This window comes from Leptospira semungkisensis (assembly GCF_004770055.1).
Lineage (GTDB): Bacteria > Spirochaetota > Leptospiria > Leptospirales > Leptospiraceae > Leptospira_B > Leptospira_B semungkisensis.
In genome coordinates this window covers 1-57,671 of record NZ_RQEP01000018.1, presented here as the reverse complement: position 1 = coordinate 57,671, position 57,671 = coordinate 1, and the positions used below count along the sequence as shown (strand labels likewise).

Sequence of the window (57,671 nt, the reverse complement as noted above, 5' to 3'; positions counted from 1 at the left end):
AGTAGGAAAATTTCCGATGACATTGTCCCTTCGTCCCAAGAATGACTGGGATGTCGCAGGAGGGCTCGCTATCCTTAGGGCCTCAGGCGGATTGGATATAGAGATCAAGTCTGGAAAGGAGTATCCTTTCTTAACCTCGAAGCTTGGGATTGGATTGATTGCCGGTAAGAAAGAGTTAGTCCAGGAATTTTGGACGGATTTTCAAGTCTCATTACAATCTTCCGTAAGAGAACGCTGGTAAGGGAGCTGGTCTTTTGCGCGAAAAGAAAAGCAAAACCCATAAGGTGTTTCGAATTGCAGTCGATGCGAGACCTCTTTCGACTCCTGTTTCCGGCGTCGGAAAACTCATTGAATCCGTTTTGAAAGGATTTTCTTCGGATAAGGACTTCGAGTTCCTACTATTTTCACATAGACCGATTCATGAAGGATATTCTGAACTATTAAAGAATTCGAATATAAAGACGGTGATAGGTGAGGGAGCATTCGCTAAGAAAGGTGGTATATACTTTGCGCTATATCTTCCTTTTCAGATCCGTAAATTTGAAATAGATCTCTTCTGGGGGACACAACAGGTATTTCCTTTATTCCTACCGAATAAAATACCTGGAGTTTTGACTTATCATGATTTTGTAGCGTATCGTTTTCCAGAAACGATGAGGCCTATCGCTCGTTTGCAGCAATTGTTCTATTTGAGAAGAAGCATCCAAAGAGCAAACTTCGTGCTCGCGAATTCTGAATTCACAGCAAGAGAATTGCAAAAGTATTATTCTTATCCGAAAGAAAAGATAGAGATCGTATATCCTGGCTATTCTACAAAAGAGATCGTAAAAAGAAGATCAGCGCCGACAGAAAGAACTAAGAAGCTACCGAAGAATTTCTTTTTGACAGTATCCACTTTGGAGCCTCGTAAAAATTATCAGATCCTTTGGAAGGCGTATCAGGCTCTAAAAAAGGAAAATCCTAAATTTCCAGGAGTTTGGGTGCATGCCGGAAAGGCTGGCTGGGAATCTCCCGAATTCTTGCAGGAATTCCAGGAGGCAGCTCAGGCCCAAAGATTGCATTGGATAGATTCTGCAACGGAAGAGGAATTACAGTATCTATACTCAAATGCGAATCTATTCTTATTTCCTTCCATTTATGAAGGGTTCGGGATTCCACTCTTAGAAGCGCTGGCATACTCTCTTCCTTGCATGGTTTCCGACTTGGAAGTCTTTAGGGAGATAGGAGGAGACTCTTGTCTTTATCTTTCTCCCGATTCGGAAACCGAATGGAAGAACTCAATTTTAGAATATTATAAAAAACCTAGAAAATTTAAGAAACCGAACTTGAAGAAGTTTGAAAGAACTGTTTCTGCAGAAAAAACCAAAAAGATTTTTTCTAAATTGCTGAAGCTGAAGTAAGGCAGGCAAGATTTTTTACGAATTGTCGGTGAAAGACAGAATCTGAAGGTCTATATTATAAAAGAGAAATGATTGCCTTTATCCGAAGAGTCTCGCCCAAAGTCCTTTCTTTTTAGAATCCAAGATTCCTGAAAAAGGAATTTCTAGATTGGATTTCCAGTGCAGATGCAATCTGTTTCTATCCAATGCTTGGAAATAGACTAGGTCCGTTTCATTCGGTTTCCATTCGAATAGATCCTCTTTTCTCTCCCAAACGGAGTCGGACCATTCGTTTGCCTGCAAAAGTTTCGGTTCCTTCTCCCCGAGAGTCTTTAAAAGGAGGCCTTTCTTTGGATCATAACGAAGAGAAACCTTGGGAATATTCGCCTTAGATGGATTCGCATCTTGCTGAGAAGAAATTCCGAGCCCAAGGAAATGTTTTCCTTCCAAATAGGCTTGGAATTCCTCAAAACTAAAAAAGTAATTATAGATTCGATTCTCTTCCAAGGGATCAGCTCTAATACAAATTTATTTCCGACTGGCTCCGAGGCAAGGTGAAAGCGAGGAATCGAGTTCCTTAGTAAATTACTTGTAGCTTCTGTTTCCTTTTGTATCTTGGAATCATGTCTTCTAAGAGAGTTTCTCTCATCCTTCTTCCGATCTGCTTTTTGCTTTTCAGCCTAATTCAATGCCGCACGGAAGAGCAGCCTTTTCTATACCAGATAAGCTTGGAAGACTGGGAGGGAAGGAACCATTCCTTCTCCGAAGATAAGGGCAAATTAGTGATCCTGGATTTTTGGGCGAGCTGGTGCGAACCATGTAAAAAAGCGGTCCCGGTGGTTGAGGAGTTACGACAAAGGTTAAAAGGGACTGATACAGTCGTTTTCGGAGTAAATACCGAGGACGATCTAACAATTCCTGAGATCAAAAAGGCAGCGGATGAGTTCGGAATGAAATATCCGAGCCTTTTAGACCCGAAATGGAAATTGGTAAACGGTTTAAAGATAGAAGGGCAGCCCGCTTTATTCGTTTTTAGCAAATCAGGAAAGAAACTGCATTTCCAATATGGGATTTCCGAGAGAGATTTACCAATTTTGACCGGTAGGCTCAAAAACTGGCTTGAATCGCCTTAAAATCTTGTTTTATCCATAACAACTGATTAATAATCTCTATTCGTACCGTTCGAAAAAAAAGGATTTATCTCCCAGCATTTAGTTTTAAGGTGGAATAGGTTCTCGGTTTGCTATTTCCGGAACTTATTCATCTACCCCTTTTCATTCAGGAGAATTTCCATTCATGGCTGAGAATCTCGCCCAGTTGTTTCGTGAGGCAGCGGATACATTTAAAGATCGTCCTGCTTTTTATTATAAGAATGCTCAAAAGAATTATTTGCCTCTCACCTATTCGGAGTTATACGAAAACGGTTTAAATCTTGCGGAAGCATTAATCGATTTAGGCATCCAGTCCAGGGACCACGTAGCTCTGGTTGCGGACAATAGAATAGAATGGATTATCGCCGACTGCGCTATCATTCTTACTGGAGCGGCAGATGTTCCGAGAGGAACTGATATCACTGACTCGGAGATCGTTTATATCGTAAGCCATTCCGAAGCAGAAGTTGTATTTATCGAAAACGACAAGATGCTGGAGAAATTCAACCGAAACAAATCCCAGCTCGGAAAAGTAAAAACCATTATCCTAATGGACAAGGATTCCAGCGCTCCTGGGGTTCTGAAAATGTATGATCTGATCGAAAAGGGAAAACAGCTGAGAGCATCCGGTTCTCGTAAGACAGAAGATAGAGTTGCTGCGATCCATCCGGACGATCTTTTCACTTTGATCTATACTTCAGGAACTACTGGTCTTCCTAAAGGAGTGCAACTGAAGCATTCCAATATGATGCACCAGGTTTTGAACGTAACTCCTATGTTGAAGATCAATTCGGAAGCTAGACTTCTTTCCATTCTTCCTATCTGGCACGTTTTCGAAAGAGTTGTAGAGTATGTTTGCATTAGCATCGGTGCTTCTACATATTATACAAACGTAAGAGATCTTCGCCAAGACCTCGCGACTGTGAAGCCTACCTTTATGGGTTCTGCTCCGCGTCTTTGGGAAAATATCTATAACGGAATCTATACTCGGATCAATGATCCTAGCCAAACTCCTGCACTTCGCAGAGGGCTTTTCAAACTTGCTTACTTCTTCTCTGATAAGAAGAACGCGGCTGTCCGTTTCCTGACCGGAAAAGAAGTGGATTATCATGGAAGAAATCCAATCTATTCCCTCTTTTACGGAATTCTAATGTTAGTTCAATTGGTTCTGACTGGACCTTTTATTCTGACTGTTCTTTCTTCTGTTGCTGCTTATTATTTTGCTTCTACAGAACTTTCTTTCTTGAGCCTACCTCTCTATATCATAGCAGGACTCGGAGTATTCTTCAATAGCGCAACTCTAGACAAGATCGTTCTTTCCAAAATCAGAACTGCTACCGGTGGAAAACTGAGAGCTTCTATATCCGGAGGAGGAGCTCTTCCTCGCCATGTGGATGAGTTCTTTAACAATATCGGTATCAATGTTTTGGAAGGCTACGGTATGACGGAAACTTCTCCTGTTCTTTCCGTAAGAACATTCCAAAAATTGATTATTGGATCCGTAGGTTCCATCGTTCCTAAGACCCATCTTCAGATCAGAAATGATAATAATGAAGTGTTAACTGAGATCGACGCAAACGGTAAGATCGTAAAAGGAAAACTAGGCCGTAAGGGCGTTGTTTTTGTGAACGGTCCTCAGGTAATGAAAGGTTACTACAAGAACGATGAAGCTACCGCTAAGACTCTCGTAGACGGCTGGATGAATACCGGCGATATGGGAATGATCAACTTCAAACATACCCTGACTCTTACAGGAAGAGCTAAGGACACTGTGGTCCTACTCGGTGGCGAAAACGTGGAGCCGGTTCCTATCGAGAACAAACTCCAAGAGTCTGCATATATCAGCCAATGTATGATCATAGGCCAGGATCAGAAAAATCTGGGAGCGATCATTGTTCCTGATTTCGAGAAATTGGACGAGTGGGCTAAGGAAAACGGAGTCGATATCTCTAACAAAGACGCATTGATCGACAACGCGAAGGTAGTGGATCTATACAAAAAAGAGATCAAGGCTCTAAACAATTCCAAAAACGGATTCAAATCTTTTGAGCAAGTGACACCATTCTTCTTGGTTTCCAAGCCTTTCGAAGTGGGAGACGAGCTGAACAATATGCTGAAAATGAAACGGCATGTGATCGCTGAAAAATACGCTGATAAGATCAAGAAGGTCTACACTGCGGATAAATAAGATTTCCTTAATACGCGAGATCTAAGCCTTAAAAAGGCTAAATTTTCAAGAAAAGCCTCGGGTGCGTTAAGCCTCGGGGTTTTTTTTTGCCCTTCTGATTTTTAGAGTTAGCCGATATTCGGAATATATGGCGAAAACTCTTCTTACCCAACCTAGTATATTCGAGCCTTACGGTCACTCAGACTTATATGCCTTGGACAATCTGTATTTTTCACCTTTGAAAGAGAAAGAAGTTTGGGACTTTTCCAGGATCAGAGAGTTTTCGCCCCTAAATCTGGGATTCATTTTTGCAAGAGCGGAGCTTGGCCTCCGCAACGGGAATCTTGAGATTGAGACGAGTGGGCTCAGCCCGAATTTTAAAAAAGGAATCTGCCTTACGCAAGGTTGGGAAGATGCTCCCGGAATTAGATTCGATGCATTCTTACCGCAAGTCATGGGTTCCGAATACAATTTCTTCTATAAGAGATTGGAAGAAGAAGATAGGCATTCCATATTTTCAGAATTCTTTGAGGGAGAAGGATTTTCTCTCCAAGGAAAATGGAAGGATAGAAATTTCCTTCTTCTTTTCTCAAGATCTAATTCAAAAGATAGAAACCTTCCTTCGATTCTAAAAAAAGTTTCCGAGTTCAATTCTGAAAATCAGGTCCGAGGAAATTTCTTCCTTCGTACAGAAAAGCAATCCTATTTGAACTTTCTAAAACCGAAAGAATCCTTTGGTCCTCTTTTTCTACAAGAGAAGAAGTTGGAGCAGGATCCTTTTCTATTCCTAAGCTTGGATTATTGATCTCTTTCTAATTATTCTAAGTGCTTGCTAAATAGAAAAGCTTCAATGGCTTCGTAATCTTCTTCTTCCGAAAGATCCATGATCTTCTTTAATAAGAAGTTTGCCTGTTTCAATCCTACCGAGCCGAGTATCTTTCGGATGGAACTCACAAAAGGAAGTGCTACCGAGAGTTCTCTGAATCCTAAGCCTAATAATAAAATCGTAAAATTCGTATCGGAGGCGAGCTCCCCGCAGATACTTAGAGGTTTTTCATATTTCCAAGCAGTTTCTACGATTTGAGAAAGAGCTCTTAAGAAAGAAATATGAAATGGGTTGTAAAGATTTGAAACGTTAGCGTTGTTTCTATCTACCGCCATTAGATATTGCAATAAGTCGTTTGTTCCTACCGAAAAGAAATCTACTTCCTTTGCCAGCACATCCATCGAAGAAACTGCAGAGGGAGTTTCTACCATCACTCCCAATTTGATCTTCTTATTGAATTTTTCTTTTTTCGCGGAAAGTTCTCTTTTGCATTCCTCTAAAATCGCTTTTGTCTTTCTGATCTCTGCGACGCTAGTTACCATCGGCAGAAGAATGCTAAGATTTCCGTAAGCCGAGGCTCTTAAGATGGAGTTCAATTGCTCTTTGAACCAATCCACATTCTGGAGACTATATCGAATCCCTCTATTTCCTAAGAACGGATTCTCTTCAAATTCGCCTGTAGAAAATTTATCCGCTCCTATATCGAAGGTTCTGATATAAACAGGATTCGGATCCATTTCTTCTGCGATCCGTTTGTATGCTAAAAACTGTTCTTCTCCGGATACGTTCTTGTCCTGGTATTTTAAAAATAAGGATTCGGAACGAAAGAGTCCCACTCCGTCCACGTCCGCTTTCTTTGCTATATCGCAGTCAGTATCCGATTCTAAATTGCATTTTAAACGGATGCGTATTCCGTCCTTGGTGATTGCCTTTTTGGGTTTAGAGGATTTTTCTTCTCCGAACAATGGAGATGAAGCACCATAATATTTTACTTCTTCGATGGTCGGATTTCTGACCATCTGGCCAGTGTCTGCGTCCAGAAAAACATACTCTAGGTCGTTTACGTTTCTGTAAAATTCCCTAAGACCAACTACAGTAGGAATTCCGTAGTTTCTTGCAAGGATGGCCATGTGGCCCGTCTTACCACCCAGATCGGTTGCGATTCCTCGTATCCTACTCTTGTCCATTAAGATCATCTGAGAAGGAGTGATCTGTCTCGCGACTAAGATCACATCTTCGGATTGATCTGCGAGAAAGGAGACTTCTTCTTTTTTATCTAAAAGATTTTCTAAGATTCGATTCGATATATCTTGGAAATGGTCCGATCTTTCTCTGAAGAAAGGATTGTCCAATCTTGTGAATTTATCCGTGAGTTCATTGATCGTATTCTGGACTGCTAGAAATGCGTTCTCGTTGTATTCCTTGATCCGACTTCGAAATGAATCCTGAAGCCCAGGATCATCTGTAATTGTAACTTGGGTCTCTAAGATCTCTTTGAGTTCCTTGTCTTCCTCTCTAGCTTTTAATTTGGTTATGATGGATTTTAATTCCACCTTAGAAGAGTCGAGAGCCTTAGAGAGTTTGGATAATTCTTCTGGTTTTTGGGATTCGTGAATATAGGCCCCGTGAGCGAGATGTCTTCTCTTGGTACCTATCTTTACGCAACGGCCGTAAAATCTTCCCGGAAAGGCGACAATTCCTTGGTACGTGATTCTTTTGGTGCCGTTCATCGATTTTACTGCTTGCAAGCTGTATAAACCGAGTTTTCTGAATCGACAAGTCTTTTATAAAGAGGGATAGGGGTTGGTCCGACCGGCTTTCAACGGTCGGATCCAAACAAAAATTATACGACCGCTGCCTTTCTTTTGAAGAGGGGAATCCTGCGGCTTTTGTATTTTCCGAGCTCGTTCCCTGTTTCGGAACTCATCACGAGTTTCGCCATAGAAACGTCTAGGGCATGACCCGCCTTGGAAGCAAGGTAATGTCCTATAATCGGTCTTCCCGCAATGGAAAGATCTCCGACCAGATCCAGGATCTTATGTCGGACACATTCATTTTCATAGCGAAGAGATTCGTTCAAGTATCCATCCTGCGTGAGCACGATCGCATTGTCCAAGGACCCGCCCATTGCCAGTCCTCTCGCTTGCAGAGCTTCGACATCTTTGAGGAAGCCGAAGGTTCTTGCGGGAAGGATCTCATTTTTTAGGACGTCTCTGTCTAAGTTGACCGTGATGTTTTGGCCTTTGAGGAGGGGATGAGGGAAGTCGATGGTGTAGGTCACCTTCCACTCTTGGCTTGGGAGAATGACTAGATACTTGTCTCCGTCCACTACCCACATGGGATTCTTGATATAAATAGGTTCTATTGATTCTTCAAATTCCGTATAGCCAGTATCCTCGAAAGCTTCCAAGAAAGGAAGGGAGGATCCGTCCATGATAGGAACTTCTACAGAGTCGATTTCTAGGATCATATCGGTGATCCCAACGGAGAAAACGGCCGCCATCAAATGCTCTACCGTTTGGACTCTATGCAGTCCGTCTCCCAATGTGGTGGCATTACTTGTATCTACCACATTGCTTAATTCCACAGGGATCGAAGCCTTGTCTTCTCCCTTGCGGTATTCAAAGACAATTCCGGTTCCAACAGGTGCCGGATGTCCAATCAGATTCACTTCCTTGCCGGAATGAAGTCCGATACCCTTAATTCTAACTGTTTCTTTTAATGTTTTTCTATGTTCCGTGAAATTCATCGGTTTCCTGTCCCGGTTCTAATAAGAACCAGGGTCCGTATCTCGCTTTGCACCGGGCCTCTTATTCTCTGACTGTTTTTTCGATCAGAAAAAATAACCCTTTAGGACTATAGAAGCAATATCTATGCCAGGTGCAGTGCAAAAAGACGTTTTTAGAAGGGGTGTACGCGTTGATTCCAGTCCGATTAGACATAATCAGAAAGAAATTTCTGTACTTCTGTCTCTTTTTTACAACAGTGTTGTTTTAGGGAGACAGAATCCTTTTTACCATGGTAACTCTTCCCCGTTCTGGTGAAAGAATCTTCCGGACCTTTCTAGGGTAAGAGAATCGATCTGTTGGAAGAGTCCCTCGGCTGCGGATCTGGGGGGAATGCCCTGTCTGCCGGTCATTTCTGTGGCTACCATACCCGGATGATAGATGCCAACCGCCATCTTTTGGGGGCGGAGGTCTCTTGCCAGGCTCACGGCTCCCGCATTCAATGCGGCTTTGGACATTCTATATCCATAATATGCTCCGGAAGAATTGTCTCCGATAGAGCCCATTCTGCTCGTGATAAATGCAATCCTTCCCCCAGAAGAAATTTTAGGGAGAAGAAGTCTTGTAAGACGAATGGGAGAGATCGCGTTTACCAGGATCTGAGTCTCCAATTCTTGGAAGTCCAAACTCTCTAGATTGTCCGGGATCAGTATTCCCGCATTATTGATCAGGATATCTATCTTGGTTCCGGATAAGAAGGAGGAAAAGGACTCAAAACTTTGGCTTTGTGTTAGGTCCAATCCCTCATAAATTTTGACTCCGATCCTTCGTAATGGTTCGGATGCTTTTCTGCAGGCGGAGATGACTTGGTATCCTTTTTCTGCGTAGAGTGTGGAGAGTTCTAAGCCGATTCCTCGGTTCGCTCCTGTGATCAGTACATGTTTCATAAAGTAGTAAAAGAAAGATCTGTAATCGAATTGACGGTTCAGAAAATATTTTCCAAACTCTCTCGGATATGCAATATCAGATTACTCACAAACCTTCGTTCTCCTTATTGAAACTTAGATTGGGACCGGGTCAATCGATTAAATCGGAAGCGGGAGCCATGGTTTACATGAGCTCCAAAATGCAGGTCGAAACCAAGATGGGCAGCGGATTTCTTTCCGCACTTGCTAGAAAATTTCTGGGAGGAGAATCTTTCTTCTTCAATACGTATACCGCTCCGTCTGACGGAGGAGAGATCGGGCTCGCGCCTGACCTTCCTGGAGATATCATCGAACTAGACTTAAACGGAAAAAGTGTGATGGTGCAATCCGGATCTTACTTAGCTTCCGACTCAGGCATCCAAGTCGTTTCTAAATTCGGAGGGCTTCGTTCTCTCTTCGGAGGAGAAGGTCTTTTCTTACTCGAGGTCTCCGGAAGTGGTAAGGCTTTCTTAAGTTCGTATGGTGCGATCGTTCCCATCCAAGTACAAGGAAATTACACGGTCGACACAGGACATATCGTAGCTTTCGAAAATTCTTTGCAGTTCAGTGTAGGAAGAGCCGGCGGTAACTGGAAATCCACATTGCTTGGTGGAGAAGGTCTTGTCGCAAACTTCTCCGGAAATGGAACTCTCTGGATACAGAGTCGAGTGCCTTCCGGTTTCATCACTTGGCTCACTAGACTTCTGCCTGTGTAATCGATTTCTCTAGGATAAAAAATGAATATTCAATTATTATATAAACCTTCTTACTCCATCGCTAAGGTAAATCTTTCTTCCGGTGAGTCGATCAAGGCGGAAGCTGGCGCGCTCATGAGCATGAGTTCCCATATTCAAATACAAACTGCAAAGGCTCAGCAAGGAGGACTGTTCAAATCCTTGAAGGCTGCCTTCTTAGGAGGAGAATCCTTTTGGATGAATACATTCACTGCTCCACAAGCAGGAGAAGTTCTTCTTGCTCCCACTCTTCCCGGTGATGTGGAAAAGTTGGATTTGAATGGGACTGTATTTGTGCAATCCAGTTCTTTTCTCGCTGCCGATCCGAAGATCGATATAGATACAAAGTTCCAAGGATTGAAAGGATTCTTTAGCGGAGAGTCTTTGTTCTTTTTGAAACTTTCAGGCAACGGACCTCTCGTCATTTCCAGCTATGGAGGGATCGAGGTCTTGGATGTAGAAGGCGAATTCATCGTAGATACAGGACATATAGTCGCTTTCGAAGAAGGTCTGCAATACGAGATCACCAAATTCGGAGGCTGGAAGTCTTTCTTTCTAGGTGGAGAAGGATTCGTCGCAAAATTCAAGGGAAAAGGAAGGCTTTGGATCCAATCCAGAAATGTGCCGTCCTTAGGTTCCTGGTTCAGAGAAGAACTTCCTCCTAAAAAACAATAAGGTCATTTTATGAAACACGAAATATTAGCAAAACCTGATTTTCCAATTATCAAACTTACTCTAAACTCAGGAGAATCCATTCGCGCAGAATCCGGTGCGATGGTTGCCATGTCTCCTAAAGTAAAGATGGAGACAAAGGCACAAGGTGGGATCTTTGCTTCCGCTAAGAGAGCACTCTTTAGTGGAGAAAGCTTCTTCCAAAACACATTCACTGCAGAAGGTGGAGAAGGAGAATTGTATCTTACTTCGGCGACGCAAGGAGACTTAGAGCATCGCAGTTTAAAGAACGAAGAATTGATCCTGAGTAGAGGCGCCTATGTGGCTGGAAGTACGGATCTTGTCGTTGACAGCAAATGGGGAGGCTTCAAGGGATTCTTTGCAGGAGAAGGATTATTCTTTTTGAAAGTAAGCGGGAGTGGAGATCTTTTCTTCTCTAGCTTCGGAGCAATTCATACTGTGGATGTGGACGGGACCTATATAGTGGATACCGGACATATTGTAGGATTCGAACCTAGCTTGGATTATACCATAGACAAGGTTGGCGGATTGAAATCTCTCTTCTTATCTGGAGAAGGTTTGGTCGCTAGATTTTCCGGAAAGGGAAGATTGTATGTTCAGACCAGGAACCAAAACTCATTCGCTTCCTGGGCAAACACTTGGAGAAGAGTGGTACGTTCCAGTAACGGAGGCGGGGGAGATTAATTTCTCCCCTGGTATCCGATCACGTCCATAAAGGCAGAAACTGAAAAGACTGCCTTTCCTGGACCTGGTTCTCCATAACCTGGAGGAACTGGAAGATTATATTTTTCGAATGTAGCCTTCCATACTGTGAGCAATTCGCAGAAATATTCCAAAGGAGGTCCTGCTTGCGTTCCTAGAGTCGTATAAGGCTCAGGACACCAAGCAGTGAAACGAGGCATGATCCCCTTAGACATAAAGAAGTCTAGTCCTTCTCCTGTGGAGCGAATCGCTTCGGCAACCGTTGCAAATCCCCAAGGCTGAGAAAGTTCCACACCACCTACAAAGTTCGGGATTACATAAGAAGGTCCAAAGACCTCAGCAGAGTCAACGATCCTTCTGATCCAAGTATCTCTACCGATATAGGACTCTTTACCAGGACAGATCTTGCGAAATAGCTCCGGTTCCCAGACCTCGTAATTGGGATGATAGACTTGGATGCCAGCGTCCTTAAACTTTTGACAGTCTTCCTTCTCCCAAGCTTGGGAAACAATTTTGCCCATCCATCTACCAGGAAATCTTTGCTCAATCGCTTGTGCGTATTCTAGATAGAAATCGATTTCATTCTTCTTCTTGAGAGAAGTGATTACAGAACCTCCGGTAATCGTGTACACCTTTGCGATCTCGTCTTCTGCATCGATCCAAGAGAGAACTTCTAAAAGATCTTCTATGTCCTTGACGCCTGTGTATGGTCTTCCCGCATTCTTTTGTTGTCTGTAGTTATGATTGATATCGCAGTAGGCGCACTCTTCGTCTTTTCCGAAGTATTGGCAATTGCGGAATACTGTAAGGTAAATGAGATATCCCCATTCAATGACAGGAGCGATCTCTCCGGGAATCTTTCCGGATTTGGTCTTGTGTCTGTACCAAGCAGGTTTAGGAGGATATTCTAATTTTCCTAAAAAGGTTTCTCCTAAATATAGACCTGGTCTTCCTTCGTCAGTTTGTCCTGCCTGGATTCGTTTTACCTTGTAAGGCGAGTCTGGATTATTGCGAGTAGAAACCACAGTCGGTAGAAGATTGAAATATCCGCCAGTGATCTTGATTTCTTCCGGAGCCTTGGAGTCGGTTCCTTCCTTCATGTCAGCCAAAGGAATATGATCAAAAGAAAAGATGAAGTAATCCTTTGTCTTATACTCTTCTCCCACTTGGAAAGATTCAGGAAGAAAGTGGATTCCCTGCCTCAGAATATCCTGTTTCAAGATAGCTTCGAAAGGGATCTGTTTGTATTTCCGTTCCATCTCCTCGAGTAAGGCTATGGAAGATTCTGGGCGAAGGGTGCTTGTACTCATCTTAACGACAGACTGTTTCTGCGGGAAGTTTTGGCATCTAGTTTTTGGCTTTTTCTATCTTGACTGGGGCATTTGAAGACTTAGTTTTTAGGCCGAAATGAGACGATTTGCCAGTAAATTCTTTCTTTTCTCTTGGGTTCTCCTTCTCGGATCGGTTTCTTCTTTTCATCTATTTGCGAAACCGAAGAAGGCTGTCGAAGTTACTACAAAAAAGCCCGGCTCCTTCTCCGATCTGGACTTTGAAAAGGTAGCTTCCGGATATAGGGAGCCTACGGATATTCAGTTCTATCCAGATGAGCCGGACACAATGGTGATCTTGGAAAAACGGGGAAAGATCTATACTTACAATCTGAGTAAGAAAGAGGGAAAGATCATCGCTGATTTTACGGGCCATGTGGAGACCAGATCGGAAGAAGGGCTACTCGGGCTCGCGTTTCATCCTAGGTTCAAAGAGAATCATTTATTCTACGTGAATGCTGTCTCCAAGGAAGCGGGGAAGGACCAAACTTTGATCCTGGAATTCAAATGGGACGAGACTCGGACCATTCAATGGAAGGATAGAAGGCGGGTCTTATTGAGAATCGATCAGCCTTATTCCAATCATAATGCGGGGCAGCTTTCTTTTGGACCCGATGGAAAATTATATATCGGTTTCGGAGATGGAGGAGCCGGAGGAGATCCGCTCAAGCATGGGCAAAATACTTCCACGTATCTCGGGACCATGATCCGTATCGAGCCCAATCTAGATTCGGAGGCTCCCGCGTATAAGATTCCAGACGATAACCCCTATAAAAACAAGGCTGGTTACCTATCTGAGATATGGGCCTATGGACTTAGGAATCCATGGCGATTTTCCTTCGATAGTCTGACGGGAGATCTCTACGTAGCTGACGTGGGCCAAAATCTTTGGGAAGAAGTAGATCTCATTCTAAAAGGCGGGAACTACGGATGGAATATAACGGAGGGATTTCACTGCTTTTCTCCGCCGAACAACTGTTCAAGACAAGGATTACAGGACCCTTTAGTAGAATATGATCATGAAACTGGTCAATCCATCACCGGCGGTTACGTATATCGTGGGAAAAATCTTTCCTTTTTGCTAGGTTGGTACGTTTTCGCGGATTTTGTTTCCGGAAAATTCTTCGCATTCGAGACTGGAAAGGGAAAAAGACCCAAATTAATGCTCCTAAAGGAGAGCCATTATCAGATTAGCACATTTGGCAGAGATCCCTCAGGTGAGCTATATTTTGCCGATTTTGGCACAGGAAATATCTTCCGTTTAGTAAAAAAAAATTGAAATAAATTGAAAATCCAGGATTCATGAGTGTTAACCCAATATAGATCGGACTGCTTCCACCGCGGTTCCAATCAATCTCGATCAAAAAGGATAGGGGTATGAATAAGATCATTTCCGTTGCATCAGCCGTCCTAGTGGTCGGTCTGTTGACTTCCGGAGCTTGTAAAAAGCCAGCCGAGAACGCGGATTCCGCGAGCGCAAAACAGAACCAACCATCGGCCATCGTAGTATTTAGCGTAGGGGAAGCTAGAATCCAACACGCAGACTTAACCGAAGACAAAGCAAGTTTAGGAACAGCTTTGAAAGAAGGGGATAAGATCCAAACCAAGGCGAATGCTAAGGTGGATATCCAATTCGGAGATGGTTCCGCAGTGCGTATCGCTGAAAACTCTAGCTTAGAATTCGCGACTTTAGCATTGAATACCCAAGGCAATACCGACACTAGATTATCTTTAGTTTCAGGTAAGGTCTTCGCTAAAGTAAACAAGGCAACCAAAGACGACCAATTTTCCGTTATTACTCCAACCGCAATCGCTGGTGTTCGCGGAACTTCCTTCGTAGTAGATCGCACAAAGAGCGACAGATCCGTCGTGAAAGTGCTCGAAGGTTCCGTAGCGGTTTCTCCAAGAGTTCGCGCTCTTGAAGGAATGTCTGCAGAACAGATTTCGGCTAACGCTGACGTGAAGAAGATCAAGGACTCTCTGGATAAATCAGAGGTCATTCTTGAGAAAGACGAATCTTCTATTGTAAAAGCTTCCGACAAAACTTTCGGAGAGAAAGAAGTTAATAAGCTCAATGCTTCTCTTGAAAAAGATATTCCTAAAGCGGTTACTAAAATTACCGGTTCTGGAGTTTCTAAAACAGAAGAGCAAGAGATCAGAACTATCGTTACTCTGGACAAAACGACTACAGACAAGTTAGCTAAACTGAATGTAGATCCTAAAACCGGAAAAGTTGACGAAAAGACTGCCGCAGAAAACGAATCTGAGAAAAAGAAAATCGAAGAAGAGTTAGCTAAGCGTCAGGCTGAAGAACTGAAACGTTTCAAAAACGTTCTTGTTTCTGCTCCTAAAAATCTTAAAACCAAACAAGATCTCGTAAACTACTACGAAAAACTCGAAAAAATCGTATTAGTGAACAAGACTACCATGATCGGCGCAATTGTTGATCAACAAGGTAGCACGATGATCGTTCACACCGAAGACGGTATTAAGAAAATCAATCAGGACGAAGTGCAAGAAGTCATCTACGACTTCCAAACTAAGTCAGATAACTAAACCGCAAGGCTTAAAACAAGCTCGATCGGTGGAAAAATCCCGAGTTTACGAAAGTAGGCTCGGGTTTTTCTATTTTAAGAGCTAACGCTTTTGAACTGAATTTAAGATTTTTTAAATTTGGGAGAAGGAGGAGAATCAGAGTAACGATTCCAGATCCTTAAGATGGATTCGGACACTTCTTCCACATCTAAGATAAGCACCTTGTCCTTATAATTGACTAGAAGTTTTCCTCTGCCGAATTTTTGGATCTCTCCCCATTCAACTCGGAATCCTTTAATTAAACTCAATGTATCGAATAGAAGATCTTTGATCTCCATTTTTGAAACAGTTCCTTCTTTCTTGGAAAGATAGGAAAGGATGGAGTGAAAAATAATCTTCTTCATCTCCGTGCCATCCGGCTCCTCCGGAAGACTATCTCGAAATTTTTTTAGTTTCCGTACCACGGAGTTTGCTCATCCGCATGATAAGAACTTCTGACGAGAGGCCCTGAGAATACTGTTCTGAATCCGATAGATTTACCAAATTCCTTTAGTTCTCTGAATATATCCGGATGGATATATTCATGTACAGGAAGATGAGTAGGAGTCGGCTGCAGATATTGGCCGAGAGTTACCATCTGAACTCCGGAGATTCTGAGATCTTTTAGAGTTTGTCTGACTTCATCCAGAGTTTCACCTAATCCAAGGATTAATCCGCTCTTCGTTAAGAATCCTCTTTTAGACGCGTGTTCCAGAACTCGGAGAGAGCGATCATATTTCTTTGCAGGAGCAACGGTAGGAAAAAGCCTCTCCACTGTTTCGAGGTTATGATTGAATATATCAGGTTTTGCAGAATAGATGAGCTCTAGACTTTCTTCCTTTTCTTTGAAATCTGGAACAAGGATCTCGATCTTACAATCCGGAAGTCTCTCTCGTATAAGTTCTATGGTTTGCTTATAATGATTTGCGGCTCCATCGGTAAGATCATCTCTGTTTACGGAAGTGATGACCACATGTTGGAGCCCTAAAGCCTTCGCAGATTCCGCGACTCTCAAGGGCTCTTCTGGATCCAATGAGAAAGGCTTTCCGAAGGCCACATCGCAATAAGAGCATCGCCTTGTGCAAATATCACCTGCGAGCATATAAGTTGCGGTCCTTCTGGACCAACAATGATTCAGATTAGGACAGGAAGCGCTTTCACATACTGTATTCAATTTTCCTTGTTCTACAGAACTTCGAACGGTAGAAACTGAGTTGTCCTTCTCCCTAAACGGAAGACGGACCTTGAGCCAATCCGGTTTTTCGGGAGCTGGTTGGTAACCGGTAGATCTGGGCTTTTTCTTGAGAGGATTCACCCTTATAGCTAAGTTGCAAGCTCGGGAAGAGTCAAGTGTTTTGGGTAGCCGGATTTCCCCGGGTCTCCGATTCTGGAGATCAGGCCTTCGGGCCTTTGCTGAGAGTCATTTTGAAAGGGAAATTCGGGAAAAACACGGAACAAGAGAGTTCCGAAAAAGGATCCGGTATTCGGATCAACCGCTATCTTGCAGACTGCGGTTTCGGCTCCCGCAGAAAGACGGAGGAACTCATTCTTTCCGGAAAGGTTCGTGTGAACGGAGTCGTAGAAACGAGTCTGGGCATTCGAATCTCTCCTATGGACCGGGTCATGGTCGGGAATAAACAGGCCATTCCTCCCGAGAAGAACGTTTTTCTGGCATTGAATAAACCTAAGGGATATCTTTGCTCTCACGGAGACAAATTCCATTCTCATACTATCTTTGAACTTCTTCCTGGCAAATTTGGAAGGCTTGCAATTGCGGGCAGACTGGATTTGGATTCAAGAGGACTTCTTCTTCTTTCCGACGATGGAAATCTAATACAAGAGATCACTCATCCTTCGGAAGGTTCCGAAAAAGAATACAGTGTTTCTCTGGATTCCGAAATCCCTTTCGAAAGAGTGAAAGAACGTTTTCTAAAAGGATTCATGGACGAGGGAGAATTCTTAAAGGCGGAGAAGGTGTTTTCTCAAGATAGAAAACCAGAGTCCGATTCTTTTAGAGTGGTCCTCAAACAGGGAAGAAAGCGCCAGATCAGAAGAATGTTTGCGGCACTCGGTGCCAAGGTTACTGATCTGCAAAGAATCCGAATCGGCAAACTTACATTAGAAAAACTAAATATTGGAGAAGGCAAATTCGTTTTGCTGGATCCTAAAGCTTGGAGACCATGAATTTTACCAGTTTAGAATTTTTATTTTTTTTCTGCTTGGTCTTTCTGGTTTATTGGAACCTTCCGGATCGTTTTAAGAAACATTTTTTGATATTTGCTTCTGCGTTCTTCTACGCGTTTGCTTCTTGGAAGTTTTTATTTCATCTGATCGCAGTCGTCTTGGTAAATTGGATCCTGATCCGCTTCTTTTTGGAAAGGAAATGGTTCCTATTCGTATCCATAAGTTTTAACGTCCTAAACCTAGCATTCTTCAAGTATTTCTATTTTTTTGCGGATCTCGTAGGAACTATTATCGGACTTCCTTCTCTGCAGAACAAACCTGCTTTGGATTCTATTCTTTCGAACGCATTGCATTGGTCCGGTTTTGAAGTAGTGCTCCCTCTGACAGTGAGTTATTACACCTTCCAGTTGATCTCACTCGCTGTGGATAAAAAGAAGGGACTCATTCAAGAAGAAGTCACTCTTAGTAAGATCACTTCGTTTATCTTTCTATTTCCTGTCATGATCGCGGGACCTATTCTTAGGTTTAACGATGTTTCTTCCCAATTCGATTCTCCTAAGATGGAAAAGGAAGATATGGTGGATGGTCTTTGGCTCGTTGTGATCGGCCTTTTTAAGAAATCTGTCGTGTCTATCTTAATGTCCGGTTCTATTTTCCAAGTGTTTGCGGAGCCTGCTTCTTTTTCAGGAGGAGCGCTTTTAAGCACAATCTACTTCTTTGCGATCTATTTGTATCTGGACTTTTCAGGACTTACGGATATTGCCCGAGGAATGGGAAGACTTCTTGGATTCCAACTTCCTCAAAACTTCAAGGCTCCTTTCTTCTTTACTGGATTCGGAGACTTTTGGCGTCGTTGGCACTTGACCTTCTCCTTCTGGATCCGTGATTATTTGTACATTCCTTTGGGAGGTTCTCGTTCCGGAACTTTACGCACTTGTTTGAATTATCTAGTCGCTTTCGGTTTGGGTGGTCTTTGGCACGGAGCCAATTTGAATTATTTATTCTGGGGACTTCTCACCGGATTTTATCTTTCTTTGGAAAGGGTCTTCACCGATTGGAAGATCAAACTCATTCCGGATATTCCTTATGTGAAGCGTATATTCGTGTATCTCGCTGTATTACATATATATTGTATTTCTTGGATTTTGTTTTTCACTCCAGATCTTTCCTCCGCGTTCCAAGCAGTGATGAGGATATTCATTTGGGCGAAAGGAATCGATTTCCCAAATATGGAGCCTTGTATTTTTGCTCTTCTTGTAGCGATCCTATTCCACTCTGCAGAAGAATGGCCGGAAAGATTTAAGACTTCCTTTAAGTGGAAGTTGGTATTCTTACCGATTGTTTGGATCTTAGTTCTTTTGGCTTTGCCGAATGGAAACGCCGACTTCTTCTACGGACAGTTTTGAAAGAATCATGAAAAAGAAATTTATCTATATCCCATTCCTTTTCCTCATCCTTCTATTTTTTATAGATAAGATCTTCACACTGGATTTTTTCCAAACTTCCTTTTATCAGGAAGGAAATCCTGTGTATTATGCGCAGAGAAGACATCTTTTCGAGCGTTTGCAAAAGGATCCTTCGATTCAGAAAAAGGATCTTGCCTTAGCTTTCGGTGATTCTCGTGCTTATCCGTATTCTTCTAAAACTCTTCCACCGGAGATCAGTGAGAATTGGACTGTGTATAATTTTTCAGGACCACAGGCTGTTCCTGCTTATGGATTTTACTGGTTCCAAAAAATCATAGAGTCCGGTATCAAACCAAAAGTCGTTTTCTATGTGATCAGCCCGGAAGGCTTTGATGATTCCAAGGGTTTGCTCTATGATCCATTTCTTCGTTTAGGAGCAGACGATACATTCCTTGTGAAGTATTGGAGAAAATTCTCAGTCGGTGACCAAACGGATATTATTAAGCAAAAGCTTTTCACGATCCGAAAGGTCAAACCCGGATTTAAACTTTTCTGGAACCGTCTTACTTCAGGAAATTTGAATTTGTATAATCCTGAATCCAATCACGAAAATCTGATCCTGGAATTGGGGAACGGAGAGCAATTGGCCTATGCTAGTGCGAGCAATAATCCTTCTAAGCTTGCAAAGGATGCGCTTAGACTTAAGAGTCTCTATCTTTCCGGATTTACATTGGGAGAAACAGAGTTCTTCTTTGTAGAGGAATTTCTCAAGCTTTCTAAAGAGAATGGGATCAAGACTTATCTGATTTGGCCTAAGGTGTATCCTGGATATAGAGCCGGTTATTATGAACTCGGTTTAGAAAAGACTTGGTGGCCGCGTATCCAAGAGCTTTCTACAAAGTATGGAGCCTCTGCCGCAAACATGAACGAGCTCAGTTCTTGCGATGTATACTATGATGCTTCTCACCAAAGCGTGCTTTGCATATTGGAACAATCTAAAATCTTAATGGATGATTTTTCTGGAAAGAAGAAGCTTCCTTGAAGGCTCTTTAAAGTTTTGATATAAAATTAACGTTTTTATTGTAAACGCTTTCTGTTTTTAGTTTTGGTTCCATATCAAATAGATCGGAAAGCGATATTTTTTTCGTATTAGTTTTCCATTCAGGAAATTTTCTAGGCATCGACTCTCAGTAGAATTGGCTGAGAACGAAAATTCTATTCTTAGTATAAAGGAAGGAATCATGTCTGTGCAAATTTCAGATTGGGAAGTTCATTTTCGCGCTTTGGAAAAGATGTACAAAAGCGCTCCTGTGAATCAGTTTTTTTTGCCCGAATTGTCTATCCCACAAAAAGGAGAGGCGATCGTTACTATTCAAATCAGAGAAGATTTCTTTCATGCAGCAGGAGCTACTCATGGAGCAGTTTATTTTAAGGCGGCCGATGATGCGGCCTTCTTTGCTGCTAATTCCGTAGTGAAAGATAGTTTCGTATTAACTTCTAATTTCTTTTTGAATCTACTCCGACCGATTAAGTCAGGGACTATGACTGCAAAAGGAAGAGTAGTACAGAATGCGGCAAATCTGATCATCGCAGAGAGTTTTCTGTTTGATGATCGAGGCCGAGAGATCGGTAGAGGCAACGGCAGTTTTGCAAAGACAAAGCTCTTTCTTTCCAAAGAGATGGGATACGATCCCGATCTAAAAAGAAAGGCCTAGGTAACACCGATCTTTATTCGGGTTCCTAAGCCTTCTTATTGTAAAATGGATCTGATCTTTTAGAGTCTGATCGAGATCACCATTTTAATTTCTTAGCATCTTCTAAGAATTTCTCTAAACCGATATCGGTAAGAGGATGCTTGAATAGCTGCTGGTAAGCGGAGATTGGCATGGTCGCGCAATCTGCTCCTCTGAGCGCGGATTCTTTTAGATGTATCGGCCCGCGGATAGAGGCAGCTAGGATCTTGGTCTCGAATCCATAATTATCATAGATCTCTCTGATCTCAGAGATCAGTTCCATTCCATCCCAAGAAGTATCATCTACACGTCCAATGAACGGAGAAATGTAAGTAGCTCCCGCTTTTGCAGCGAGTAAAGCTTGCGGAGCAGAGAAGCAAAGAGTAACATTCGTTGGAATTCCTTTCTCTGTAAGCTTGACTACAGTCTTCAGTCCTTCTGGGATCAGAGGAACTTTGATTACTACGTTCGGAGCGATTTGCACTAGCTCATCTGCTTCTTTCAACATGTCTTCATGTTTGGTAGCGATTACCTCGGCGCTCACAGGGCCGGGAACGATCGCGCAGATCTCTTTGATGACTTCTTTGAAACTGCGACCGGATTTAGCGATAAGAGAAGGGTTGGTAGTAACTCCGTCCAAAAGTCCGTAGGACGCGATCTCTTTGATCTCGTCCACATTGGCTGTGTCCAAATATAATTCCACGATGGGCTCCGAAAGATTTAGTATGTCTAGACAGGAAAGTCCTGGCTCGAGACTCCCGTTTTTAACGGGTTTAGAATCTCTCTGGATAGTGGCCCTTGTTCGGACTCACGGTCAAGGATTTCTTAAGGGATCAGATCTCTTAAAGTTTTGATTTCTTCGGCAGAGAAGAACTCTTTGTATTCTCTTTCGATCTGCGCTTTTACCTTGGAGCTGAAATAATCCACTCTTCTGGTGAAAGGTTGCTTTTTATAAGCTTCTTTCCATTGAACAACGAAGCCACCTTTGGGAGGAGCCTCTCTTTCGTCGGTAAGTTCCCAGATTACTGCGCCCCCGATCTTTTTATCGTCCAAGGTCTCTTTTTTGGGTTTGCCGTATTTATTTTCCAGTTTAGATTGCACATCCTTGCCTGGAAGGTAGCGGAAAGAAACTCCAACGGAAAATAGCTTTCCTGGTTCGATATGTTCATCCTCGTCCGGATTCGCAGCGGGTCTTTCTGGCCTTGCTTGTTTATCTTTGGGACGGGAATCCAAAACCAATTTAGGAGTGGAATAGAAACGATATAAATACATGATCCCGTTACGGCGAACGAGTAGGGACTTCTCCTTATCTTCATGAACGACTTCTATCTTTTCGTCGCTTTGAGGATTGGCTGCCAGAGAAAGAAATTTATCCCGAACCTGTGCGTAAGAAGCTTCCCAGGCTACTTCGGCGAATCCATCCAGAGTCGGCTTGGAACCGTTTGCTCTAGTTCCGTCTCCCGGAAACTGAGAAAAAACAGAACTCCAAGGAAGGAGTAAGGATAGGATGAATACGGAGATGGATTGCCCTTTCATAGTCTTCCTATCGGCAGAAAACCGATATAGAATTAGGAATCTTCCTAATCTTGTTCTAATTCCTCATCCTCTTCTGCCTCTCTGTCCAGGCGAATTCCCCCGAATTTTACCTTTCCGTTCCATCTTAAGATGAGTAAGACAATGAGGACCAGTACATTCGGTAATACGAATAGAAAGGAGATCTCGTGGTACATTCCGTAAACCGCCAGGTTGGAGGCAATGACAGAGATAAAGATACCGCTTAATAATGGGATTTCTTGCGCGATCAGTCTCGCTAAGAAGGAACCGCTCGAAGGAGAGATTCTTGCCGCCTTTAAGATTTCAGAAGCAATAAAGGAATAGAAAGCGAGTACAAGTACAGGCATGATGAAGGATAGAAAGAAGTAATTTCCGAACGAATCAGTGTAATGAGGAGATCCGATGAGACCTCCCATTAACGTCCAAATATAGGAGAAGAAGGCAGAGATCCCGAAGGCGATCAGCCCGAATTGCAGGCTGCCGCCTGTCTCAAAAATAGAAACTACCTTAGAAGGAATGATCCTCGCCCAATCCGTCAGTTCAATCTTTTCGAATGTATCCTTACCACTTAGGTGAAGTAGTCCGAAATAATAGTCAGCTAAAGAAACGACTACTAACGTGATGACCAGATAGATTAAGTAGAGAAAGAATTCCATTTCAGTGTCTAAAATGCCTCATGCCAGTAAATACCATGATCAGGCCGTGCTCGTCCGCTGCCTTGATAACTTCTTCATCCCGAATGGAACCGCCTGGTTGGATGATTGCTTTTGCTCCTACCTTGGCGATCGCATCTATCCCGTCTCTAAAAGGGAAGAACGCGTCACTCGCAACATAGGAACCGACGACTGACAATCCAACATTCAGAGCCTTGGTCGCGCCTAACTGGACAGAATCCACTCTAGACATTTGTCCAGCTCCAATCCCGAGAGTCGCGTTTTCTTCTGTATAGACGATTGCGTTAGACTTGATAAACTTCACAGTAGACCAAGCAAACATGAGACCACGAATATCTTCTTCTGTAGGTTGCTTCTTGGAAACTATTTTCAGGTCTTTTTCAGTAATCGTAGCATAGTCACGATCTTGGAGAAGCATTCCATGATGGATCGGTCTTAGATCCATTTCGTCCAATGCCTCTTGGAAATTTTCGATCTCTATCAAACGAACATTCGGTTTCTTAGAGAAATATTCCAGAGCGGCAGGCTCGAATTTTTGTGCGATAACACCTTCTACGAAAGTCTCTCCGATTAGAACTGCAAGTTCACCGGTTACCGTTCCCTTGATTCCTATGATCCCGCCGAATGCAGAAATAGGATCGGTTCTCTTTGCTAAGCGGAATGCCTCTAAAGTATCGTCCGCGTATGCAATTCCGCAAGGATTCAAGTGTTTGATAATGCAAACTGTATTGTTTGGAAGAAGAGCAGAAATATGGAATGCCGCATCAAAATCCAACATATTATTAAAAGATAATTCTTTTCCTTGGAGAGGAGAGAACTCGCTCTTGGTGAAAAGAGGCTCATAGAAAGCTGCATTCTGATGAGGGTTTTCTCCGTAGCGAAGCTTTTGCTTCTTGGTAAAAGAAAGGTTTAGGATATCCGGGAATTTTTCTCCGGCTAACTTATTGAACCAAGAGGAGATTGCAGTATCATAAAGTGCAGTGTGAGAGAAAGCTTTTCTCATAAGAAGGAAGGAAGTGTCGGCATCCACAGATCCTTCGTTCATCTTCATGGATTCTTCGACAGTCTTGTAGTCGTTAGGATCGGTCACCACTACAGTATGTCTGTAGTTCTTAGAGGCAGAACGGATCATGGAAGGTCCGCCTATATCGATATTCTCGATTGCCTCGTCCAATTGCACACCAGGTTTGGAAACTGTCTGAACGAATGGATAGAGATTCACAACCACTAGATCGATCTTAGGGATCTTTAGCTCTTCCATCTTCTTTTTATGTTCCGGATTGGAAGTAACACCTAAGAGTCCGCCGTGGACTTTGGGGTGGAGAGTTTTTACTCTTCCGTCGAGGATCTCCGGAAATCCGGTATAATCGTCGATCGCAATCGCTTTGATTCCGTTGTCTTTGAGAGTCTTGAGAGTTCCGCCGGTGGAAATGATTTCCACACCTTTGGATTCCAGATACTTGGCGAAGCCGATGAGACCTGTTTTATCGCTAACTGAAATGAGGGCGCGGGTGATTTTGATCATGCTAGAGGATTGAGACCTTCCTGTCTTTTATGGAGAGCCGATCATCGCAAAAAAGTCCTACTGCGATGGGCAGGATTTTATGTTCCTCTTTGAGAATGGCAAGAGTCAATTCTCTTTCCGTCATCTTCTCCTCGATTTTCACCGTTCCTTGCAGAATGATCGGGCCGGAGTCCACTCCCTCGTCCACGAAGTGAGCCGTGCAACCAGTGACCTTAACCCCATACTCGAGGGCCTGCTTTTGCGCATTCAACCCAGTAAAGGAGGGAAGAAGAGAAGGATGGATATTGATGATCCGATTCGGGAAGGCGCGTATGATCTCTGGCTTTAGGATCCTCATGTAACCGCAGGCTACAATTAGATCCGGACCGATTTCGGTAAGGATTCTCAAGAGTTCTTTATGATAGTCTTCTTTCTTGGGGAAGGATTTGAAGTCGATGACTCGGACATGGATCTTGGATTTGGAGGCGATTTGGATTGCTTGAGCCTCCGGGTTATCGGTCACCAAAAAAGCGGGGATCGCCTTGATTTTTCCTTTTTGGAGGGACTTCAGGACTGCTTCGAAATTGCTCCCTCGGCCCGAAGCTAAAAAAACAAGCTTTTTTCTGGTTTTGGGAAACAGACTTGCCAAGAATTTTCGCATCCGATACGCTAAGAATTGCCAGTCCACGTTAAGGCGGTCCGGGAATTTGTCGAAGAGTATTTCAGGAGAGACACATGTCACTTGCCAGAAAATCGACGGCTTCGGTCGAACAGTACAAATCCAATGAAATTTCTACTGTAAGTCAGGGAAAGCTCATCGTAATGCTATATGAGGGAGCCATTCGCTTCTTAAACGTAGCCATCGAGAACAATACACCCCGCAAGTACGACGTGGTGAACAATCATATTCTCAAAGCTCAAGAAATCATCACTGAGCTCATGCTGGCCTTGAACATGGAAAATGGGGGAGAGGTCGCAAATAATCTGCTCGGAATTTATGTTTATATCAAAAAGCGGCTACTCGAAGCAAATATGAAGAAGGATACTGAGATCCTACAAGAGATCATCAAGTATCTAGAAGATCTTAAACTTGCTTGGGAAGAAATTGAGAAGAAGGAAAAAGCTTCCTCAGTGGTTCCTATGCCTAGCCCGGCCTCCAGAGGCACTGGACTTTCCTTACAAGGTTAAAGACTTTCAGGAAGTGAATCTCTGACTATGAACGATCTCACTTCCAAACGTCTAAATTCTATGGAAGATAAACTCGCTTCTCTCTACCAAGACAAGCTCTCCCTTTTGGACGAGCTGATGATTTTGCAAAAACGCCAACTCGAGATCTTAGGTTTCGGTGATGGAGAAGGCGCGGCAAAACTGGAATCCAAGAATTCTCAACTGGTTGAAAAGATGAGAAGTCTAGATCGTAAGATCGCTCAATCAGAAGAATCTTCTCCGCAATCCTTGAATATCATTCGCCTATCCGATGAGATGTTCCAAAAACTGGAAGAATCCAGAGACTTGAATGCAAAGGTCGGAGAGAAGATGGAAGAGATCCTTCAGGAATATAGAAAGGAACTCAACCAAGTTCAGGCCAAGATCCAACTCAAAAAATTTCTAACTCATAGGAAGCAAGATTGGAAGACGGGGACCTGTTAAGCCGGGCCCTGGACTTTTACGGACTTCCTAGAAAATTCGACGCCGATCTAGTTCGCACTCGATTCAGAGAGCTGTCCCGAAAATACCATCCAGATTCGGGTGAATATGAAACTGATTACCTCTTTAAAGAACTAGTACAGCTTAGAGATGTACTTCTTTCTTCTCTGGAAAAGGAGACTTCGTCTTCTTCTTATAAAGGCGGAGAAGATAAGGAAGGATTTTCTTTTTATAAGTCAGCGAAGCAAAGAGCAGCCGAGGCTCTCGAAAAATATTTTCAGTTCACAGAAGGAAATCCAGTCTTTCTAAAAAGCGAGGATAATCCAGCTCTCATAAAACTAAGAGAAGAACTAGACTCCGCTCGCAAAGAACTGAATGAATTCTTGGGCTCTTTTCCCCAAAGCATTTGGAAAGACGATGTGGAGAAGACTCTTAAGAAACTTTCGGTTTGGTTTAAGGACTAAGGCACCTTCATCGTATTCGAAGGCATGGAGAAGACGTAAACGTCTCTTGTTGCTGTGTTTAGATCCAAGCTAATTACAGAAGATCTAAGAGTGATATATTGCCCAGAACTCAAGGTTGCCACAATCTTACAGACTCGTTTTTGATTTTCCCCGGCGCCAGGTACTGCTAAGGGTCCTGCAGTGGGACTCACTTCTATCGAATATTCGATTGGCTGATTCGGGATCAATGCCAATGGTTTTTGGCAAGGAAAGCCGCTTGCGAAATCGGAGGGATTTCGGGAGGCATCTGAAGTGGCACCCACATACAATGTGTATCCGCCAAAGAATGCTTCCGGGTTTCCTGCTCTCAATCGAAGCTCATAGCCCGTTGCGATCGGAGACACTTCTATGATCGTAGGGGGATTGGTAATAATCCTATTCGAAGAATAATTATTGCAGGATAGAATTAGAAGAAGAATGGAAAAAATTTGAAAGAGGCCTATGCTTCTTTCCGGTAAAAAAAAGTTCATTTATCTTAGAATGTAATCCGCCCAGCCGAATTTTTCAACCAATTGGTCGGATACGGAAAACTGTGAAAAACGTCTCTTGTTTGTCGATCTATTTTCCGGGATCTCCCATTTGAGCTCCTGCAGCAGTTTGTTGCCTTTCTTGGTATTGCAGTCTCTACAGGCAGTGACCAGATTCTCCCAAGTATGGTAATCTCTTGGTTTTCTTTCTTTAGGAATTTCTTCCCAACGGCTCTTTGGAATTACATGATCCAGAGTTAGTTTGGAAGACGGAAGTTTACGTCTACAGTACACGCATTCGTGGTTGTCCCGGAGAAATATATTCTCCCGAGAAAGCTTATGCTTTCTCTTAGGCACCTTGTAATAGTCTGTAAGTAAAATGATTCGGGGAGCAGTGAAACGGAGTTTTTCGGAACGAATATAGAGTTCCTGCTCATCCTTGATGAGTTCCGCTTTCTTCAAGATGAGAAGAACGATGGCGTCTTTGACCGTTCGAATCGCCACCGGAACATAGGTCGCGTTCAGCACCAACACAGGCTGGGCAAGGACGTCCATATCTAACCAAACTGTACATTTTCAGGAAACTATGTCCACTAAAACTAAGAGTTTTTCGAACGTTTCTTACGCAGATATACAAAGGCAACTAGCACGACAACAAGAGATCCTAGGATTACGAATACAGTAATTTGTCCTTGGTGGACCCAGTTCTTTAGTTGGTCCAAATTTCTTGCCCCGTAATTGCCAAGGTACACCCAAATTGGAACAGAGATAGCAGCAGCAAATGCATCTAATAGTACAAAACGGAAGAATGAGATCCGATCCGAAGTGCCCGCAGTAAGATAAATAGGCATGCGAAGCCCAGGCATGAAGCGAGCCATAAACACGACCCAGTTGCCATATTGGGAAAATCTTTCTTGGACCTTGGAGAATCGTTCGGGAGTTAAATATTTTGCTACGAATGGAAGCTTGAGTACTTTTTCTCCGAAGATCCTGCCTAACAAGAATACAGAACCGTCTCCTGCGAGTACTCCAGCCATTCCCACAGCGAACATTACATGTTCGTTCGCATAACCGAGTCCGGCTAAAACGCCTCCGGAAACCAAGGAAATATCTTCTGGAATAGGAAGTCCGAAGCCGCAAAGAAGTAGGGTAAAAAAGACCGCGAGATAGGCGAACTCATGACCGAACCGGGAAAAGAAATTTACTAAATCCGCAATATTGACTAGATCCATCTGTAATTATAACTTAGCCTCGGAGAATTCCACCAGTGAATCTTTACGGGTACAAATGGAAATCGAAAAAAGAAATTCCACTTGGGTTTCAGACCGGAATCCAACGGCTAGGATGCTTTCTCCTATAATCTTTCTTTCTTAGTTTGGCTTGCTTCCGACTGATTTTAATTCCATATTGGTTTTCTGTGCAGAGAGACAGGAACCAAATCATTCAGGCAGAAAATTCTTTACTCGCTTCTTACGCTGTTCGTCAGGACGAGACCGGTGTTCGAGAATATCCGGAAGCGGAGCATCCGTATCGTATTCCCTTGCAAAGAGATAGGGATAGAGTGGTGCATTCCAGCGCGTTCAAACGATTACAATATAAGACGCAGGTTTTCGTTTATTCCGTCGGCGAGAATTACAGAAACAGGCTCACTCATACTTTAGAAGTAGCCGGCATTTCTAGAACGATGGCGACCGCCCTAGGTTTGAATTCTCTTCTTGCCGAAACAATCGCTCTCGCTCACGATCTTGGTCACACTCCTTTCGGGCATGCTGGCCAGGATATGCTCTCCGATCTGATGAAGGATTTTGGAGGGTTCGAACATAATAAACAATCTCTGAGGATCGTTACTTTCTTAGAGACACGTTATCCGTCCTTTCCTGGTCTGAATCTATGCGGTGAAACAATCAAGGGAATGATGAAGCACGGAGGAGAATATTTAGGCTCTCATCTAGGCCAAGAAAGAAAAGAAGAAGGTCCGAGCCTGGAAGCTCAATGCGCGGATGTTGCAGATGAGATTGCGTACACAAGCCATGATATCGACGACGGCTTGGAAATGGGTTATTTAAAATTAGAAGAATTGAGCGATCTACATCTTTGGTCGGATTCCTTTCTTAAAGTCAAAGAAGAATATCCGGATCTGGGTGGAAAGGTGCTTGTTCGTTCTGTGATCCGAGAGTTGACCAATGGAATGGTCTCGAATATGATCCGCACTATAGAATCCAGGATCCATCAATGGAAGATTTCTTCCAGAGCGGATCTAAACTTTCATTTTCAGGAAGGAAAGAGAATCGCGACTTACGAACCGGAATATTGGGAAAAGGTAAGAGAGCTTAAGTCTTTCTTGTACAGAACATTGTATAGGCATCCTTCCGTAGTAGTAACGAGTGATAGAGGAAGGGATATAATCGAGTCCTTATTCTATCATTTTAGAAAGCAACCGGATTCCATTCCAGAAACGTACAGACAAAGATTCGAGACAGAAGGATTAGAGCGTTGTGTCTGCGATTTTGTAGCGGGAATGACGGATCGTTACGCGGAAGAAATGGCTCAGAGTATTGGGTTTAAGTCGAAAGAGGCTTAAGAATTCTCATCTTCTTTAGTTTTACAGATATTCTATCCTATAGAACGGATCACTTCAGTTAAGGCAGAGATCAAGGAATCCACTTCTTCTGTAGTAGTAAATAATCCGGTGGAAATTCGAATGGCGCGTAACGCTTCTTCTTGGGAGTAACCCATGGCAAGAAGAGAAGGCGCTGCTTCTCTAGATCTGGACTTGCAGGATGATCCTGTAGACAATGCAAATCCTCTTTCTTCCATTCCCATCATGAAGAAATCCAGATCGTCGAATGGCAAAAGTGTAAAAGTAGTAGAGTGAAGTCTTGGGGAAGCTTCTGAAACGATCTCGGCTCCCAACTCTTTCAGGCAGGCTTCTATTTTCACTCTGAATTCTTTTAAGCGCAGATCTTTCTTTTCCATCTCTTGGAATTGGATAAGGGCCGCTTCTGAAAGTGCGAGGATTGCAGGTGAGTTTTCTGTTCCGGCTCTATGTCCGTTCTCTTGATTTCCTCCCTGGAAGATTCCTCCTTCTTTTAGGTATTTTGGTTGGAACCAAAGAACGGAAGAACCCAAACCTCCTCCTATCTTATGCCCGGAGAAAGTGAATCCATCTAAAAGAGAAAATGGTATGGAGATTTTGCCGAAAGATTGGATGATATCCGAGAAGAATGGCACCTTATATGTAGAGCAAAGTTCTGAGATCTTCTCCAAGGGCTGGATGACTCCTGTTTCATTCCCCGCATGGATAATGCATACTGGGCCTGGATCTTCTTTTAGAAAAGAATCCAGTTGAGTGATAGAAATGAGTCCAGATTTATCCGTTTGTAAGATCTGCACTGGAATTTTAGCGCTTTCGAACGCAGAATACATGGAGGAATGTTCGAAAGGAGATAAATAGACAATCTTTGGCGCAAGAGAACGAATAAAATAGGCGAGTGAATAGTTTGCTTCCGTTCCAGAAGAAACGAAAACAAAACCTTTTGGATCGCAGCCGGTCAGTGAGCTTAAGGTTTTCCGAGCTTCTTCTATTCTTCCTTGTCGAGCGAGTGAAAAGCGAGTCGGGCCAGAAGGATTGAAAAAATCTTCTTCATAGTCTGCGAATATTTTAGAGAGCAAACCTGGAAGAGGAGGGTGAGTCGCATTATAGTCGAAATACTTAATTCTTTTCATCGAAAATATCGTCGGCTTCTTCGTATCTGCCTTTTCGACGAAGTACATACTGCAATAGTTTCTTTTTATCTTCGATTAAGTCTTCGTAACCTGACTTATCGTTTCTATAATTCGGATCAACCGTATAGACTTCGATGTCCAATGAATCCAATTCTTTCAATGCTTGGTCGAAATTGGATTCGAATAGAAGGCAGCGCACTCTCATAAGCTTTGCCTGGAATCTGGTTCCAAGATCCGTAAGTTGGGATTTATAAACGGACTCAAACATTTCTCCCGACTTTTTGCGGTAATTTGTGTCTCTGTCGCCCAATCTATAATACAAAAATGCGGCTCTGTTCAAATTGGAATAGAATGATTTGCTTCCTTCTTCGTCCGAAGTATCGCATGGGATCATCGCAATTGCACTCGGTCCCCAATACTTTGCTTCTGCAGGTACTGTTCTCTTGGAGCAGGAGAAATATAGAACTCTAGTATAGAGTGAGACTGATTCCTCCGGAGAAAGAGATGTTCCTTTGCCAGTCATTCTCAGTTGCAGTAGCTCCAAGGTTTTGAGCAAAAGTCTTTTGTACTGATTTGCAGTTAGTTTGGTAGTTTCCGGATAATCCGGAGAAAAGATAATCGGCTCGGATTCAGATTCGGTGATCTTTTTCCAAATTCGTATTTCTTTCGGAAGATCGCTTGTTTCCTGAGTATCTTCGTCTGACTTGCAACTTAAATGAAAGAAGTTGAGGATTCTCTTCCACCAAGGAATTGCTGGAGCCGCAGTTTCCTTGATCTTTTCGAAGACTAATTCTTCGATACGAATGATAGATTGAAAATGTGCGAGTATGGCTTCTTCAGGACGACAGGTTGCGAACGCAGTGATCTTGATCTTTTCCAGAAGACTCTTGCCTGCGATCTCAGGCTTATCCTTTCCCAAGGTTGCTCTCTCACTCGGGAAATTATATCCGTCAAACGGATTATAGTTGAGAGCTCTTTTATAATAGTCTAGAGCTTCTAAAGGAGTTTGGTAGAATTCCTCCCAATATTCAAACGGATCGATCGGTCTTTCTCCGCTAGAGAATTTTGTCCCGCTTGGATCAGACAATCTTTCGATGGTCCAACCTTGGTGCTTTGCTTCCATCCAGCTTGGAATTCTAAAAATATCGTCCAGTCCTTCCTTCCCCAAATTATAGGCTCTGGAACAGGCTCTCGCCATCTGATCCGTTCTGAGATAATGCTCTACCTGTCTGAATTCCACTTTTTCGGAGAGTAGATCGTCTCCTTTTGCCTTCAGTTTTTCAGAGAGAGACGGATTTAATTCAGGTGGTTCTATCCAAAGAGCTAAAGAACGTAAAAATTCGAACCTGCGGGGATAGATATAAAATGCGGCGAGGATCCAAATCAGTAAAAGGGATAAGAAGAGTTTTTTCTTTTCTCTTAGAATGCTGAACAATTTCTTTCCTTGGGCTTTAGGAAAATTCGTTAGACGAACCTGAGCCCTCACTCAGAGTGAGCGAGTGGAGATTTCGCTCTCTTTGATTCCAAACCCTATACAAGTCCGGGGATTATGAAACACGCAAGCATTATTCCAATTCTTCTGGTATCGACACTCGGTATCGGTCCTCTCCTTGCTTCTCCCCTGAATTCAGGATCCATCCTTGTCTGCAGAGACACAGATTCTAGCGGAAAGGCACGTTCTGTTTGGCCCGCATTCTTCTATTCTTTAGGATTGGAGAGCATGAATAAGGCTCGTCTTTCTGAAGGAAGAGAAAGAGCCGAACTGATCACGGAATCCATCCGGAACTATGAGAAATATCTGAAATGCTCCGAATCCTTGGGAGCTCCGGTTTCTGCGGTTTCCAGATGGAACAAGGCATTGGCCCATTATTATATCGGCCAATGGAAGGAAGCGATTCTCGAGACGGAGCTCGCAGAAAAGGCGGATCCGAATTTTAAAGAATCCTATATCTTAAAGGGAACCATCCTTCTGAACGGAGGAGAATATGATAAAGCGGCTTCTTATTTAGAAGCGAATCTGAGCAGATTTTCAGATGATCCGGACATTTATTATCTTCTTAGTTCTGCGGAGCTTGCTCTTAAGAATGATGCAAAGTCTGTTCTGTATTTAAGCTCACTTCGAGATCTGATCAAGCAAAAGGATAGCAATCCAAAGTATCCGGAGTTTGTGTATTTATCCTTAGGCAAAACCTATTTCAATCTGGGACAAAATACAAAGGCTCTCTTCTATATTTCCGGTTATCTGGAGATGAGACCTGAGAATTGGGAGGTCCGATTTCTTCTGGCAAGAATCCTAGACCAACTAGGCAAGTTTGCACAAGCAAAGAGACAGTTGCAAAGGATCTTGCAAGAGATCCAAGGCAATTCCTCCGTGGAGCTTATGCTCGGGGAGATGTATTTTATAGAGAGCCGTTCCATGGCTGCAGGATACTTTGAGGAATTGAAGAAGAAGGGAAAACTATCCAAGGAAGGGGTTTTATTCGGCCTCTATTCCATTCTGAACTCCAATTACTCGGAAGGAAGGAGGATCCTTTTTCCTCTGAAAGAAAAATCCCCTAGAAGACTTTCCGTGAGATTGGGGATCATAGAAATATTAAAGAGAGATCCGAATATTAGTAAAAAAGAATATACTAAGGAACTCGTAGAAGTGGCCGGGATCGCTCTTCAGTCCCAGCTAATCAATCTCTCCGAAACACTCCTCTTAGAGGCGATTCAGATCACCGCTAAGGAAGGAGATGACAAGGCAGTACTTGCAGAAGAATACGATTTTCTAGCGAGCGTATACGAACAGTCTGGTTCCGTTTTTAGATCTATTATCTCGGTAAGAAAGGCGATTGAGAACGCTCAAACCAAAGAAGATTCTAGAAAATACGAATTGCATCTTGCCTATCTTTTAAGAGGAAATCCTCCCGGAAAGATCCAAGAATCCGAAGAGATGATCCAAAGCATCTTGAAGCAGGATCCGAAAAATCACTACGCGTATTATCTTTTAGGGATTGTTCTTCTTCAGTCGGAGAAATTGCAGGAGAGTAAAAACGCATTCAGCGAAGCGATCTCCTTAGAACCTAAATCTGCAGTGTACTATTTCTACCGAGCCACTGCTCTTGAAAAATTGGGCAAGTTAAAAGATATGGAAGCGGATCTTCGGAAATCCATGGAATTGGATCCCGAAAATCCGATCTCTTATAACTATCTAGGATATCATTATTCGGAGAAAGGGATCCAACTGGATGAAGCATTAGAATTAGTTCATAGAGCCGTGGAACTCGCTCCAGATAACGAAGCCTACCAAGATAGTCTAGGTTGGATCTATTATAAGAAGGGAAGGATAGAAGAAGCGCTTTTGCATTTGAATCTGGCTTATCAGATTCTGCAGGATAAGAACGATTTTGATCCTACAATTTGTGAGCATCTAGGAGATGTTCATTATGAAAGAAAGGATTTTGCGGAAACGAAAAGATTCTGGGAAAAATCGGAAAATCTCTATCAAAAGAAAGAAGACAAAGAGAGAATTCGGGAAAAATTGGGAAGGCTAAGAACGAATTCGATATCGACCAAGCCTTGATCGATTTAGAAGAGAGATCCGTTTTGATAACAAACCATTTATCGCTATTTAGAATTATTACTTCATTTGTATTTGTATCGATCCTGTTTGCAAACTGTGCTACGACTGAGATCGAAGAGATCCCTTTTCGTCAGAAAGGAAAGATCAAATTTTGGAGCGCCAAGTCCAAGGACGGACAGAAGTATTTGGATGGCCTTCGTAAATTAGAAGAAACGAATACTTCTTATTCAGGCGAGTTTGATATTCGCATCCAGAATTTCTTTCCTAAAAAGGATGTCTTTTCTCTGAGTGGAAAGATCATGTACGACAAACCGACTGGAAAGATGCAGATCGAACTTACTGATAAGTTGTTTGGGATCAGCGTTTCTAAAGTATTTACGGATGGAAACACGATCCGGATCAAGACTGCCAGCGTGGACAAGGTTCACGAGCAGCCGATGGATGATATTGTTCTTTCCGATCCGAATACCGGAAAGCAGACGATTGTTCCTTTTCCTGTAATCTATTATCTTCTTTCCAATCGAAATGCACAACTATTCAAACCTGAATGGACTATAGTGCAGCCAACCGAAGGAATCGTTCTCGTTCGCAAACCTGGAGAAGAATGGACCTATTATACAAAGGAGAAGGGGATCTACTCCGTAGAATGGGATTCTTCCGGAAAGAATGTAAAGGCAGTCACGAATGTGCAGGGAGAGTTGGAATTTCCTCCCAAGGTCACCGTAACTAGGATCGTCTCTAGAACGGACGGGTCAGATCAAAACCGCATTGAAATCAAAATGAAGAAAGTCAACCGCACTGATAGTTTGAACCAAGTAGTCTTCGGATTCTAAATAGTAAGGAAATCTAAAATGATCGATATAGAAAAAAACGGACATATTCTTGAGCTTTATATTAAGACGAACGAGGTTAACTCGCTCGGCAGGGACTTCTTCCATAAGCTAAGTACTACGATGGAAGAGGCAGAAAAAGATCGTAGTGTGAAAGCAATCCTTCTCTCAGGAAGAAATGATAAATTCTTTTCTAACGGATTCAATCCGGAGATCTTTGTGGGGAAGAGCTTGGATGAAATCAAGAGCGTTCTTCACGATGCTTTAAGCGCTTGCGGAAAAGTTTTATTCTCCAGTAAGCCAGTGGTATGCGCGATGAACGGACATTCTATGGGAGTAGGTGCAGTGCTTGCGATCTTCTCCGATTATAGGATCCTTGTGGAGAAGAAAGGCCGTTTGGGATTTCCTGAATCTTTGATTGGTATCAATTTCCCTTCTACTGCAGGCTATATTCTTAAGGAACTAGTAGGGATCAAAACAGCTAGAGACCTTTTGTACAGCGGTAAAGGACTGAAGGCAGATGAGGCAATCGAGGTCGGCTTGGTAGAAGAAAGCGCGACCCCTGAAGAGCTAATTCCTAAGGCTAGAAAATGGTGCGAACAATTTAAGAATATGGCGATTGAATCCGTGATCGGAGTAAAAGTCTCTCTCAGGGATTCACAACGCCTTGTCGCAGAATCATTAGATAAACGTGATATAGAACTTCTTTCCGCAGCGATCGCTACCCAAAACGGCCAGGAAGGAATGAAATCCATCCTGGAGAAAAGACGACCAGTTTTTCATTAAGAATGAAATAGTTTGCCCGGATTCAAGATTTCTTTTTTATCCAAGACTTTCTTGAGTCCGTTCAGACCTTCTACTCCCACCTTACCTAAGGTGTTTTGATACCAAGACTTGTGATCGAATCCTACTCCGTGATGGTGACTGATCGGAGCCTTGTGAGCAGCGAATGTATCTGATACCTTGCGCTTCATCTTGAACCATTGCTCTTCGGGTTTCTTCTCATCCATAGGGAATAGGATCGTATAATACAAACACGCGCCGTCATGATAGCTATGAGAAAGATGGCACATTGCTCTGGAGCCTGGGATAGAAGTTTCGAGAGCTGCAAGGCCCGCCTGGTGTAGATCTTCGAGTCTATCATAGGTGGTAGAAGTTTCCATCGTATCTACTCCCATTCCGAACTGCATGATATGGTTTCTTAGATAAGGCATATTGAATCTACCATGGATCCAGCTCTGTCCCAATTTCTCTCCCGCATACAATGCTCCTGCTTTTTTCCAAAGAGGTTTTAGAGCCTCGAAAGAGCGTGCTACTTCCAAACGGGAACCGTCGAGACCGACTAGAACGACACATTTTCCTTCTCCAAGGCCCTTCCATTTTAATACTGCATTTTGGATGAGATTCTTAAGGATGCGGAGAGGAGTATTCTTCTTTCCTAATTGACCCAAATACTCATAGAGTCTTGTCTCGCTTGCATCTGAAAGTCTAAGCATGGAAGTTTTGATCTCTGCATGATTTGCCTTTCGAATAAAATTCAAAGAAGAACGCATCTCTGGAAATACGAGTCCGAAGTATTTACGGGTTTCCGGGATTTTATGGATCTTTACGGTCACTTCGGTGATGATACCAAGTAAGCCTTCGCTTCCCGCTACGATCTGATTCCAGTCGGGGCCGATGGAGGCCGCAGGAGCTCTTAAGGTTTCTACCACTCCGGATGGACTGATCAGTTTTACGGAAGAGATGATCTCTTCGATCTTTCCATAACGATTGGATTGTTGGCCGGCACTTCTTGCTGCTACCCAACCTCCTAAGGTAGAATATTCGAAGGACTGAGGAAAATGTCCTAGAGTATATCCTTTTAGATTTAATCCGTATTCAAGCTTGGGCCCGTAGATCCCTGCTTGGAAGGTGGCAGTCAGACTGATCGGATCGAAACTCACTAGATCAACCATTCTGGTTGTATCTAATGAAAGTACTGCTTTTTGGCCCTTGCCCTTGATTACCTCAAGACCGCCTACTACGGAAGAACCTCCTCCGAAAGGAATGATCGTGATCTTATTCTTGGAACAATATTCTAAAATTTTAATGATCTCGGAATCTTTTTGAGGATAAACGACTCCGTCTACGAATGATTTCAATTTGTTAGTATGAAGTCTTAGAACATCGTAATAACTTTTTCCGGCAGAGTGAAAAACTCTCTCGAAACGATCCACTTTCAGATTGTTTTTGCCTACGATTGAGCCTAGGCTCTTTAGGTCAGAAGGACTCAGCTTGGATTTAGGTAAGTCAATATTCTCCAACTCTACGGCTGGAGTCTCTCGGATCGCCTCCATCTGGAATTCTCTTTTTAAGAGATCCAAGATTTCAGGCATCTGGGCCTTTCTTCCGAAATCCTGGTCGTTTGCTCCCCAAGCATTCCATCTCAGATTGGATCTTGTATAATCGATCTTGGAATTCAGCTCGTGATAAAACATGGATGGTCTCCGAAAACTTAGAAGTGACTCCAATAAATCCGAATCTTTCCTGGGAGCAACGTAAAAACGAATTCTATGATGCGGAAGGGTCTAGCTTCTTCTTTAGTTCTGCAATTTTGGGATCGTTGGGAGAAAGAGCAGATGCTTCTTCCAATAATTTTTTGGCTCGGAATGAATTGCCTAACAAGCGGTATATATCCGCAAGATTGATTAGGTTCTTCAGATGATTGGGCTGTCTGACCCGGAGTTTTTCTCCCAGTTCGGAAGCGGATCTTAGAAGTTCTAAATTTCGAGATCCCGCATACGCCTTCTTCCAAAGAATGGAAGTAATAAACAAGAACTCAGTTTCGGAAGGATCCCAGTCTAGGACCTTCTCCGCCCAGATAGCGGACTCTTTGAATTTAGAGATCTTATCATACCATTTAGAGAGTAATTTTGCGGCTTGAGGAGAATGTCGGAGCCCTTTCGATCTGCTTTGCTTCACGCTTTCTTCTAAAATCCGAATTGCGCCTGCAAAATCACTTTTTTGAGCCAGAGAGTCCGCTTCTTGGATGGAATTCTTGTCTTCTAAGAAAGGGTTTCGACTAGGCAAATAAGAAATCGATAATATACTTAAATCATCTGAAAGCTTTCCTTTACGGATGAGTGACTTGCGAATCGTTTTGATATCGCCTCCGCTTTCTTCGACCGAACTCAAGAACTCGGTCTCGTCCTCGTTGATGATCCTTTTTCCGGAAAAATCTTCCTCTAAGACTAGATCGTCTCTTCCGTCCGAACCGCAGAATACGATGTCTCCAGGCATGAGGCGAAAGGTCTGGACCTGGATCTTACTTCCGAATATCTCCGAAATACCAAGCTTGCGGATATTGGATTCTAATCCTAAGAAAGTTGCCTTTCCATCTCTGTATAGTACAGGCCATGGATGTTCTGCATTAATATAATATAATGTTCCAGAAGAATGATCCACAATCCCAAAAATTGCGGACACTAACATAAACCCATCAAATGTCTCAAAAACATTCTGTAGATCGATAAACGCTTCTTTTAGCCAACGCTCAGGAGAACGTGTTTGGATCTCCGGAGACAGCCTGGTTCTACTGATAATCGAATTGAATACGGAACCGAGGACCAAGGCTCCTCCTGCTCCCTGGATGGATTTGCCCATTGCATCTCCGTTGATGAATGCAGTGTATTCTTTCCCTTGTAGATGGATCGTATATGCGCTTAAGAAGTCCCCGCCAAGTTCGTAATCCTTATCTTTAAATGAGAATTTTTTGTACTGATCTAAGACAAATTCTACTTTTACGGAAGAATTTCCGGTCTGCTCCAATTTAATGAGGGGAGAAAGAAGAAGAGCAGTTAAGAAATAATCCCCGTCCTGTTTTTCCTTCAAGCTTTGGATCTGGAGCATCTTTTCGGAGATCTCTTTATTACTTTCGAGAATCTTGAATCTACTCACAAAGCTAACGAAGCGATATCTTTCCAAAATGATTGAAAAGACGAACGTGAGAAGATAGGCGATTCCAAGATTTTGCATGGAATAAGATGCCTGCACGGTGCTTAAATTCGGGGAATAGATAAAGGCAGAGCCTAAAAAAGCAATAATAGAAAGTATTAATAAAATATAATACGATCTAAGGGGAAGGGGCACAAACACCATTGTTATCAGTGCTATCTGCAAACCTGAAACGTAGTTCGGGTCGTCCGCAATTCTTCCGGTAAAAAAGGAAGTACAGATGGTTAAGTAGCCCAAAAATAGATAAGCAAACTCTAAGCCGTACTTTCTGGTAGGAATCTTAAAGAGAGTATCTAAAAGAAATACGATTAAGGAAACAAAGCTTAGGATGGTGAATCCGATCCTGAAATAGAAAAGCTCAGGAAATTCAGGGTGAAGTTTTTGGTCCGTGCCAAAGGCAAAGCCTAGCCAGACAAAAATCCCGAGTAGGGCACCTGGATATTGTAAGCTTCTCGCCTGCCTTTGCAGATCTTGAATGTATTCTTTCTGAAATGTTGCTCTATCTAGATCAGCTTTGAAGATAGATAGAAAGAAATTCCATTTACTTCGCAAACGATCGGTTAGGGAAGGTTCAAATGACATCTGTTAGATTGAACTCTGTTCGTTAAAAAATTTCCAAAAGTGGAAATTCGCAGAACGAGGTCTAAACGAAACTTATAATATACTAATTTTACGTAAACAATTTGTACATTTCTAATGTCTTGACCGACCATTGTCTCGGATCTAGGCTGTGTATCTATGTCCAAAATTTCTCCAAAAAATAACCAAACTTCTCCTCTTTCGTCTCAAGTATTCGATACCTTAGTGATAGGGGGAGGGATTACGGGAGCGACTACTCTTTGGGATTCTAGTTTAAGAGGATTGAAGGCCGTTCTAATCGAAAAGAACGACTTTGCTTCCGGAACTACCCAAGCTACTTCCAAATTGATCCATGGAGGATTGCGTTATCTAAAGAATGCTGAATTTGGACTTGTAAGAGAATCTTTGAGAGAGAGAAGAATTCTAGCAAAGATCAGTCCTCATGCGATAAAGACATTGGGTTTTATCATCCCTATCTATTCCAGAGCGGAGAAATGGATCACTCATATAGGACTAGGAATGTATGATGTATTTTCCTATGATAAGAATAGAGAGATCAGTTCGGATGCTTGGATCCCCAAATATAGATTCCTTTCAAAAGAAGAAACCATATTAGAAGCGCCTTCTTTGCCGAGAGAAGGATTGAAAGGTGGATTTTTATATTATGATTATCAAAATACAAATCCGGAAAGGCATACATGTGAGTTTATCTTTTCTGCAGAGAAGAAGGGCGGGCTCGCTCTAAATTATACTGAGCTCGTAGCGATCTCCAGACAAGGAGAAGTATATCAGGCAATCGTAAAGGACAAGAGAACAGGCAAATCCTATCCGCTTTTTGCAAAGACGATCGTTAATGCGGCGGGACCTTGGGCGGATTTCGTGGAATCTCTCGCGGGTGTTGGAATGGACAAGGTGCTTGTACGCTCTAAAGGGATTCATATAGTCACAAGATCTCTTACCGTTTCGAAGACGATCGTTCTAAAGAAAAGGGACAAGACCCACATGTTTGTGATCCCTTGGAGAGGAAAGACTATCATCGGTACCACAGATACCGTCTTCTCCGATTCCCCGGATCATTTCAAGGTGACTAGATCGGATATACAGGGTCTATTAGAGGAAATTAATTTTGCGTACGGCTATTCGGATCTTACCGAAGAGGACGTGGATTTCTACTATGGAGGAATGAGACCTTTGGTAGAAGATCCCGGAGAAAAATCGGATACCTACAACGCTTCTCGCAAAACGGAGATCCTAGATCATAAAGAAAAAGGACTTCCCGGATTTTTTACTGCTTTGGGAGGAAAATATACCACAAGCAGACACCTAGCGGAGAAGATTACAGACAAACTTTGCGAGTTCTTGCCTGGCTCTTATCATCCTTGTGAAACGGCGCAGATCCCATTGTCTTCCGGAGAATTCTCGGATCATTCTTCTCTTGTGAAGTCTCTTTCTAAAAAATATTCCAAGCTGGACGGAGAATATCTGGAGACATTGGCATCTAGATACGGAAGCCTCGCTTATGAAGTACTGAAGCTCCATAAATCAGGAGAAGGTTCTGCTACTCTGTCTAACGGAGAAGAGTTCAGTGCTTCGGAAATCCGTTATATCGCTTCCAAAGAGAAGGTAGAGAAGGCAACCGATTTCTTCTTTAGAAGATCAGGAGTGGGTGTACCAGGAATTCCTTCTGCAGAAAATCTGCGGTGGATTATCGATCAGCTTGGAAAGACGCTTGGCTGGAATCCTGCCCGAAAGAAATCGGAAACTTCGGAAGTGGTTGCCAGATACAAATTCTAATCCGATAAGATCTTAGCTGTTTTAGATCATGGAAGCCTTAAGTCTGGATATATATTCTATTTATTTGATATTTGGAGCATTATTTTCCTTTGTTTGGGCTATAGGTATACTCTTGAATTCGACGAGCCTGGGAGAAAGGGTTCGTTTTTCCTTTGTTCTATTCGCTTCTTCCCTGTGGCTTTTATCTGGAGTGGCGTTTCTCTACGGTTGGATCTATCGGTTTCCATTTTTTTTCGGAGTTCATCTTCCTTTCGTATTTGCGATTGCTCCAGTCTTAGTGCTTCACTTCCAGATCACTCTGTTGAAAGAGAATTTGAGCAGGCTCGAGATATTGCCTCACTTTCTACCTTCACTATTCTGTTTTTTGTTGCTTCTTCCGTATTGGACGGGAGGAGAAGAATTCCAGACTAAAACCTTGACCTCATTCGGAAAGTCCAAGGAGCCGTATCTTCTTATCCTGGCATTTTTACAGATCGGACCCAAGATCTCTCTTCTAGTATATCTTCTTCCCCTAATATTCATTTATAGAAGCTATCTTTACAGAAGAAAAAAAGATCTAAGAGAAGAGAGGATGAGAAGGCTCTTTTTGCTTTTCCTGGGGCTCGTGAGTATGCTAATTCTTCTTGGGTTATCGGGTTTTATTTTCAATAGTTCGGATCTAATTCGATCCAGCATTTATGGTCTTCCCCTATTAATCGTATTTGCCTTTTTGGTATCTCAAAAGGAACCGAGCAGTCTAGGAATTATAGGAAAGAATCTAAGGGAGGTGAGCTATAAAAAATCCAGATTAGTTGGCACAGACGAACATACGTTAAGAGATCGCTTAGAAGCTTTAATGAGAGAAGAGAAAATCTACGCGGACGAGGACCTGACACTTGGGCAGCTTGCGCAGGAATTAGAGCTCACCAATCACCAACTTTCAGAATTCTTAAACAACCGATTGTTTATGAAGTTTTCTGATTATATTAACTCCTGGCGGATTAAAGAGGCCAAGTCCCTCTTATTGGAAGATTCAGAAAGATCCATATTATCTATTTCCGAATCAGTAGGATTTAATTCCAAATCCGCATTTAATGAAGCATTTAAGAAATTCACCGATCAAACTCCCTCCGATTATAGAAAGAACGCCAAACGTACGTAATATTTAAGGTTTCAAATCCTAAACTACTACGTCCTGAGTTATATCTCCGGACGACAAAGAGGAGAATCGGCGTTACACTCTTTCGAAAATATCTGGAGCAAATATGAGAACCCTCGCCGATCTATTCCGAAATTCTAAAGAAAAATTCGGGAATTTTCCGGCCTTCTTCGCAAAGAACGAAGCGGGAGAATTCCAAAAGACAACATTTTCAGAGTTATATGAGTTAGGTTTACAGCTGGGAACTGCGCTTATCGAACTGAATTTTCCCTCGGGAGCGAGGGCAACTATCTTAGCGGATAATCGCATAGAATGGATTATTGCGGATTATGCGGTTGTTCTTTCCGGAGGAGTGGACGTTCCTCGGGGAAGCGATGTAACAGACGCCGATCTAAATCATATCATCCCACATAGCGGTTCGGAGATCGTATTCGTTGAAAACGATATGGTCCTAAAGAAACTCTATAATAATAAAGAGTCACTAAAGAAAGTGCATTCGATTATTTTAATGGATCCGAATTCGAAGGGCACTGGATCGGAATATTTTCTATGGGATCTGCTAGAAAAAGGTAAGAAATCTAGGGAGAATGGAAATAGAGATATGGAATCAAGAATCTCTCAGATTTCCGATGAGGATCTTTTTACACTGATCTACACTTCCGGCACCACAGGAAAGCCGAAAGGAGTTCCTCTTACTCATAAGAATATCATGTCGCAGGTGAATCGTGTTCCGATCAAGCTTTCTCCCGGAGAAAAGGTCCTCTCCATTCTTCCGATTTGGCATATTTTTGAAAGACAGTTCGAGATGATCTGTATTTTCGTGGGCGCAGCTACTTACTATTCTTCGGTTAGAAGTCTGAAAGAGGATCTGAGAAATGTTCGGCCTACATTTATGGCATCTGCACCTAGACTTTGGGAGAGCATTTACCAAGGGATCATCGCGATTATCGCTAAATCTTCTTCTGGCAAGAAGATTCTTTTTCAGGCAGCGATCCTCTTCTCCGATGCGGTCCATTCCGGTAAGCGTTGGTTGAGTTTTCAAGAGTTGGATATGACGGGCAGAAGTTATATCGTTTCCTTCTTTCGAGGAATATTCGAATTTTCAAAATTAGTTCTTTCTTATATTCCTTATTTAATTTTTGACTTTCTAGTTTTAAGAAAGATTCGTCAGGCCACTGGCGGAAAGCTGAAAGGAACCATATCCGGTGGGGGAGCCTTGCCTATCCATGTAGATAAATTCTTCTTTAATATGGGAATCCCTGTCTTTGAAGGTTATGGGATGACGGAAACTTCTCCCACTCTTTCTGTTCGCACCTTTGAGAATTGCATTCCTGGGACTGTCGGACCCTTGTACCCGGAGACCGACGTCCGAATCGTGGATCCGAATACTCAAGTCGTTCTATTCTCCACTGAGAAGAATGGTCCGAAAGGCTATGGCAAGAAAGGAGAGATCCATGTAAAAGGCGACCAGGTAATGTCCGGATACTATATGGATCCCGAAAACACTCGCAAGGTTCTGCAGGAATCTTGGATGAATACAGGAGATCTGGGAATGATGACCTATAACGATTGCTTAAAGATCGTGGGTCGTACGAAGGAAACCATCGTATTGCTTGGCGGGGAAAATGTGGAGCCGGTTCCGATTGAGAATATGCTGACCCAATCTGAATTGATCCTACAATGTATGGTAGTCGGTCAGGATCAAAAATATCTATCGGTATTAATTGTGCCAAATCCGGAGTTCTTTCCAGAATACAAATCTGGACAAGGATTCTCTTCGAAAGAAGAAGAGTCTAAATGCGAGCTGAGAATACAAACTGAGATCAGAAATTCAATTTCAGCAGCAAACGGTTTCAAATCCTTTGAGAGAGTAATAGACTTTAAGATCCTTCCTAAACCGTTCGAACCGGGAGACGAATTGACTGCAAAATTATCCGTGAAGAGACATGTGGTGGCGGATAAATATTCGGATCTGATCCTGGATATTTATTCGGACAAGAAAGCAGAGACTGCAAACAAATAAATAAAAAAGCCGCAAGATACTTGCGGCTTTTCTTTCACTTTTATCTAAGACTGAACTTAGAAAGTAAAGGTATTGGAGAGAACTACTCCCATAAAGTCTTTTACTACTTCGGCCACCTCATCCAGTTTGATGGAATCCTGATCTACTATCCTTTGGCCTACAGTTCCTAAAATAATGCTGATCAAGAGTCTGTTTAGATTCGGATTTGTGATCCCTAAGTGCTTCGTGATGATGGTGACGTATTCCTTCATCGCTTCTGCGATTAGTTGTTTTTCTTCTTCATGATTCTTTAATCTAGATACATCGCAGATAATATAAAGCAGGTTTTGGAAATACGTTTCTCTGTCTTTGACCATAGTGAATAGAGCTTCTACTCTTTTTTCAATGGACTGATTGTCTTCTCCCTTCGAATAAACCTGAAGTTCTTCAATATCCTTGTTCAGTACGTACTTTACAAGTTCCTTAAATATATCTTCTTTCGTGGAGAAATAATGGTAGAGGGTTCCTGTGGAAACGTCCAGTTCCGTAGCAATTTCCCTCATGGAAACCGCCGAATACCCGCGCCTGGCTAAAATATCCACACACTTGGATAGAATTTCGGCTTTGTACTTTTCGTGATTTACGATTTTGGGCATTTCTTGCAGTCCTGAAATGAGTTTTTCTATTTTTCTGTTTTCGCTAGTTCAAACCCCTGGTCCGAGCAAAACGAGCCAGACGCCTTATTTTTCGGGGTAAGTTAATTATTTTATTTGTTCGAAAAAAGAATGCAAGTGTTTTTTCCAATTTAGGTTCAGATGGGCCAGGATCTTCTCCTTCTGCTCTTCCGCATCATTCTTGCCCTTCTCAAAAGCATAATGTACTAGCTCCGGATTGGTATAATCGAACCCTTGTTCAATAAATGGTCCCTGGGGGGAAATCAATAAGCTTTCCGAAAGCAGGTCTCTAGATTTACCTACTAAAGTGGTAGGCTCATAGAATACTCCTATTCTCGGAAGATCGGAGGAGAAGTTTTCCAGCAGAAGATTATTGGTGAGCCCTCCGTCCAGATAATAATTACCGTTAAAACTCTGGAGAGGTAGGACTGGAAAGGCAGAGCAAGAGTTCATTACTATCTGGGTCGTAGTCTCATGATCGGTAAAATCCTTTTCGGTAAATACCTTCTCTCTCCAACCCCAAGCTTTCATTTTTTTTAATACTTCGAACGGCTCTTCTCCGTTTCTTCTGAGAGTTTCGTCCTTGAAATATGCGCGAATAATGGAAGCGGCTTTGGCGAGCAGAAGCCTCTGGATTGGCTCACCTTTTTTATTCTTATCCAAACTCTCTCTTGGAATCTCTACCGTATGAATTCTGATCCTTGCGGACTTAGAAAGCATCTTGGAAAATCTCAAACAATAGCTGACTGTCCTTCTTGCCATGCTATCATGAGGAAAAGGAGGAAGGATCCGAAGAAGTCTGTTCCAATAGAAGTTCTTTGGATTTCGTTTCGTCAGCTCCTGAAAATAATGAGAGCTATCCACTTCCGTTTCTGAAAGAGTACTGATTGCCATGGCGGCACCCGCGCTCACTCCAGAAACTTCTCTAATCCTGATCCCCCAGGTCCGGAGAGCGAATGCGACTCCCAATCCGTAGAATGCCTTAATTCCTCCGCCTGCAATCGCGAGTGCGATCTCTTTCTTAATTCCGATCTCTTGCCAAGCGGTCTGTAGACCTTTTCGTATTCTGGTTTCTAACCAAGAAGAAGGGGAAGCCATGATTTTACATATTGGTTGCGAATCCGAATTATGCAATTTTAATTTGCGTAAATTTATTTTCTCTCTAAGATCGGAGAATCTCTTCGGAGACAGGAGGAAGCCTTGGCTGAAGATAACGGATTACAAGACATGCAAAAAGAATGGGAGAAGTTTTCAAAGATAGCTCCCAATCTGATCGTACCTCCTCCTGCTTTTAAGGAACTTTCCGGTGAATTCATCTCTTACGTTCGCAAGAAGGAGATGACGTGCAGCTTCTATGTGGAGCCTAGATTTTCGAATCCTATGGGTGTCTTTCAAGGAGGGTTTCTTGCAGCTGCATTCGATAATACATTCGGACCTCTTTGCTATTTAGCGGCGGGTAAACCTACCACTACTTTAGAATTAAGTGTAAGTTATATTCGAATGATCAAAGAAAACCAAAAGATCACAGTAAATGCAAGAGTGGTCGCTAGAGGGAACCAGCATATTTACTTAGAAGGAGAGGCTTTCGACGAAGAAGGCAAACTTCTCGCTAAATCCACAACTCAGGTACTCATCCTGAGAATGCCAGGAGCTTAAGTTCTCCGTAGGTTCCAAAAAGCCTAGAGGGTTTTAGTATCAGGCTTTGGCAGAAAGAAAGCGGATCGTTTCTTCGTTTTAAAGATCCGCTTCTTCCGGAGTAGGTGCGACTGCTGCTGGAACCGGGGCAGTGATCCTTTCTAGAGGAAGCTTCTTCACATGTTCCGCCATTTCTTTTAAGATATTTGCAGTGATGTCTTTCATAATATCGCCGATGACTTCTGTTTCTAAAATCTCGGCAACCATCCTTCCTATATCTTCTCCTAGTTTGCGCGAGACCTCGGACATGAAAGGGATCTTAGATAATTCTTCCAATAAGAACTTGGATTGTAAGGATTCGTTTACCTTTTCATTCAATTGATCATTGTGTTTGGAGATTGCTTGTTTTGCAAGTTGGCTATAGTCCAAGCGAAGCATTACTTCTTCGACTCTTTCGAGAGAATGTAAAAAGACTGCGTCCGCTATCGTATCTACGATCACATCTCTAAAACGGAAAGTGATCTCTCTTGTGAGTACCTCGCTCACATTTTGTCCGGAAGTACCGAATCTATAAAATGCGATCGCGAGCTTCACTCCTCTCAGGAGAAGAAACGGCCTCAGAAAATACAGAGGAATGATCCCAACTGCCTCATACCAATTCGTTCTTAGATATTTCTTGATGTCTTTTTTTTGTCTCAGCTTGAGCCAGAGTTCGAAGCCCCAGAGAAGAATTACGAATAGATCGAAGGCAAGAATATAAGCGGGAATATCCCTGTGGATGAATTCCTTGTACGCGTTCACGAAAAGCAATAAGAAGACATCAAATGCGGCGAGAGCTAAGAGGAGATAATCTCTGGTAGTTCCTGGAAGTACACTTCTCCAGTATTTAACCGCATTTATAAATCTTCTGATCTTAGAAAGCTTTTCAGGGTTTGGATTCTCAACAGGCATGAAGAATCATCCGATTCGGTTCGGTGTTTACAAGTTTTTGCAAAACGTGCAATCTGGTCACTAGTTTTAATCAATGCATCTAGTCGTAGACGGTTTCAATTTGATTTACAAGATCCCAGAGTTGGAAGAATACATGTATTCCAATCGACTCAGGGAGGCCAGGGTGGGCCTTCTCAGGATTTTAGAATCGTATTCCCAAAAATTAAAAAGCTCGAAAGTCCATGTATTCTTCGATGGAAAAAAAGAAAAAGGAAATGAAACTAGAGAAGATTCTTACGGAAAGATCCATGTCTATTTTAGTCAGGACCAAAAGGCGGATGATTTGATCAAGGATTATATCAAGTATTCTCCTAGGCCGGGAGATCTCTATGTGGTCACCTCCGATCAGGAAATTTTGGCTTTTGCAAAACGACTGGGAACAAAACCTATACTTTCCGAAGAGTTTGCCAAAAAGATAGAACTAGCCTTGGCTGAGAAACCCCAGAAAGAAGAAAAGGATCCTACAGCGAAACTTTCTCCCGGGGAAATTCTTTATTGGAAGGAACTATTTAAGAAGGGAAAGTAAAGAGTGCTTTTTAATTCGATCTTATTCCTCGTTTTCTTTTCGATCGTATATTCGATTTATTGGATACTTCCAGAAAGAAGAAGGCAGGATTTCCTTCTTCTTTCGAGCGTTGCCTTTTATATTCTGGGCTCCGCTACTTTCCTAAACGGTGTAGTTTTCTTTCTACATTTCTTAGGGATCGTTCTATTAAATTATCTAGCTTACTTTAAGATCCGTACTTCCTCAAGACCGAAACCTTGGATGATTGCAGCAGTATTGTTGAATGCAATCAACTTGGGATTCTTCAAATACTTCTATTTTTTAAATAAGATCCTATTCGACCTCACAGGTTATCCGTTCTTTGAAGAAGTTCCACGAATCCTGAAGATCTCTCTTCCTTTGGCAGTGAGTTTTTATAGCTTTCAGATGATCGCTTCTGCGGTGGATGCGTATCGCAAGCCGGAAGGCGAAATTATCAGTCTGAGAAAATATCTAGGATTTGTAATATTCTTTCCTGTCTTGATCGTAGGGCCTATTCTTAGGATGAGGGATTTCTTCCCGAATCTGCAAAATCTTCATCCTGACAAGGATAAGCTTATCCGAGCTTCTTATTTGATGATCGCCGGCCTCGTAAAAAAGATCCTGGTCGCAGATCCTGTTTCAGGAGTGATTGCGCCGGTATTCTCGAATCCAGGACAGTATGATAGCATATCTCTAGTTGCCGCCGCGTTCGGATATGCGATCCAAGTGTATTGTGATTTTTCAGGACTTACGGACATGGCGAGAGCCGTGGGACTCGCGTTCGGATTCGAACTGCCTGAAAACTTCAACGCTCCACTTTTTTCTCCTTCCGGTAGAGAGCTTTGGCAGAGATGGCACATGACTCTTTCTTTTTGGCTTCGAGATTATATCTACTTCCCTTTGGGTGGAAGTAAAAAGGGAGAATGGAGAACCTATATCAACCTCATCATCACCATGACCGTGGGAGGGATTTGGCACGGAGCCGATTATACCTTTGTGACTTGGGGATTCTATTGGGGAGTGATCCTTGCTTTCGAAAGATTCTTAGTGGGAAGATTCGGATGGGACGATCAAGAATCTAAGAACAAATTTGTGACTTTCCTGAGGGTCCAATTGGTTTTCGTGCTCTTTTCCTTTAGTGCGATCTTATTCCGCGCGAATTCAGCGACTAAGATGTTCCAACATGTGATCGGTCTCTTTACAAATACACCGAACTTGGTCTCGACATACTTGGTTACTTTAAAATTAGGTTGGATAGAGAATTCGATCGGTCTTGTTACTGGATCCTCTCCGTTCTTATTAGAATCTATGAAGAATATGGAAAAAATTGCATATTCTTATCTCGGATTCATCGTATTCCATTGGATCCAAACTAGAAAGGATTTGCTGATGAAGTTTGGAAAGAATAAGGATTGGCTTTTGGTTCTTTCCGGAGTTGCAACGATCTTTGCAATTGCACTTCTTTCAGAAGATTCCGGCGCCTGCATCTATTGTCAGTTTTAAGGTAGAAGATAATCTATGAAAAAAAATCTATTCTTACTTCTTCCTTTTATCATTCTCTTGGTCGCGATCGGAATAGATCGGATCTTAACCCTGCCTGCGGTTCAGCCTTATTATTCTAAGACATTTTCTCATCTGAATTTCGAAAGCAAAGAGGATCTGTATTCAGATCTGAAAGATTTCTTGAAGCAAGATAAATCTACTAGAAAGAAAGCTCTCGTATACTTTGGAAATTCTAGATCTCTTCTTCTTCCTACATTGGAATTGGAGAAGAAGTATCCGAATTGGGCTCTCTATAATTTCTCAGTCCCAGGTGGGTCTCCCGATTATTTCTTGTACTGGATAGAGAGATTTAGAAATGATGGGACCCGTCCTGATTTCGTAGTGCTGGATCAATCATTAGAGATTTATAATAAAACTCCCGTTCTCGCCTTGGATGAGGTTCTCGTATACGGTTTATCCACCGATTTCATTTTGAAATACTGGTCCAGATATACTAGAGAAGAACTCTCCGTCTTTATCGCTAAGCATTTGTTCCACACATACAGGGATAGACCTAAGATGTGGAGAATTATGGAAAGAGCAAAGAATTCTTCTGCATTGGCTGGAGTCTATAAGGAAGGAGTTCGTAAAGTACTCGAGGTATTAAAGGCACAGAGGGGAAGTACTCCGACCGAACGTACTAAAGTAAAGAATACGGATGAACAATTGGCAAAGGCCTCCGAATCCGATTTTGGTTCTTACCTGGTGCCTTATACATTTCATCAGGATATGTTCGCGATGCAAGAGGATTCCATCCGTCTCTTGAAACAATACCAGGTTCCATACGCGACTATTTGGGTAAGAGTAGCTCGTCCTTATTTTGCATTGTACGGAAGTAAGAAAGTGCAGACGATAGAAGGGGAAAAAACTCCTTTAGAAATCTGGAAACCTATATTAGAAAAATTCAATCAAGAAACTGGTACAGCGCTTTGGAATATGAACGAAGATCCTTCGTATAATTGTAATGAGTTTGCGGATCCAGGGCATATGTCACCGAATTGCGGACTAGCCTTCGGAGACTTTATCTTCCAGAAATTGGAAGAAGCAACTCAAGAAAAGTAAGAAACTAATTCGGGCAGAATTTCTCCTGCCTTTCCTGGAAAGAAGTAATCGGAGAGTGAGCTATACGCGCTTTTCTCCAGATTGATTTCGATGAGTAGAGCTCCGTTGGATTTTGCAATTCTCGCAAGTTCGACAGGGATCCCGACTGCGCCGGAAGTTCCGATTACGAGCGCAATTTCTGCTTCTTCTGCAAGATGAATAGATTCGTTCAATAATTCTGAGTTATAAGTTTCTCCGAACCAAAGCACATCAGGTCTGAGTAAGCTCGCGCATTCCTTGCATTTAAAAGAAACTTTCAGTTCTTCTATTTGAGAAGAGAAAGTTTTTTTACAGCCGGTGCATTTCGTCCTGAAAATATTCCCATGGATCTCTATAATTTTTTTAGAACCACTTCTCGCGTGTAAGCCATCCACATTCTGGGTGATTAGAAAAAAATCAGACTTCTTCTTTTCTAATTCAGCAAGAGAATAATGAGCAGAGTTGGGGGATTTAGTCGAAATCAGATCCATTCTCCAAAGATACCATTCCCAAACAAGATGAGGATCTCTGGAGAATGCTTGCGGGGTAGCGAGTTCTTCAGCTCTAAATTCTTTCCAGAGTCCTTCCTTTCCTCTGAACGTGGGAACTCCACTCTCGGCGGAAATTCCGGCGCCAGTCAGGGCTAGGATTTTTTTAGAAGAAGTTAGTCTCTCTTTCAGTTCGGAAGGGATTTGCATTTCTAAGTAGGAAGATGAAGTCCTTTTTCGACTTCCTTTCTTTTTTCTGTTCCTACTAGAAGTTCTACCACTTTTAGGGAGAATTCGAATGCGGAGCCAGGGCCAATGCTTGTTAAGATTTTATCAGATAGAACTAAGCGTTCTCCAGTATAATTTTTTTCTTGGGGAACGCTTCCCGGAAATGCGGTAAATTTTTGGTCCTTCTCCAAGATTGAATGATCCAATAAAACACCAGGAGCGGCACAGATCGCACCGATCCAGCGATGCTCTTTTTTAAATTCTTTTAATATACTCGAAACTCTTTCGTCGGCTTTCAGATTCTTTGTTCCCATATTTCCACCTGGAAGAAGGATCATATCGAATTCGGATGCGTTAATCTGGGATAGCACTTTGTCGGCGACTAGCTTGGCCCCTCTGGAGGCGGTTACGGTACCTTCTTCCAAACTTGCCGAGACAACTTCTATGCCGGCTCTTCTTAAAACATCTACGATGATGACTGCTTCCATTTCTTCCATTCCGTTGGCGAAAGGGACCAAGACTTTAGGCATATTTGTACCCGATTTGGATTTTGGGAGAAGTAGAAATAAGGAGCTTCTACTCTTCGTATCAAAGAGTAGAAGGAAGTAAAAAGGAATGCAATAAAAAGATTAAGTTCGGTCCGATCAGAAGTTGCCTTCCTGCCTTCTCGACCAAGTCACGTTCGAATTTAGGAAGTAGTTTGAAAACATTGCAATTACGATCGAAAGTATATCGGAAGTGAATTTTAAGGTGAAAGCGTTGATGCCGGTCATTTCAGAAAGCAATGATTGATAGATGAAATGAAAACTTAACACTTGCACCAGTATCCCGAAAATACTTACCGACTGGAACAATAGAAACCCTAAGGGAAGTTTCCATTCAGAGTATCTTCTTTCATAAAAGGTAAAGTAATTATTCAGAAGAAAGTTTGAAACGATCGATAGTTCTATTCCGAATAAAACCGAAATGGAGACAGGATCTAAAATCGCAAACCCAGTAGTCAATTCTGGGAAATCCAAAGCTTCTCCTAAGAGAAAGCCTAGTAGGTTTACTACAACGCCAGTTGCTCCTACGATTGAATATAATAGAAAAGTAGGGGAGATCCATTTTCCGAATCGAATATCAAGAACTGCTAAGAAGAAGTTCTTAATTACTGAATTATTCAGTTTCGTTTTTCCATGTACCCTCGTTTGGAAGGTGTAAGGGATCTCTTCTATTTTTAGATCTTCTTTGCTTCTGCCTAGAAATTCTAAAAGGATCTTGAAGCCTCTAGGATTGATCTCGTTTACAGTTTCAGAATAAACGGATCTCTTGATTCCGAAATAACCGCTCATCGGATCGGAAACAGGTATTCCTAAGAGTCGTTTTGCTAAGAAATTTGCGAATCGACTGATCCCGATTCGGATCCAAGACCATTTACCAGTGGAGCCTCCCTTGGCGTATCTTGTTCCAAGGCAAAGATCTACATCTCTTTCGTAAAAAGAACGAATCATCTCCGGAAGGATTTTCTCATCATGCTGGAGGTCTGAATCCATCACGACGAATACTTCTCCTTCTGCTGCGCCCATTCCGGTGAGCACTGCAGAAGAAAGACCTTTGCCGGTCAATCTTCGGATCACTCTTAATTGAGGAATCTTCTCTTGCAGGTTCTCTGCAATTTCCCAGGTATGATCTGGACTATCGTCATCTACAACGATGATCTCATGATTGAATCCGGAGAGGGATCTACTAATACGATCCGCAGCAATCGGCAAATTTTCGCTTTCATTATATGTGGGAAGAATGACTGAAACGGAGGGAGTCATAAAAGCCAAGATCCATTTTCGTTTATAATCATTCAATTATATAAAGTAATTAATTGATTACATACAATCTAATTTTTAAAAATCCGACTAAAGTATGAATTTTTCTGGAGAAGGAGATAAGAATCATTCTCAACACACTTCCAAGAAGATAAAACTACTGATCGGAATGAACGTTAGACTTAATTTAAGAAGAAGGTTTTAAGAAAAAAATGAACAGAGAGAAATTCTAAAAAGGACCGGGAACACACTCTGCATTCCCGGTCAGAGACGATGGATTATCTACAGCAGAGAAGGGCGCTTGCTCCTCCATTTTTTTGAGCGACTCCGCCCACATACTCATTATCAGCGCATTGTCCTTTGTAGGAACCTGATGCCCAATCGCCGCCTCTTGTAGAAGAACGATTATCTCCTCTGTCGAACCAAACTGTGCGACATGAATTTCCTAGACTGCGGTTGGAAGGCTCACAAAGAATTCCGCTCGTTCCCCACCATCTTTTAGAGAATCCGGCGACCACGTAATTTTGAGGACACTCATACTTTGTAAAGCCTCCAGCCCAGTCACCGGTTCCATGATAACGTGTCCCTGTTTCATTTACAGCCTGCACGTTATAGGATTGATTAGAGTTCCATAGAATTCCGTAATTCGTATCGGTACACAACGCCTTATAATTTGTGCTCAACCCGTTCATTCTGTAACCGTCCGGGCAGGTTCCCTTGTTCGCTCCGTTGTCCCAATCCGAAGCAAGAGTAGAAGAATTATCATCACCGTTTCCGATAGAAAGATTAGAGAAATGATCCGCAAGTATCGATTGCCCTTGGTTTCCGGTTGTGGAAAGAAGACGACCTAGATCTTGGTAACGCCAATCATCTTTGAGAGTCCTGGACCAATCCGAAGAAACAAGACCCCATTCATCGTTTCCATTCAAGGGCCAGAATGCGAAGTCCATATCTCTTTCAATCAGATAGTCGACTAGACGTTTTAACCATTCTTTGTCAGTATCAAGAGTCGTGCTTGGAGAAGCTCCAAACTCGCTTACCCAAACAGGGCTAGTATAATAATAGTCAGGATCCGTAACATAGCCCCATTCCGAATAGATCGTACTGCGGAAAGTATTTAGATCCATATCTCTATACTTTATATTATTTCCGGAAGTAGTATCGTCTCCGTTATTATTCGGTCCGATGTACCCATAGTTATGGGCAGAATACACAAGTTTATTGGACAATCTCAAATGGATCGGCAGATCTTTGACTGGTTTCAAGTGAGGACGTTCTCCTGAACCGACGATAGGAACAAGGCCCCACCAGTTGATTCCTTCTACGATCACAAGAATATCCGGATTCGCAATAGTGACTAGATTTCCAAGATCCTGAGCGGCTTTGTGCCAATCATTCACGTCACCGGATCCCCAATTAGGGCTGTCAGGAATGTAGGTATCTCCTTTTCGCTGTGTGCGCACTTCGTTTCTAAGATCCGCAGCGGCCACTAATTTATTGTTCTTATAGCGATTGATCATCATGATCCAATCACTTTGCCACATATCAGTGCTCTGATTATATGCGAATGTCGATCCAGTATGGTACCAAAGCCCATTATAATCGTATCCGCAGCACCATTCCGAAAAAGTAGTGTGATTATTCAAAACCACAACAATCCCTGCATCGGTAAGAGCCTGAACTGTAAGATCATAGATCTCTAATGGAATCTTGCCCGCAAACTGAGGATTCGCTGCGATGTAGTCATTTGGTACAACAGTAGTATCATGAAGCATCTTATTAGAAAAGGGAAGACGGACTGCATTAAAGCCCCATTCTTGAATAAGAGAAATGATCTTAGAAATCGGCTGTTGGTCTAAGCCTCCAACGACTTGGTGAGTATCACTTGCGCCGTACCAGTTCACTGCCTTAAGCTTGAATCTTTTATTGTTCGAATCGACAATGTATCGACCATTCGTACTTAGAGGAAAACTTACCGATCCCACTGTCACAGTCGTCGATAGAGCCTTCAATGAGGAAGCAGAGCTACCGTTTGCATTTCCGCTAAGTAAGTTCGATAGTAGGAGGAGATTGTCTTTAGAACCTTCCGGAGAACAACTCCAGGCAAAAGACAAAACGGAGAATAGGCCTATGGCCCATTTTAATTTGAGATGGTTCATTTCAATTCTCTTCACTTTGCTTCCTAAGGCTTTTACAAAAACCTATAGAAGATGTTTTATTTTCCCCGCTATTAAACCGGATTTACTTATAAATCACATATTTTTAAAGGCTCGAACTCTTAAAAACGGCTTATTCTTAATTTAAAAACATTGGGAATTCAGTTTAGTAAGCGAAATTTATCGTTTGTTCCCGAACTAGTTTGTTTTTCCACCAAGCCATCTATTCCAGTGCTCTAAGTAGAAAATTACCAATAAACAATTCCGAAGCGGCTCGCAAGAAACAGGAAGCTTCTTTGGAAAAGGAAAAGAGTTTAACTTATGGAAATATTCAAATATTTCTTCCGAATAGAAGATACCGAAAATCGGTATACCGTTTTCGTTCGAATCCTTGCAGGAGGAGTCTTTCTTTGGGAAGGAATGATCAAATTCCTATATGCAAACCAAGGGGTAGGAAGGTTTACAAAGCTCGGATTTTCTCAACCGGATATGGTTGCGAGTTTTATAGGCGGCCTGGAAATTCTAGGTGGCCTGATGCTGATCCTCGGTATTCTCACAAGGCCTTTGAGCATCGTATTTATCGGTCAGATGTTGGTCGCAATGTACATGACCAAGGTTCCTCTATATTTTGGAACTTCTCCTTTGCCTGCGCCACAAGTTCCGCCAGTCATAGGAATTTGGGCAGTTCTTCACGAAATTCGGTCCGAATATTCTCAGCTATTGAGCTGTTTGTTTCTATTCTTTGCTGGTCCTGGTAAGTTCTCTTTGGACGCAGTTTGGAAGGATCGATAAAAGGAAAGTTTGCTTGCGAGGGATTGAATCTTTGAGTCGATCTCTCGCTTTTCCCGTTTCCATTTGTAGATAGGGAAAAAGCTTCCAGATTGAAGTGCTTTCAGAATGGCGGAAGGTTTGTAGTATCTTCTACACCTACTACTTCCGATAATAGGTATTATGTCGCATTAGGGAATAGGGGAAAGAAGATCGATTTGAAGGATCGAATGATCCTTCTTATATCAATTCAGAGACAGGATCAGTATCCTTGCCAGAGAGAAATAGTAACGATCGTTTTGTTATTATCCGACTTATTGACGCATTCACATTTAATTTGCGCAGATTGGCTATAGTAGCCTTGGCCTAAGGAAAATCCAGGGGCCGGTTTGCAGCTTTTATAGAGTCCGCCATCAACCAATCGATTGCAGGCTGCTTGGATAGCGGCTTCAATATCTCCACTTTGGGAGTTCAATTTACCTGGAATGGCTAAAAATACTGCAGCAGTTAAGCTAAGTATTGAAAGGATTAAGAATTTTCTCATGGGAATGGTCCGAAAACAATTTGGAATCTTTCTTTTGGAAAGAAAATATTTCAAACTAAATTTTCTTCGCCGTTCAAAATTCTAACACTGAAAACTTTCCGGATGATTGGGATTTGGCCTGGAATTCTCAGGTGCAAGATATCTGCGGCACTGACTCAAATATCAACTTTCCGTTCCATTCAATCTGCGAACATAGAAATCGTATCTACGGCAACGACAAATTCTCGCTCATGGATCTCTTTGCTTGTCTGTACGCCGCTTGAATAAGATCTCTGTGAATACCAAAGCAGTCTCTATCTCCGGAAAACTGATCTTCAAATTGCGAAAGGAAGTTATAAGTCCAATCGCTGCTTTGGGAATTATACGCTCAGTCTCTACATAAATTATAATTATTTAATATACTGAAGATTCAGTTTTGGATTTTTTAAAAGAATGGGATAATGAGATTTCGGATTGTTCCTACAAAAAAATGCAGGAGTTCCTACGTATGTGGGAACTATAAAATTTGAATTGTATGAATTTATATTTTGTGATATAGGGACGAAGGAAACCCACGGGCCACTCCCCCCACCCGAACATGGGCGGGGGCCCCTCGCTTTCATTTTCCTATGTAGGAACTCTTACCAAAATCGTTCTATTTTCATAGAAGCGCATAGAGGTCTCACGATTAAAGTAAGGACTTTAGAGATTTCTT

The 57,671-nt window shown here is 42.4% G+C and carries 56 protein-coding genes (1 of these 56 running past the window's edge); 29 read left to right on the top strand and 27 right to left on the bottom strand.

Going from position 1 to position 57,671, the window contains the following annotated elements:
- Both EHO59_RS11745 and EHO59_RS11740 read left to right on the top strand, forming a co-directional pair.
- Positions 1-241, top strand: the 3' portion of a protein-coding gene (locus EHO59_RS11745) for a 3'(2'),5'-bisphosphate nucleotidase CysQ family protein (RefSeq protein ID WP_135588216.1). The gene continues 614 nt to the left of window position 1, outside the view; 241 of the gene's 855 nt are visible here — the last part of the coding sequence; the start codon falls outside the window, past its left edge; the stop codon is at positions 239-241.
- 13 nt (positions 242-254) lie between these two features.
- A complete protein-coding gene (locus EHO59_RS11740; RefSeq protein ID WP_135588214.1) occupies positions 255-1,400 on the top strand; it encodes a glycosyltransferase family 4 protein in 1,146 nt (381 codons plus the stop codon).
- A gap of 78 nt (positions 1,401-1,478) precedes the next feature.
- On the opposite strand, the gene EHO59_RS11735 is transcribed toward EHO59_RS11740, so the two are convergent.
- Positions 1,479-1,886: a hypothetical protein gene (locus tag EHO59_RS11735; protein WP_135588212.1), complete on the bottom strand. Its 408-nt coding sequence runs from the start codon at positions 1,884-1,886 to the stop codon at positions 1,479-1,481.
- A gap of 116 nt (positions 1,887-2,002) precedes the next feature.
- Between EHO59_RS11735 and EHO59_RS11730 the strand changes: the two genes are divergently transcribed.
- The 3 genes from EHO59_RS11730 (at position 2,003) to EHO59_RS11720 (ending at position 5,502) form a co-directional block, all read left to right on the top strand.
- Entirely contained in the window at positions 2,003-2,512 is a 510-nt protein-coding gene (locus EHO59_RS11730; RefSeq protein ID WP_135588209.1) for a TlpA family protein disulfide reductase, read from the top strand.
- A gap of 163 nt (positions 2,513-2,675) precedes the next feature.
- Complete coding sequence (locus tag EHO59_RS11725; protein ID WP_135588207.1) at positions 2,676-4,718, top strand: AMP-dependent synthetase/ligase; 2,043 nt, start codon at positions 2,676-2,678, stop codon at positions 4,716-4,718.
- Between the two features lie 127 nt (positions 4,719-4,845).
- A complete protein-coding gene (locus tag EHO59_RS11720; RefSeq protein ID WP_135588205.1) occupies positions 4,846-5,502 on the top strand; it encodes an LIC11631 family protein in 657 nt (218 codons plus the stop codon).
- A gap of 11 nt (positions 5,503-5,513) precedes the next feature.
- On the opposite strand, the gene ptsP is transcribed toward EHO59_RS11720, so the two are convergent.
- The 3 genes from ptsP to EHO59_RS11705 form a co-directional block, all read right to left on the bottom strand.
- Entirely contained in the window at positions 5,514-7,253 is a 1,740-nt protein-coding gene (gene ptsP / locus EHO59_RS11715) for a phosphoenolpyruvate--protein phosphotransferase (RefSeq protein ID WP_135588203.1), read from the bottom strand.
- A gap of 113 nt (positions 7,254-7,366) precedes the next feature.
- Positions 7,367-8,272 (bottom strand): UDP-3-O-acyl-N-acetylglucosamine deacetylase, encoded by a 906-nt coding sequence (gene lpxC, locus EHO59_RS11710; RefSeq protein ID WP_135588201.1) that lies wholly within the window; start codon positions 8,270-8,272, stop codon positions 7,367-7,369.
- Positions 8,273-8,536: 264 nt separating this feature from the next.
- The gene (locus EHO59_RS11705) at positions 8,537-9,196 is read right to left on the bottom strand and encodes an SDR family oxidoreductase (RefSeq protein ID WP_135588199.1); all 660 of its coding nucleotides are present in this window, start codon (positions 9,194-9,196) and stop codon (positions 8,537-8,539) included.
- A 68-nt stretch (positions 9,197-9,264) separates the two neighbouring features.
- Here EHO59_RS11705 and EHO59_RS11700 point away from each other — a divergent pair, with 68 nt between their 5' ends.
- Genes EHO59_RS11700 through EHO59_RS11690 form a run of 3 tightly spaced genes read left to right on the top strand, consistent with a single transcriptional unit; the run spans position 9,265 to position 11,325 of the window.
- Positions 9,265-9,930: a TIGR00266 family protein gene (locus EHO59_RS11700; protein ID WP_135588197.1), complete on the top strand. Its 666-nt coding sequence runs from the start codon at positions 9,265-9,267 to the stop codon at positions 9,928-9,930.
- Positions 9,931-9,951: 21 nt separating this feature from the next.
- Positions 9,952-10,623: a TIGR00266 family protein gene (locus EHO59_RS11695; RefSeq protein ID WP_135588195.1), complete on the top strand. Its 672-nt coding sequence runs from the start codon at positions 9,952-9,954 to the stop codon at positions 10,621-10,623.
- Positions 10,624-10,632: 9 nt separating this feature from the next.
- Positions 10,633-11,325: a TIGR00266 family protein gene (locus tag EHO59_RS11690; RefSeq protein ID WP_135588193.1), complete on the top strand. Its 693-nt coding sequence runs from the start codon at positions 10,633-10,635 to the stop codon at positions 11,323-11,325.
- Here the strand turns inward: EHO59_RS11690 and EHO59_RS11685 are convergent.
- A complete protein-coding gene (locus EHO59_RS11685; RefSeq protein ID WP_135588191.1) occupies positions 11,322-12,653 on the bottom strand; it encodes a radical SAM protein in 1,332 nt (443 codons plus the stop codon). The two genes, EHO59_RS11690 and EHO59_RS11685, sit on opposite strands and share 4 nt — an antisense overlap.
- A 97-nt stretch (positions 12,654-12,750) precedes the next feature.
- On the opposite strand from EHO59_RS11685, the gene EHO59_RS11680 reads away from it, so the two are divergent.
- Both EHO59_RS11680 and EHO59_RS11675 read left to right on the top strand, forming a co-directional pair.
- Positions 12,751-13,950 (top strand): PQQ-dependent sugar dehydrogenase, encoded by a 1,200-nt coding sequence (locus EHO59_RS11680; protein WP_135588189.1) that lies wholly within the window; start codon positions 12,751-12,753, stop codon positions 13,948-13,950.
- Between the two features lie 98 nt (positions 13,951-14,048).
- Entirely contained in the window at positions 14,049-15,227 is a 1,179-nt protein-coding gene (locus EHO59_RS11675; RefSeq protein WP_135588187.1) for a lipoprotein LipL45, read from the top strand.
- 101 nt (positions 15,228-15,328) lie between these two features.
- Here the strand turns inward: EHO59_RS11675 and EHO59_RS11670 are convergent, their stop codons facing one another.
- Positions 15,329-15,610, bottom strand: coding sequence for a hypothetical protein (locus EHO59_RS11670; RefSeq protein ID WP_342776320.1), 282 nt, complete (start codon positions 15,608-15,610; stop codon positions 15,329-15,331).
- A 44-nt stretch (positions 15,611-15,654) separates the two neighbouring features.
- Positions 15,655-16,560, bottom strand: coding sequence for a lipoyl synthase (lipA, locus tag EHO59_RS11665; RefSeq protein WP_135588183.1), 906 nt, complete (start codon positions 16,558-16,560; stop codon positions 15,655-15,657).
- A gap of 110 nt (positions 16,561-16,670) precedes the next feature.
- Here lipA and EHO59_RS11660 point away from each other — a divergent pair, with 110 nt between their 5' ends.
- The 4 genes from EHO59_RS11660 to EHO59_RS11645 all read left to right on the top strand — a co-directional run bounded on the left by EHO59_RS11660 (position 16,671) and on the right by EHO59_RS11645 (position 20,550).
- Positions 16,671-17,429, top strand: a complete 759-nt coding sequence (locus EHO59_RS11660) for a pseudouridine synthase (RefSeq protein ID WP_210413082.1) — start codon at positions 16,671-16,673, stop codon at positions 17,427-17,429.
- Entirely contained in the window at positions 17,426-18,835 is a 1,410-nt protein-coding gene (locus tag EHO59_RS11655; protein ID WP_135588181.1) for an MBOAT family O-acyltransferase, read from the top strand. The genes EHO59_RS11660 and EHO59_RS11655 overlap by 4 nt, the downstream gene beginning before the upstream one ends.
- A gap of 7 nt (positions 18,836-18,842) precedes the next feature.
- Complete coding sequence (locus EHO59_RS11650; RefSeq protein WP_135588179.1) at positions 18,843-19,877, top strand: DUF1574 domain-containing protein; 1,035 nt, start codon at positions 18,843-18,845, stop codon at positions 19,875-19,877.
- Between the two features lie 199 nt (positions 19,878-20,076).
- Positions 20,077-20,550 (top strand): PaaI family thioesterase, encoded by a 474-nt coding sequence (locus tag EHO59_RS11645; RefSeq protein WP_246052871.1) that lies wholly within the window; start codon positions 20,077-20,079, stop codon positions 20,548-20,550.
- A gap of 76 nt (positions 20,551-20,626) precedes the next feature.
- Here the strand turns inward: EHO59_RS11645 and fsa are convergent, their stop codons facing one another.
- The 5 genes from fsa to purN form a co-directional block, all read right to left on the bottom strand.
- Entirely contained in the window at positions 20,627-21,271 is a 645-nt protein-coding gene (gene fsa / locus EHO59_RS11640) for a fructose-6-phosphate aldolase (RefSeq protein WP_135588177.1), read from the bottom strand.
- Between the two features lie 122 nt (positions 21,272-21,393).
- A complete protein-coding gene (locus EHO59_RS11635; protein WP_135588175.1) occupies positions 21,394-22,104 on the bottom strand; it encodes a hypothetical protein in 711 nt (236 codons plus the stop codon).
- A gap of 44 nt (positions 22,105-22,148) precedes the next feature.
- Complete coding sequence (locus EHO59_RS11630) at positions 22,149-22,778, bottom strand: hypothetical protein (RefSeq protein WP_135588173.1); 630 nt, start codon at positions 22,776-22,778, stop codon at positions 22,149-22,151.
- 1 nt (position 22,779) lies between these two features.
- Complete coding sequence (gene purH, locus EHO59_RS11625; RefSeq protein ID WP_135588171.1) at positions 22,780-24,321, bottom strand: bifunctional phosphoribosylaminoimidazolecarboxamide formyltransferase/IMP cyclohydrolase; 1,542 nt, start codon at positions 24,319-24,321, stop codon at positions 22,780-22,782.
- 1 nt (position 24,322) lies between these two features.
- Positions 24,323-24,949 carry a phosphoribosylglycinamide formyltransferase gene (gene purN, locus EHO59_RS11620; RefSeq protein ID WP_135589115.1) on the bottom strand — a complete coding sequence of 209 codons (627 nt, stop codon included), beginning with the start codon at positions 24,947-24,949 and terminating at the stop codon, positions 24,323-24,325.
- Between the two features lie 86 nt (positions 24,950-25,035).
- Here purN and fliS point away from each other — a divergent pair, with 86 nt between their 5' ends.
- Genes fliS through EHO59_RS11605 form a run of 3 tightly spaced genes read left to right on the top strand, consistent with a single transcriptional unit; the run spans position 25,036 to position 26,411 of the window.
- On the top strand, positions 25,036-25,488 hold the full coding sequence (gene fliS, locus EHO59_RS11615; protein WP_135588169.1) for a flagellar export chaperone FliS: 453 nt from the start codon (positions 25,036-25,038) through the stop codon (positions 25,486-25,488).
- Between the two features lie 27 nt (positions 25,489-25,515).
- Positions 25,516-25,950, top strand: coding sequence for a hypothetical protein (locus tag EHO59_RS11610; RefSeq protein WP_135588167.1), 435 nt, complete (start codon positions 25,516-25,518; stop codon positions 25,948-25,950).
- Positions 25,929-26,411: a molecular chaperone DnaJ gene (locus tag EHO59_RS11605; protein ID WP_135588165.1), complete on the top strand. Its 483-nt coding sequence runs from the start codon at positions 25,929-25,931 to the stop codon at positions 26,409-26,411. Before EHO59_RS11610 ends, EHO59_RS11605 begins: the two co-directional genes overlap by 22 nt.
- Here the strand turns inward: EHO59_RS11605 and EHO59_RS11600 are convergent.
- From EHO59_RS11600 to EHO59_RS11590, 3 genes are read right to left on the bottom strand one after another with little or no spacing between them, the layout of a single operon-like run.
- Positions 26,408-26,920: an LIC11661 family lipoprotein gene (locus tag EHO59_RS11600; protein ID WP_135588163.1), complete on the bottom strand. Its 513-nt coding sequence runs from the start codon at positions 26,918-26,920 to the stop codon at positions 26,408-26,410. The two genes, EHO59_RS11605 and EHO59_RS11600, sit on opposite strands and share 4 nt — an antisense overlap.
- Positions 26,921-27,472 carry an HNH endonuclease gene (locus EHO59_RS11595; RefSeq protein ID WP_135588161.1) on the bottom strand — a complete coding sequence of 184 codons (552 nt, stop codon included), beginning with the start codon at positions 27,470-27,472 and terminating at the stop codon, positions 26,921-26,923.
- 44 nt (positions 27,473-27,516) lie between these two features.
- On the bottom strand, positions 27,517-28,149 hold the full coding sequence (locus EHO59_RS11590; protein ID WP_135588159.1) for a DedA family protein: 633 nt from the start codon (positions 28,147-28,149) through the stop codon (positions 27,517-27,519).
- A 185-nt stretch (positions 28,150-28,334) separates the two neighbouring features.
- On the opposite strand from EHO59_RS11590, the gene EHO59_RS11585 reads away from it, so the two are divergent.
- Complete coding sequence (locus EHO59_RS11585) at positions 28,335-29,498, top strand: deoxyguanosinetriphosphate triphosphohydrolase (RefSeq protein ID WP_135588157.1); 1,164 nt, start codon at positions 28,335-28,337, stop codon at positions 29,496-29,498.
- A gap of 32 nt (positions 29,499-29,530) precedes the next feature.
- On the opposite strand, the gene EHO59_RS11580 is transcribed toward EHO59_RS11585, so the two are convergent.
- Together EHO59_RS11580 and EHO59_RS11575 are read right to left on the bottom strand one after the other, a co-directional pair.
- A complete protein-coding gene (locus EHO59_RS11580) occupies positions 29,531-30,643 on the bottom strand; it encodes a cysteine desulfurase family protein (protein ID WP_135588155.1) in 1,113 nt (370 codons plus the stop codon).
- On the bottom strand, positions 30,630-32,078 hold the full coding sequence (locus tag EHO59_RS11575; protein WP_135588153.1) for a hypothetical protein: 1,449 nt from the start codon (positions 32,076-32,078) through the stop codon (positions 30,630-30,632). Before EHO59_RS11575 ends, EHO59_RS11580 begins: the two co-directional genes overlap by 14 nt.
- A 114-nt stretch (positions 32,079-32,192) precedes the next feature.
- Between EHO59_RS11575 and EHO59_RS11570 the strand changes: the two genes are divergently transcribed.
- From EHO59_RS11570 to EHO59_RS11560, 3 genes are read left to right on the top strand one after another with little or no spacing between them, the layout of a single operon-like run.
- Positions 32,193-34,208 carry a tetratricopeptide repeat protein gene (locus EHO59_RS11570; protein WP_135588151.1) on the top strand — a complete coding sequence of 672 codons (2,016 nt, stop codon included), beginning with the start codon at positions 32,193-32,195 and terminating at the stop codon, positions 34,206-34,208.
- A gap of 26 nt (positions 34,209-34,234) precedes the next feature.
- Entirely contained in the window at positions 34,235-35,041 is an 807-nt protein-coding gene (locus EHO59_RS11565) for a hypothetical protein (RefSeq protein ID WP_135589114.1), read from the top strand.
- 18 nt (positions 35,042-35,059) lie between these two features.
- The gene (locus EHO59_RS11560; protein ID WP_135588149.1) at positions 35,060-35,824 is read left to right on the top strand and encodes an enoyl-CoA hydratase/isomerase family protein; all 765 of its coding nucleotides are present in this window, start codon (positions 35,060-35,062) and stop codon (positions 35,822-35,824) included.
- Here the strand turns inward: EHO59_RS11560 and EHO59_RS11555 are convergent.
- The gene (locus tag EHO59_RS11555; RefSeq protein WP_135588147.1) at positions 35,821-37,515 is read right to left on the bottom strand and encodes an FAD-binding oxidoreductase; all 1,695 of its coding nucleotides are present in this window, start codon (positions 37,513-37,515) and stop codon (positions 35,821-35,823) included. The two genes, EHO59_RS11560 and EHO59_RS11555, sit on opposite strands and share 4 nt — an antisense overlap.
- Positions 37,516-37,588: 73 nt before the next feature.
- On the bottom strand, positions 37,589-39,613 hold the full coding sequence (locus EHO59_RS11550) for a SpoIIE family protein phosphatase (RefSeq protein WP_135588145.1): 2,025 nt from the start codon (positions 39,611-39,613) through the stop codon (positions 37,589-37,591).
- A gap of 156 nt (positions 39,614-39,769) precedes the next feature.
- Between EHO59_RS11550 and EHO59_RS11545 the strand changes: the two genes are divergently transcribed.
- From EHO59_RS11545 to EHO59_RS11535, 3 genes are all read left to right on the top strand, one after another.
- Positions 39,770-41,404: a glycerol-3-phosphate dehydrogenase/oxidase gene (locus EHO59_RS11545; protein ID WP_135588143.1), complete on the top strand. Its 1,635-nt coding sequence runs from the start codon at positions 39,770-39,772 to the stop codon at positions 41,402-41,404.
- Positions 41,405-41,516: 112 nt separating this feature from the next.
- Positions 41,517-42,545, top strand: a complete 1,029-nt coding sequence (locus tag EHO59_RS11540) for a helix-turn-helix domain-containing protein (protein WP_246052869.1) — start codon at positions 41,517-41,519, stop codon at positions 42,543-42,545.
- Positions 42,546-42,648: 103 nt separating this feature from the next.
- Positions 42,649-44,565, top strand: a complete 1,917-nt coding sequence (locus tag EHO59_RS11535; RefSeq protein ID WP_135588141.1) for an AMP-dependent synthetase/ligase — start codon at positions 42,649-42,651, stop codon at positions 44,563-44,565.
- Positions 44,566-44,621: 56 nt separating this feature from the next.
- Here EHO59_RS11535 and EHO59_RS11530 read toward each other — a convergent pair whose 3' ends face one another.
- On the bottom strand, positions 44,622-45,200 hold the full coding sequence (locus EHO59_RS11530; protein WP_135588139.1) for a TetR/AcrR family transcriptional regulator: 579 nt from the start codon (positions 45,198-45,200) through the stop codon (positions 44,622-44,624).
- 105 nt (positions 45,201-45,305) lie between these two features.
- On the bottom strand, positions 45,306-46,316 hold the full coding sequence (locus EHO59_RS11525; protein WP_135588137.1) for a patatin-like phospholipase family protein: 1,011 nt from the start codon (positions 46,314-46,316) through the stop codon (positions 45,306-45,308).
- A 129-nt stretch (positions 46,317-46,445) separates the two neighbouring features.
- On the opposite strand from EHO59_RS11525, the gene EHO59_RS11520 reads away from it, so the two are divergent.
- The gene (locus EHO59_RS11520; RefSeq protein ID WP_135589112.1) at positions 46,446-46,874 is read left to right on the top strand and encodes a PaaI family thioesterase; all 429 of its coding nucleotides are present in this window, start codon (positions 46,446-46,448) and stop codon (positions 46,872-46,874) included.
- A gap of 78 nt (positions 46,875-46,952) precedes the next feature.
- On the opposite strand, the gene EHO59_RS11515 is transcribed toward EHO59_RS11520, so the two are convergent.
- Positions 46,953-47,804 carry a hypothetical protein gene (locus tag EHO59_RS11515; protein ID WP_135588135.1) on the bottom strand — a complete coding sequence of 284 codons (852 nt, stop codon included), beginning with the start codon at positions 47,802-47,804 and terminating at the stop codon, positions 46,953-46,955.
- Between the two features lie 73 nt (positions 47,805-47,877).
- Here EHO59_RS11515 and EHO59_RS11510 point away from each other — a divergent pair, with 73 nt between their 5' ends.
- The 3 genes from EHO59_RS11510 to EHO59_RS11500 are packed head-to-tail and all read left to right on the top strand — an operon-like array spanning position 47,878 to position 50,973.
- Positions 47,878-48,369, top strand: coding sequence for an NYN domain-containing protein (locus EHO59_RS11510; RefSeq protein ID WP_135588133.1), 492 nt, complete (start codon positions 47,878-47,880; stop codon positions 48,367-48,369).
- Between the two features lie 3 nt (positions 48,370-48,372).
- On the top strand, positions 48,373-49,872 hold the full coding sequence (locus EHO59_RS11505; RefSeq protein WP_135588131.1) for an MBOAT family O-acyltransferase: 1,500 nt from the start codon (positions 48,373-48,375) through the stop codon (positions 49,870-49,872).
- A gap of 15 nt (positions 49,873-49,887) precedes the next feature.
- On the top strand, positions 49,888-50,973 hold the full coding sequence (locus EHO59_RS11500) for a DUF1574 domain-containing protein (protein WP_135588129.1): 1,086 nt from the start codon (positions 49,888-49,890) through the stop codon (positions 50,971-50,973).
- On the opposite strand, the gene EHO59_RS11495 is transcribed toward EHO59_RS11500, so the two are convergent.
- The 4 genes from EHO59_RS11495 to EHO59_RS11480 all read right to left on the bottom strand — a co-directional run bounded on the left by EHO59_RS11495 (position 50,961) and on the right by EHO59_RS11480 (position 55,668).
- A complete protein-coding gene (locus tag EHO59_RS11495; protein WP_425460237.1) occupies positions 50,961-51,671 on the bottom strand; it encodes an SIR2 family NAD-dependent protein deacylase in 711 nt (236 codons plus the stop codon). The genes EHO59_RS11500 and EHO59_RS11495 overlap by 13 nt on opposite strands.
- A 20-nt stretch (positions 51,672-51,691) precedes the next feature.
- Positions 51,692-52,237 (bottom strand): DJ-1 family glyoxalase III, encoded by a 546-nt coding sequence (locus EHO59_RS11490; RefSeq protein WP_135588125.1) that lies wholly within the window; start codon positions 52,235-52,237, stop codon positions 51,692-51,694.
- A 114-nt stretch (positions 52,238-52,351) separates the two neighbouring features.
- Positions 52,352-53,512 carry a glycosyltransferase gene (locus EHO59_RS11485; RefSeq protein WP_135588123.1) on the bottom strand — a complete coding sequence of 387 codons (1,161 nt, stop codon included), beginning with the start codon at positions 53,510-53,512 and terminating at the stop codon, positions 52,352-52,354.
- A gap of 275 nt (positions 53,513-53,787) precedes the next feature.
- The gene (locus EHO59_RS11480) at positions 53,788-55,668 is read right to left on the bottom strand and encodes a glycoside hydrolase family 5 protein (protein ID WP_135588121.1); all 1,881 of its coding nucleotides are present in this window, start codon (positions 55,666-55,668) and stop codon (positions 53,788-53,790) included.
- A gap of 318 nt (positions 55,669-55,986) precedes the next feature.
- Between EHO59_RS11480 and EHO59_RS11475 the strand changes: the two genes are divergently transcribed.
- On the top strand, positions 55,987-56,457 hold the full coding sequence (locus EHO59_RS11475) for a DoxX family protein (protein WP_135588119.1): 471 nt from the start codon (positions 55,987-55,989) through the stop codon (positions 56,455-56,457).
- 238 nt (positions 56,458-56,695) lie between these two features.
- Here EHO59_RS11475 and EHO59_RS11470 read toward each other — a convergent pair whose 3' ends face one another.
- Positions 56,696-56,977 carry a hypothetical protein gene (locus tag EHO59_RS11470; protein ID WP_135588117.1) on the bottom strand — a complete coding sequence of 94 codons (282 nt, stop codon included), beginning with the start codon at positions 56,975-56,977 and terminating at the stop codon, positions 56,696-56,698.
- Between the last annotated feature and the right edge of the window lie 694 nt (positions 56,978-57,671).

Coding starts and splice junctions, on each gene's coding strand:
- EHO59_RS11730 (WP_135588209.1), top strand. CDS start 2,003: ATGTCTTCTAAGAGAGTTTCTCTCATCCTTCTTCCGATCTGCTTTTTG.
- EHO59_RS11725 (WP_135588207.1), top strand. CDS start 2,676: ATGGCTGAGAATCTCGCCCAGTTGTTTCGTGAGGCAGCGGATACATTT.
- EHO59_RS11720 (WP_135588205.1), top strand. CDS start 4,846: ATGGCGAAAACTCTTCTTACCCAACCTAGTATATTCGAGCCTTACGGT.
- ptsP (WP_135588203.1), bottom strand. CDS start 7,253: ATGAACGGCACCAAAAGAATCACGTACCAAGGAATTGTCGCCTTTCCG.
- lpxC (WP_135588201.1), bottom strand. CDS start 8,272: ATGAATTTCACGGAACATAGAAAAACATTAAAAGAAACAGTTAGAATT.
- EHO59_RS11705 (WP_135588199.1), bottom strand. CDS start 9,196: ATGAAACATGTACTGATCACAGGAGCGAACCGAGGAATCGGCTTAGAA.
- EHO59_RS11700 (WP_135588197.1), top strand. CDS start 9,265: ATGCAATATCAGATTACTCACAAACCTTCGTTCTCCTTATTGAAACTT.
- EHO59_RS11695 (WP_135588195.1), top strand. CDS start 9,952: ATGAATATTCAATTATTATATAAACCTTCTTACTCCATCGCTAAGGTA.
- EHO59_RS11690 (WP_135588193.1), top strand. CDS start 10,633: ATGAAACACGAAATATTAGCAAAACCTGATTTTCCAATTATCAAACTT.
- EHO59_RS11685 (WP_135588191.1), bottom strand. CDS start 12,653: ATGAGTACAAGCACCCTTCGCCCAGAATCTTCCATAGCCTTACTCGAG.
- EHO59_RS11680 (WP_135588189.1), top strand. CDS start 12,751: ATGAGACGATTTGCCAGTAAATTCTTTCTTTTCTCTTGGGTTCTCCTT.
- EHO59_RS11675 (WP_135588187.1), top strand. CDS start 14,049: ATGAATAAGATCATTTCCGTTGCATCAGCCGTCCTAGTGGTCGGTCTG.
- EHO59_RS11670 (WP_342776320.1), bottom strand. CDS start 15,610: ATGAAGAAGATTATTTTTCACTCCATCCTTTCCTATCTTTCCAAGAAA.
- EHO59_RS11655 (WP_135588181.1), top strand. CDS start 17,426: ATGAATTTTACCAGTTTAGAATTTTTATTTTTTTTCTGCTTGGTCTTT.
- EHO59_RS11650 (WP_135588179.1), top strand. CDS start 18,843: ATGAAAAAGAAATTTATCTATATCCCATTCCTTTTCCTCATCCTTCTA.
- EHO59_RS11645 (WP_246052871.1), top strand. CDS start 20,077: ATGTCTGTGCAAATTTCAGATTGGGAAGTTCATTTTCGCGCTTTGGAA.
- EHO59_RS11635 (WP_135588175.1), bottom strand. CDS start 22,104: ATGAAAGGGCAATCCATCTCCGTATTCATCCTATCCTTACTCCTTCCT.
- EHO59_RS11630 (WP_135588173.1), bottom strand. CDS start 22,778: ATGGAATTCTTTCTCTACTTAATCTATCTGGTCATCACGTTAGTAGTC.
- purH (WP_135588171.1), bottom strand. CDS start 24,321: ATGATCAAAATCACCCGCGCCCTCATTTCAGTTAGCGATAAAACAGGT.
- fliS (WP_135588169.1), top strand. CDS start 25,036: ATGTCACTTGCCAGAAAATCGACGGCTTCGGTCGAACAGTACAAATCC.
- EHO59_RS11610 (WP_135588167.1), top strand. CDS start 25,516: ATGAACGATCTCACTTCCAAACGTCTAAATTCTATGGAAGATAAACTC.
- EHO59_RS11600 (WP_135588163.1), bottom strand. CDS start 26,920: ATGAACTTTTTTTTACCGGAAAGAAGCATAGGCCTCTTTCAAATTTTT.
- EHO59_RS11595 (WP_135588161.1), bottom strand. CDS start 27,472: ATGGACGTCCTTGCCCAGCCTGTGTTGGTGCTGAACGCGACCTATGTT.
- EHO59_RS11590 (WP_135588159.1), bottom strand. CDS start 28,149: ATGGATCTAGTCAATATTGCGGATTTAGTAAATTTCTTTTCCCGGTTC.
- EHO59_RS11580 (WP_135588155.1), bottom strand. CDS start 30,643: ATGAAAAGAATTAAGTATTTCGACTATAATGCGACTCACCCTCCTCTT.
- EHO59_RS11570 (WP_135588151.1), top strand. CDS start 32,193: ATGAAACACGCAAGCATTATTCCAATTCTTCTGGTATCGACACTCGGT.
- EHO59_RS11560 (WP_135588149.1), top strand. CDS start 35,060: ATGATCGATATAGAAAAAAACGGACATATTCTTGAGCTTTATATTAAG.
- EHO59_RS11555 (WP_135588147.1), bottom strand. CDS start 37,515: ATGTTTTATCACGAGCTGAATTCCAAGATCGATTATACAAGATCCAAT.
- EHO59_RS11550 (WP_135588145.1), bottom strand. CDS start 39,613: ATGTCATTTGAACCTTCCCTAACCGATCGTTTGCGAAGTAAATGGAAT.
- EHO59_RS11545 (WP_135588143.1), top strand. CDS start 39,770: ATGTCCAAAATTTCTCCAAAAAATAACCAAACTTCTCCTCTTTCGTCT.
- EHO59_RS11535 (WP_135588141.1), top strand. CDS start 42,649: ATGAGAACCCTCGCCGATCTATTCCGAAATTCTAAAGAAAAATTCGGG.
- EHO59_RS11530 (WP_135588139.1), bottom strand. CDS start 45,200: ATGCCCAAAATCGTAAATCACGAAAAGTACAAAGCCGAAATTCTATCC.
- EHO59_RS11525 (WP_135588137.1), bottom strand. CDS start 46,316: ATGGCTTCCCCTTCTTCTTGGTTAGAAACCAGAATACGAAAAGGTCTA.
- EHO59_RS11520 (WP_135589112.1), top strand. CDS start 46,446: ATGCAAAAAGAATGGGAGAAGTTTTCAAAGATAGCTCCCAATCTGATC.
- EHO59_RS11515 (WP_135588135.1), bottom strand. CDS start 47,804: ATGCCTGTTGAGAATCCAAACCCTGAAAAGCTTTCTAAGATCAGAAGA.
- EHO59_RS11510 (WP_135588133.1), top strand. CDS start 47,878: ATGCATCTAGTCGTAGACGGTTTCAATTTGATTTACAAGATCCCAGAG.
- EHO59_RS11500 (WP_135588129.1), top strand. CDS start 49,888: ATGAAAAAAAATCTATTCTTACTTCTTCCTTTTATCATTCTCTTGGTC.
- EHO59_RS11490 (WP_135588125.1), bottom strand. CDS start 52,237: ATGCCTAAAGTCTTGGTCCCTTTCGCCAACGGAATGGAAGAAATGGAA.
- EHO59_RS11485 (WP_135588123.1), bottom strand. CDS start 53,512: ATGACTCCCTCCGTTTCAGTCATTCTTCCCACATATAATGAAAGCGAA.
- EHO59_RS11480 (WP_135588121.1), bottom strand. CDS start 55,668: ATGAACCATCTCAAATTAAAATGGGCCATAGGCCTATTCTCCGTTTTG.
- EHO59_RS11475 (WP_135588119.1), top strand. CDS start 55,987: ATGGAAATATTCAAATATTTCTTCCGAATAGAAGATACCGAAAATCGG.
- EHO59_RS11470 (WP_135588117.1), bottom strand. CDS start 56,977: ATGAGAAAATTCTTAATCCTTTCAATACTTAGCTTAACTGCTGCAGTA.